Source organism: Aquibium pacificum (assembly GCF_040839445.1).
Taxonomy (GTDB): domain Bacteria; phylum Pseudomonadota; class Alphaproteobacteria; order Rhizobiales; family Rhizobiaceae; genus Aquibium; species Aquibium pacificus.
The window spans coordinates 836786-891211 of the sequence record NZ_JBDPGJ010000002.1; the positions used below are offsets into that span (position 1 = coordinate 836786).

The window sequence follows — 54426 nt, forward strand, 5'->3', positions numbered from 1 at the left end:
CGAACCGGTACCCTTCAACGACATACTCGAACTGCCGCTGATCCTGTTGAGGCAGGGCATCTCGGCCCGGGCGCTGATGGACGACACCAACCTGCTGAAGAAGATCGAAGGCCGGGCAAAGCTGCAGATGAATTCCGTCCACGCCATCGGTGCATCGCTGGCCGCCGGGCTGGGGTGCGCCATCGGCACCAAGCTCTTCATGTACGAACACATCGAAAGCGGACTGCTGCATTTCCGGCCGATCATCGAACCCGAACTGTCGCGGACTCTCTACATCTGCGAGATGGCCGATCGACCGGCGACCTACGCTTTGGAGACAGTTCGCAACCTGATGGTGGCTCTGGTCCACGCCGCGGTGATCGATGGCCGCTGGGAAGCAAGGATCGCCGCGTGAGCTTCGAACTCGCCCTATAGGCGGCCGTCATCCTGGAAGCACACATCCAGCGCATCTCGACGTCGTCATCGTGAGCTTGTCAGCCGACAGACATCGCAAACCGGGAACAAGGTGGGGAAGCCGTCGGTCGAAAACGGTGATTGCGCTTTGATTTCGGGCATCTGGATCCCGCCGCTGGTGGAGCTGAGGGGGATCGAACCCCTGACCTCGTCATTGCGAACGACGCGCTCTCCCAGCTGAGCTACAGCCCCGTCCAGCGGATTGCGGCTTTTACGGTTCGCCGCAGCTAGATGTCAAGCGGGCGAAGGGCCGTTGCAGAGGGGAAGTGCGAGCGATGGTGGGCCATTTGCGGCGCGTGCCGCCAGCGGCGCTCCGCCCCGTTCCAAACCTGTACGATCGGCGCTAGTCTGGTGTCCGCCAATCGGGAGATTTCGTGCTATGCCAGCATCACCAGTCGCGGCCGCCGGCGCCGGGAGCCGGATGAGGACGCTTCTCTTCCTGCTGATGATCGCGCCGTTCCTGTCGGCGTGCGGGTTCAACACCATCCCGACGGCCGAAGAGCAGGCGAAGGCCGCGTGGAGCGAGGTGCTCAACCAGTACCAGCGCAGGGCGGACCTGATCCCGAACCTCGTCGAGACGGTGAAGGGCTACGCCCAGCAGGAAAAGGACGTGCTGCAGGCCGTCGTCGAGGCGCGCGCGAAAGCCACGCAGGTGACGCTGCCCCCCGAGATGCTGGACGACCCGCAGGCTTTCCAGGCCTTTCAGGAGAGTCAGGCAGGGCTTACCGGCGCCCTCTCGCGCCTGCTGGCGGTGGTCGAGAACTATCCCGACCTGAAGTCGAACCAGAACTTCCTCGCCTTGCAGGCGCAGCTCGAAGGCACGGAAAACCGCATCGCGGTGGCGCGGCGCGACTACATCGAGGCGGTGCGGGTCTACAACACCACCTTGCGGACGTTCCCCTCCATGATCTGGACCTGGTTCTGGTTCACCGATGCCGAGCCGTTCCAGAACTTCACCGTGTCGGAGGACAAGATGGAGGTTCCGAAGGTGGAATTCGGCACGGGCAAGAGCGGCTAGATTCCCGCCGTCCGTGGCAGGGGACATGCGCATCGACGACCTATCCGGGCGGCGCCTGCGGTCGCTGCTCGTCGCGCTTCTGCTCCTGTTGCCCGTCCTTGCGCTCGCAGCACCCTTTCCCGCACTCACCGGCCGCGTCGTCGATCAGGCGGGCATCATCGATGCCGCTGCCGAAGCCGCGCTCGTCGCCAGGCTCCAGGCCTTCGAGGAGAAGTCGTCCGACCAGATCGTCGTCGCCACGATCGGCAGCCTGGACGGCGAGGCGATCGAACCCTTCGCGAACCGCCTGTTCCGCGCCTGGGGCCTCGGCCAAGCCGGAGAGGACAACGGCATCCTGCTCCTGGTCGCGCCGAACGACCGCAAGATGCGCATAGAGGTCGGCTACGGCCTCGAGGGGACGCTGACGGACCTCCATTCCAAGCTCATCATCGAAGACACGATGGTGCCGGCCTTTCGCGCCGGCGATTTTTCGGGCGGAATCAGCCGCGCGGTGGACGACATCATCCTGGTTCTGGAGGGCAACGCGGCGGAACTGGAGGCGCGCGCCGAGCGCAACCGGAAGGAAGAGGAGGGCATCCCGATCGAGGTCGTCATCTTCCTCGTCATCTGGGGCACGCTGTTCTTCGGGTCCTTCGCTTTCGCAATCGGGGCGCGCCTGTTCGGCCGCAGGATCGGACCAGGCCGCTACCGCTGGCTCGGCATGGACTTCACCTATGGCGGTTCGGGTTCCTCGGGTCGCCGCCGGTCGGGCGGCGGCTGGGTCGGGGGCTCATCCGGCTCGGGCTGGTCGTCGGGAAGCAGCAGCGGAGGCGGCTTTTCCGGCGGAGGCGGATCGTCGGGAGGCGGCGGCGCCTCGGGCAGCTGGTAGGAAGAGGCGATGACATCCGGTCTTTCACCCGAAGACAGAAAGCGCGTCTCCGCGGCCATCCGCGCCGCCGAGGCCACGACGTCGGGCGAGATCTACTGCGTCCTCGCGCGCCGGAGCGACGACTATTTCTTCGCCTCGTCCCTGATGCTCACCCTTGGGATGCTGGCGGCGAGCCTGGTCGCCGCACTCGTGGCGGATTGGTGGTGGGTGGATGTGAGCCCCGTGTCGATGGCGCTGGCCCAGGCGGTGGCGTTCGCGTCCGCGCTCCTGGTGCTGCGGGTCGTGCCCGGCCTGCGCGTGCATCTCGTGCCGCCGCGGCTGCGCTACCGGCGTGCGCACGACAACGCGGCGCGGCAATTCCTCGCCCACAACGTCCATGCCACGCAGGCGCGCACGGGGGTCCTGATCTTCGTGTCGCTGGCCGAACGCTACGCCGAAATCGTCGCCGACTCTGCGATCGACGAAAAAGTCGACCAGTCGACCTGGAACGACATCGTCGCCCGCCTCGTCGACAGCGCCCGCCACGACCGGCTGGGCGAGGGTTTCGCGAACGCCGTGGAAAGCGTCGGCGCGCTGCTCGCCGAACATTTCCCGCCAGGCGCGACCAACCCCAACGAACTCGACGACCATATCGTCGAGATCTAAAGCTCCAGATCCCAGTTCTGGCCGACCAGGTCCTTGCCGAAGCTGTGGTGCCGTTCCTCCGCGACGAGCCTGAAGCCCGCCTTCTCGTAGATACGTCGGGCCGAGACGAGAATGTCGTTGGTCCAGAGCGTCATGCGCTCGTAGCCCGTGTCCCGGGCGAAGCGGATGCATTCATTGACCAACCGTCCGCCGATGCCCAGTCCGCGCGTCGAGGGCTCGACCCAGAGCATGCGCAGCTTGGCCGTGCCGCCGCCGGCGTCGACCAGGAAGACCGAGCCGACGACCTCCGCGTGCCGCTCCGCCACCCAGCAATGCTCGCGCTTCGGATCGTATGATTTGAGGAACCCGCCGGCGATCTCGGCGACGAAGCCCTCGAATGTCCCGTCCCAGCCGTATTCCTGCGCGTAGAGCGCCCCTTGGCGGGAGATGATGATGCCGATGTCGCCGATGCGGTGCGGCCGGATCACATAGGGCGGGTTCTCCGTTGTCGATGGATCGAGGGCCGCGCGGATGCGCTGCATGGCGCCGACCAGCGTCGAGGCTCCGTCCGGGCCGAGCGGCATCAGGATGTTCGAGATTTCCTCGTGCGAGGCGCGATCGAGGTTCGCAAAAGCTTCGCGTCCGGGCTTCGACAGGGAGAGGACCGTGGCGCGACCATCCTCGGCGCTGGCGGAGGCGAGCACAAGATCTGCCTCCCGCAGTTTCTTGAGAAGACGGCTGAGATAGGCCGGATCCATGCCCAGTTCCGCCGAGAGCTGGCTGGCGGTGACGCTGTGTCGTGTCCCGAGTTCGTAGAGGATGCGGCTTTCCGACAGGCTGTAGGGCGATCTCAGCAGCCCCTCGTTCAATGCCCCGAGAAACCGGGTATAGAAGCGGTTGAAATCGCGCACTCCTGCGATCGCTTCCTCGTGGCGCTGACCGGTCTGTGTCATGGGAGTCCTTTCATTGACAGTGTCATATAGTTTGTTGACAAAGTCAATCAAATGACATGCGGAACCTTGTCATTCGAGCGGCGTTTGCCTCCGCCTCCACGCATTTTCGGATCGTTCTGATGAAACTCTTCGCCTGCCCGGCCTGCGCGAGCCGGCTTTATTTCGAGAACTCGCGCTGCCTTGCCTGCAGCAGCTCCGTCGCCTATGCGCCGGAACAGGAGGGCTTCGTCCTTGTCGGTGCGGAAAGCCCCAACTGCCTGAACGCGGACGAATGTGCCTGCAACTGGGTAGGCGACCAGCGTTTCGGCGGGTATTGCCGGGCCTGTGCCCTCAACAGGACGATCCCGGACCTTTCGGTACCGGAAAACCGCGACCGCTGGGCCCGCGTCGAGCGGGCGAAGCGTCGGGTGGTCTTCGCGCTTCTCGAGTTCGGATTGCCGGTGTGGCCCAAGCAGCGTCCAGAGGACGAGGAGGGGCTCGCCTTCGATTTCCTGGCCGACCCGAAGGGTGCCGGGCCGGGCGGCGAGCGCATCCTGACCGGCCACGACAATGGGCTGATCACGCTGAACGTGGCGGAGGCGGACTCGCCCGAACGGGAGCGGATGCGCATCGCGATGGGCGAGAACTACCGCACGCTCCTCGGCCACTTCCGCCACGAACTCGGTCACTACTATTGGGACCGGCTCGTGCGCGACCATCCGGAAAGGCTCGAGGCGTTCCGGGCGCTTTTCGGCGACGAGCGGGAGGACTACGCGCAGGCGCTGCAGCGGCACTACGAAAACGCGGCGCCGCCCGATTGGGAGCAGCGGCACATCTCGGCCTATGCGGCCAGCCATGCCTGGGAGGATTGGGCCGAGACCTGGGCACACTACCTCCACATCGCCGATACGCTGGAAATGGCCGAGGAATTCCGCATTCCGCTGCACACGCTGGACGTCGCCGCCGCGTCCGCCGTCCGGGAGACCGATCCCCATAGCGACATCGACGGTGTCGTTTCGCGCTGGCTGGCGCTGACGGAGATCGTCAACGGGATCAACCGCTGCATGGGGCTGAGGGACCTCTACCCCTTCGTCATCTCGCCCAAGGTGGCCGAGAAGCTGGATTACGTGCGCCGGCTTCTGAAGGGCGCGTGATCCCGTCGGACGCGACGAAGCGCTGCGGAACTTGACTCGCGTCGCCTTTTCCTGTCTAGAGCGGCCGGAATTCAGCGACGAGCTTTGACTCCGAGCAGCCAACCGGGACCCCTAGTGGTGTAAATTGATCCCGGAGGCCAACACCCGGCAGCGCGATGCGCCCCCGGGTGCTTTTTGGCTTTGTGCGCGCTCGGCGTTTGATGGCCGGCGCGGAACCACTACCTCTCTGGCATCACCGCGGTGCAAGAGACGAAGGAAAACGCATGTTCGAATCCCTCCAGGAGCGCCTTGGCTCCATCCTGAACGGCCTCACCGGCCGCGGCGCGCTCTCCGAAGCCGACGTCTCGGCGGCGCTGCGCGAGGTCCGCCGGGCGCTGCTCGAGGCGGACGTGGCGCTGGAAGTCGTGCGCTCCTTCATCGAAAAGGTGCGCGAGAAGGCCGTCGGCGCGGCGGTCGTGAAGTCGATCAAGCCCGGCCAGATGGTGGTCAAGATCGTCCATGACGAACTCGTTGCCATGCTCGGCGAGGAAGGCAAGGCGATCGACCTCAATGCGCCGGCGCCGGTCGTCATCATGATGGTGGGCCTGCAGGGGTCGGGCAAGACGACGACCACCGGCAAGATCGCGAAACGGCTGACCGATCGCCAGGGCAAGAAGGTCCTGATGGCCTCGCTGGACACGCGGCGCCCGGCCGCCCAGGAGCAGCTGCGCCAGATCGGCGAGCAGGTGAAGGTCGCCACGCTGCCCATCGTCGCCGGCCAGTCGCCGGTCGACATCGCGAAACGCGCCGTCCAGGCCGGACGGCTCGGCGGACACGACGTCGTCATCCTCGACACGGCGGGCCGCACGCATATCGACGAGCCGCTGATGGTCGAGATGGCCGACATCCGCAAGGTGTCGTCGCCGCACGAGATCCTGCTGGTGGCCGATGCGCTGACCGGCCAGGACGCCGTCAACCTCGCCCGCAGCTTCGACGAGCGCGTCGGCATCACGGGCCTGGTGCTCACCCGCATGGACGGCGACGGGCGCGGCGGCGCGGCGCTGTCGATGCGCGCCGTCACCGGCAAGCCGGTCAAGCTGATCGGCGTCGGCGAGAAGATGGACGCGCTGGAGGAATTCCATCCCAAGCGCATCGCCGACCGCATCCTCGGCATGGGCGACATCGTCTCACTGGTCGAGAAGGCGGCCGAGACCATCGACGCGGAAAAGGCCGCGGCGATGGCCAAGAAGATGCAGTCGGGCAAGTTCGACCTGAACGACCTCGCCGACCAGCTCCGTCAGATGCAGTCGATGGGCGGCATGGGCGGCATCATGGGAATGATGCCGGGCATGGGCAAGATGAAGGACCAGATGGCCTCCGCCGGCTTCGACGACAAGATGTTCAAGCAGCAGCTCGCTATCATCGGCTCGATGACCAAGGCCGAGCGCGGAAATCCCGACTTGCTCAAGCACAGCCGCAAGAAGCGCATCGCCGCCGGTTCCGGCACGGACGCGGCCGCGATCAACAAGCTCCTGAAGATGCACCGCCAGATGGCCGACATGATGAAGGCCATGGGCGGCAAGGGCAAAGGCGGCGGCATGATGCGAGGCCTGATGGGCGGCATGGCCCAGAAGATGGGCCTCGGCGGCATGATGCCCGGCATGGGCGGCATGCCGGACCTGTCGAAGATGGACCCCGGACAGCTCGAGCAATTGCGCAGGCAGGCCGAGGCCGCCGGCATGGGCGGCGGTCTCCCCAAGGGCCTCGGCGGTCTGCCGGGCGGCGGTCTTCCGGGACTGCCCGGCGGTCCGCGTCTGCCCGGCATGGGTGGCGGCCTGCCCGGCCTCCCGAAGAAGAAGTGAGCGGGAGGGTGGACTTGACCGATACTGCCGACACCCAGCACGCGAAGGAGATCCTGGCCGGCTACCGCGCCTCGATCGACAACATCGACGCGGCGCTGATCCACATGCTGGCCGAGCGCTTCCGCTGCACCAAGGCAGTAGGTGTGCTCAAGGCCGAACATGGCCTTCCGCCAGCCGATCCCGCGCGCGAGCAGCAGCAGATCGAGCGTCTGCGGCGGCTGGCGAAGGATGCGCATCTCGACCCGGATTTCGCGGAGAAATTCCTGAACTTCATCGTGAAGGAAGTGATCCGCCACCACGAAGCGATTGCTGCCGCCAACGGCAGCGAGAAGGAAAGCGCCCCGGCGGGCGCGTGAGAACCGGCCGGATCAGGCCACACCATCAGTGAGACATCAGGAGAAACGGAAATGGCACTGAAGATCAGACTGGCCCGCGCGGGCTCCAAGAAGCGTCCCTACTACCACATCGTCGTCGCCGACGTGCGCAGCCCGCGCGACGGCCGCTTCATCGAGGCGATCGGCGCGTGGAACCCGATGCTGCCGAAGGACGGCGACCGCGTGAAGATCGACGAGGAGCGCGTAAAGCACTGGCTTTCCCATGGCGCCCTGCCGACGGATCGCGTGCTGCGCTTCCTCGACCAGGCCGGCATCGCCAAGCGCCCGGCGCGCAGCAACCCCAACAAGGCCGAGCCGGGCAAGAAGGCGCAGGAGCGCGCCGCCTTCCTGAAGAAGGCCGAGGAAGAAGCCGCCGCGAAGCTCGCCGCCGAGCGTACCGAGAGCGAAGCCGCCGCGTCCTGACGCGGGCGTCCGGCGCGGAGATCGGGCGGCGGCCATCCGGTCCGCCGCCCTTTGCGTTGCCGAAGCCGCGGACGGTCCCGTGCCGTCCTCTTGCGGGCGACGAAGGGCACCGTGGCAGGCACCAAGGCCGCATCCCGGCTGCCGCCTCGAGGGCCTGCTACGAGGGCTTGAAGACCGGATCCAGCCCCACTCCCCGGAGCAATCCGACAAGATCCGACTGCCGGTGCAGCCCGGATTTCGCCAGCACGGCAGCGAGCTGGTTGCGAACGGTGTTGAGTGATGCGCCGTTGGAAGCGGCAATGCCCGCCGTGGTCTCCCCATTGCCGATGGCTTGCGCCACCTTCGCCTCGGCGGGAGTGAGATCGAAAAGCGCCTGCAGGACGTTCGCGCCGGGAACCTCCTTCGGCACCACGGGCGTCGCCAGCAGGACGGCGCTGGACGCAGCAAATACATCGTGAGCGGCGCCCCTCACCGGAACCAGATGGATCACGACCGGCGGGTGCTCATCGGTGGCCCGGATGGGGATGGATCGCACCGCGTATAGACCCGATGATCGGCCGACAGCTTCGATGGCTGTCCGGAGGAGCGCGTCCGCGCTCGGATCGGTCAGCGTCATGCGAGCGGACCGATCCTGGACGACATGCGGCATGAGGGCGACGAGCAAGTCGTTGGCGGCGAGCGTGCGGCCGCCGTGCCCGAGCACGGCTGCAGGCAGGCCGACCGCCGCGAGCGCTTCAGCCGCGGCGCGCGCCCGCTCTATCCCCAGTCGCGCCGAAAGGAGCGACGCCCGCGCCATATGCGGCCGAAGGGCGTCGAGCGCCTGGACCGTTCGGGAATCGAAAGGACCGTCGTGATAGTTTCCCTCGGCATGGAGGACGATCGTGTCTCCGTTGGGAACGCATATCGCCGTTGCTATTCCTCGTCCGTAACCGCTCGGTATCAGATAGTCGGCGAACATGGGTTCGTTCAGGATTTCCTCGTGCGTGAACACGTCGCGATCGGTGACGAAACCCGGATGACGCAGGGCCACGAGGCGACGGGTTCGTTCAATTCCCGCGGGATAGCTGAAGACCTTCGCTGCGATTTCGTCGACCGCCGGTGACGAACCGATCAGTTTCGAACCTTCGCTATCCGCCGCAAGGAGTGCCGCTTCCTGCGCGCCTGCCATTCGTGCGAAATCCCGAAGCACCTGCGGCCACTGCTCCGGAATGAGAGACGCCTCATAGATACGGTCTACCAAGACGTCATCGACGTGACTGAACGACATCCCTCTCTCTCCTCCCACCAAGAAGAACGATGGCTTGATCGTTCAATCTTGGGGTGGATCGTACGTGGGAATCAATCGGAAATACAATGAACCTTGGGGCCGCGCGACTGCCATGTCCGGCAGTCGCCCTGGCTGATGTTATGACAGCGCGGGTGGCCCGGCGTCAGGCGGCTTGCTTCTTCGGCTGGATCAGGCCGCGCGCGACCAGCAGTTCGGCGATCTGGATGGCGTTGAGCGCCGCGCCCTTGCGCAGGTTGTCGGAAACCACCCACATCGACAGCCCGTTCTCGACTGTGATGTCCTCGCGGATGCGCGAGATGTAGGTCGCGTCCTCGCCCGCCGATTCCAGCGGGGTGATGTAGCCGCCGTCCTCGCGCTTGTCGATCACGAGGCAGCCCGGGGCGTCGCGCAGGATGTCGCGTGCCTCCTCGGCGGAGATCGGCCTCTCGAACTCGACGTTGACTGCCTCGGAGTGGCCGATGAAGACCGGCACGCGCACGCAGGTCGCGGTGAGCTTGATCTTCGGGTCGAGGATCTTCTTCGTTTCCGCCATCATCTTCCACTCTTCCTTCGTGTAGCCGTCCTCCATGAAGACGTCGATGTGCGGGATGACGTTGAAGGCGATGCGCTTGGTGAACTTCTTCGATTCCACCGGATCGGCGACGTAGACGGCGCGGGTCTGCGTGAACAGTTCATCCATGCCGTCCTTGCCCGCGCCGGAGACGGACTGATACGTCGACACGACCACGCGCGTGATCTTCGCGGCTTCATGCAGCGGCTTCAGCGCCACCACCAACTGCGCGGTCGAGCAGTTCGGGTTGGCGATGATGTTCTTGCGGGTGAAGCCGTCGATGGCATCCGGATTGACCTCCGGAACGATCAGCGGGACGTCCTGGTCGTAGCGCCAAGCCGAGGAGTTGTCGATCACCACGCAGCCCTGCCTGCCGATGCGCGGCGAATGCTCCTTGGAGACGTTGCCGCCGGCCGACATCAGGCAGATGTCGGTGTCAGAGAAGTCGTAGGTGTCGAGCGTCTTCACCTTCAGCGTCCGGTCGCCGTAGGACACTTCGGTGCCGAACGAGCGGCGGGAGGCGAGCGCCACCACCTCGTCGGCGGGAAAGCCGCGCTCCTCGAGGATGTTGAGCATCTCGCGGCCTACATTGCCGGTCGCGCCGGCGACTGCGATCTTGAAACCCATGTCTTGAACTCCTGTCCCTCTCCGCTGCCTGGCTTGGATGGCGCCCGCTGGCCCCGCGGGCTTCTCCCCGGGCCGGACCCGGGAGAGGGCGAGCAGGCCGAGGGTGGTCAGACCGCGGTGGCGGTCGTTTTGGCCGGGGATTTTTTCGTGGTGGAAACGCTGCGCGTGCGATCGCCGCCGGAAAACCAGCCGGTCTCGCCGATCGAAAGAAGAGCCATGGTGAGGCCGCGCATTGTCTGCTCCGAAAACGCGCCGCTTCTAGCGCTGTTTGCCGGGAAAAGTCAATGCGAAGCGGTTTGCCGCAAGAAGTGGAGGATGGACTGCGGACTTGCCCGGACGCCGCGCAGTGTCTACATCACGGCAAATCACGGAGTTCGGCATGGTTGCGCTTATCCAGACCCTCGTCCTCGCGATCGACATCTACTGGTGGATGATCATCGCATCCGCGATCTTCTCCTGGCTTTTCGCATTCAACGTGATCAACGGCCGCAACCAGTTCGTGGCCACGATCGGAGATTTCCTGTTCCGCGTCACCGAACCGGCGCTGCGGCCCATCCGGCGCATCCTTCCCGATCTCGGCGGCATCGACATCTCGCCGATCATCCTGCTCCTCATTCTGTTCTTCGTCCGGCAGTTCATCCTGACGACCGTCGCTCCCGCCGTCATCTGAGGCGCCTTGCCTGATTTCTTCCGCTCCGCATCAGAAAGCGTCGACGTCTTCGTGCGCCTGACGCCGCGCGGTGGGGCCGATGCGATCGAAGGTGTCGAGGAGACGGCTGACGGGCGCGCGCATCTGAAGGCGCGGGTGCGCGCTGCACCCGAGAAGGGTGCCGCGAACAAGGCGCTCGAGAAGCTGCTGGCGCATGCGCTGGGAATCCCCAAGGGGCAGGTCACGGTCTCCAGCGGCGCCAGCGCGCGCCTGAAAACGCTGCGGGTCATCGGCGACGTCCACGAAATCGTCCGCAAGCTGGAAGCGTTGGCCGGCACGCCCTGAGGAGAGGGGCGGTCCCGCTTCTCAACATCTCCGTTCCCGAATAGTCTTCGGCAAACGCAGGAAGGGAGGAACGTCCAATGGTCGCACGAATGGCAGGATGTGCAGGTGCGCTCGCCGGCCTGTTTCTCGGCGCCATGCCGGCGGCGGCGGATGGCATCGTCAGCGCCTACACCAAGATCGACGCGGATACGACCTGCACCACCTTCGCGGCCGCCTCTGCGGACGACGGCGGCGACTGGGCGAACATGGTGTGCGACGGATACCGGGGCTATCCCGTTTTCCTCTACTACGGCGACGCGCGGGAATCCCTCTTCTACGGCTTCGCGCCGGGCGGCGACCTCGCCCCCGCCTGGGAAAGCTTCGACGCTTTCAATTCCACAGGGCCGACGGTGGAATGGCGCATCGAGACCGCGGGCGAGCACCAGATCCCGTTCGCCACCATCCATCGCTGGTTCGTCAGCGACCCGGAGGGTGGCGACGAGCAGATCGAAGTCCTGGTTGTCGCCAAAGTCGGTCAACCCGCAGAGCGGGAGGGCTGCGCCGTCGGCTACGTGGTCGCGACCGGAAACGACAACGCCAACGAGAAGGCACGCCATATCGCCGACAACGTGGTGCGCGATTTCGTCTGCGATGCCGACCAGCCGACGATCGAGCAGGGGACCGTGCCTGTCCCCTCCTTCAACCGGACTGCGAACTGAGCGCCGCGCCCCTCAGGCCGCGGTCTTCGCGCGCTCGATCGCCTCGACGATCATGTTCTTCGCCGTCTGCGCATCGTGCCAGCCGCCGATCTTCACCCACTTGCCGGGCTCCAGATCCTTGTAGTGCTCGAAGAAATGCTCGACCTGCTGCAGCGTGATCTCCGGCAGGTCGGTGTAGTTGAACACCTTCTCGTAGCGGCGCGTCAGGTGCGCGGAGGGGACCGCGATCACCTTTTCGTCCTGGCCCGCATTGTCTTCCATGATCAGCACGCCGATCGGCCGCACGTTGATGACGCAGCCGGGAATGAGCTCGCGCGTGTTGCAGACCAGCACGTCGATCGGATCGCCGTCGCCCGACAGCGTGTGGGGCACGAAGCCGTAGTTGCCCGGATAGGTCATCGGCGTGTAGAGGAAACGGTCGACGACCAGCGTGCCCGCCTTCTTGTCCATCTCATACTTGATCGGCTGTCCGCCGACCGGCACTTCGATGATGACGTTGACGTCTTCGGGCGGATTGTTGCCGATCGAGATGGCTTCTATGCGCATGGTGCGGACTCCAGGGGAATGCGCAGGCGCATAGCCTTTTGTGCAGTGCAGCGCAAGCTGGCGGACCGCAACGATTTCGATCGCCGGCCCGCGGCGGCCGGGCTCATTCCCAGACGAAGGCGACCTTCTTGAGAGCCTTCTGGTCGAAAACCTCGATGCCTTCGGCGACGTCGCGCCCGCCGGTGCCCTGGTAGAAGGAAAGCGCGCCGTCGTTTTCCTCCAGCGCCCATACCACGAGGCCCTTCAGCCCGTGACGGGCCAACTTCTCGCGCGCCGCGTCGAACAGGCGCGTCCCGAGACCGACGCCCTGATATTCCGGTCGCAGGTAAAGTTCGTAGATCTCGCCCTGCTGCGGTAGTTCGCGTGCCCGGTTGCGACCCATCGTGGCATAGCCGGCGACGACGTCGCCGATCTCGACGACCAGGATGGCCGAGGCGCGCCGGATCGCGTTGCGCCACCATGCGCTGCCGCGCCGGTTCACCATCTTGGTCAGGGCACGGTGCGGGATGATGCCCGAATAGGCGCCGAGCCAGGCTTCCATATGCACGTCCGCGATCGCCGAGGCGTCCTTTTCCTCGGCACGGCGGATGTCGATGGTCAGCTTGGTCTTCATAATTCGTTAACCATAGCGCCGGGTGCGGCGCCTGTGCAAGACGGACGTGGTCAAAACGGCCACCGAAGAGGTGATTTCCACTGCGCGCGGAACCCTCGGAATTCGTCAGGACGGTCTTGCCCGGCGGCGAAAGGAACTCAGCCCAGCGTTTTCAGGACCTCGCGCGCGACCGCCTCGCCCGACAGCCGCGCTCCGCCGCAGGTCTGGATCAGCGGTCCCGCAAGGTGTTCGCCTGCGAACCAGATGCGGTCTGCGACGGGCCGCGACAGCGTCTCGCGAGCCCTGGCTTTGCCGGGCCGCGCCGCCGCGTAGGCGCCGCGGACGTACTTCTCGGCGCCCCAATTTGTCATCATGGATCGTCCGACATGCTTCTTCACGTCGCTGCCGAAGATGCCGCAAAGCCGGTCGACAACGAAATCGACGCCCGCCGCCTGTCCCGCCACTGACATTTCCCAGGCGAAATCGCCGCCAACGAAACCCACCATCAGGTCGAGGTCGAAGGGAAAGCACAGGAAGAATATGTCGTGGCGCGCGTGTCGCTCGATCAGGAGATCGTCGAAGGCGGACAGGCCGAGCCTCGTGCCCTTGATCTCGATCGGGATCTTGGTGAGCATGCCCATCGGCAGGTCGAAGAACGCCTCCTCGTAGAGGTCGGGCAATATCGGGTCGAATTCGATCTCCTCGTAGGCCAGAACGGCGGGCGAGGCCGTCACGATAACCGCCTTCGCGCGGATGGTACCCTTGCCGGTTTCGACCGCCACTCCGGGCAGGTCCCAGCGGATCTTGTGGGCCGGCGCCGAAAGCGTCACCGGCACGTCCGCGCCGAAATGCGCCACCAGCGCGCCGAACCCCTCCCTGGTGAAGTAGTTCGGGTCGAGATCGGCCGCCGCGCGGAAGTCCGCGATCGATATCTCGTCGTCGTCCTTGCCGAAATCCATCGGCCCGGAGAAGGTGGCCGCCGCCCGCACCGCGTGCCCCTTCGCCAGGAGCGAGGACAGCCGGTCGTCGTCGGAGGAGTGGCTTTCCAGGAGGTCCGCGAGGATGCCATCCGCTTTCCGTACCTCGGCCTCTTCCTCTTCGCTCGCCTTGCGCTTGCCGTAGTAGAGGTGGTCGAGGTTCATGTCGTGATGATAGAGCGTCCAGTTCGCCGCCTGGGCATCGGCGTAGTAGGGGTTGCGGTCGGCTGCGTGAAGCCAGGCGCAGCCGATGTCGAACGGAACGCCGAAATCGTTGCTCGTCGTCCAGGCCCGGCCGCCGATCCTGTCCATGGCCTCGACGACGGTGAAACTCCTTCCCGCGGCCCTCAATACCTTCGCGGCCGAAAGGCCCGCCGAGCCCGCTCCCACGATAACCACGTCGACATCGCCCATCTCGCCATTCCCGTTTCGATATGACAAAGATTGGACGTGATTGTGTGCCAATGGCGCACGTGCGGGAATGGGCTAACGAGATTCCGCACCGATATTATCATCGGATGCACCGCGCTGGGCGCGACCTGGCTACGTGCATCTTGCGAGAGATGGAGATGGCATAGATGCCGAAAGGCGGAATTTTCGCGGCAGCGCTCCTGGCGCTGGGACTGGCGACGGGGGCTGCGAACGCAGCCACTTGCGGCAATACGTCTGCGGGCTTCGACAACTGGAAACAGCAGATGGCAGCGGAGGCCGCCAGGGCCGGGGTCGGGCAGCGCGGACTGGCGGCTTTACAGGGCGCCCGCTATTCGCAGGGCACGATCAATGCCGATCGCGGCCAGAAGAGCTTCAAGTACTCGCTCGAGAAGTTCATGCAGGTTCGCGGCGCCACGACCATCGTTGCCAAGGGCAAGAAGCTGAAGGCGCAGAACGCGAAGCTTTTCGCCAACCTCGAGGCGCGCCATGGCGTTCCGGCTGGCCCGCTGATCGCCATCTGGGGCATGGAGACGGCCTTTGGCGGCTTCATGGGCGATACCAACCTGATCTCGGCGACCGCCACGCTCGCCTATGATTGCCGACGGTCCGATTTCTTCACCGGCCATCTGCTCGCGGCCCTGGAACTCGTGGATCGCGGCGTGGTGTCGGCGAATTCGGTCGGCGCCAAGCACGGCGAACTCGGCCAGACGCAGTTCCTGCCGGGCAGCATCCTGCGCTACGGGGTCGACGGCGACGGCAACGGGCGCATCGACCTGGTCGGCTCGACCGCCGACGCACTGGCCTCGACCGCGAATTTCCTGCGTGCCCACGGCTGGCGGCCGGGCGCCGGCTACCAGCCGGGGCAGCCAAACTACCGCGCCATCCAGGGCTGGAACGCCGCGACCGTGTACCAACAGGCGATCGCCATCATGGCGAAGCAGATCGACGGCTGACCGGCCGTCGCTCGCGATCACCGAACAATCGGGTCCGCCTCGGGCGGCCCGATTCATTCGGCGTAGGCGACCAGCAGGTCCTTGGCGTCGATCTGGTCTCCGGCATGCACCAGAACTTCGGCGATCTTTCCGTCGCGTTCGGCGTGCAGCGCCGTCTCCATCTTCATCGCTTCGATCGACAAGAGCACGTCGCCGGCCTTAACCTCCTGGCCCGCCGCGACCGCGAGCGTCGACACCACCCCCGGCATCGGCGCCCCCACATGCAGGTCGTTGCCGGGCTCAGCCTTGCGCCGCGCCTTGCCGTTCGAGGCGCCATGGGCCCGGTCCGGCACCTTCACGCGGCGCGGCTGGCCGTTGAGTTCGAAGAAGACCGTGACCATCCCCTTCTCGTCCGGTTCGCCGACGGCAAGGCAGCGGATCACCAGCGTCTTGCCGCGCTCGATGTCGACGAAGATCTCCTCCTCGGGTGACATTCCGTAGAAGTAGGTCGGCGTGGGCAGTACGCTGACGGGGCCGTAGGCCTCCTGTGCGGCGGCGAAATCGGCGAACACCTTCGGATACATGAGCGATGAGGCGAATTCGAACTCGCTGATCTCGCGGCCGACCTTCTCTTCCACATCGGCGCGTACGGCGGGAAGGTCGGCCGGCTTCAGCAGCGATCCGGGACGCACCGTGATCGGCTTCTCGCCCTTCAGCGCCTTCCTCTGCAAAGCCTCCGGCCAACCGCCCGGCGACTGTCCCAGATCGCCGCGCAGCATGGAGACGACAGAATCCGGGAAGGCGATGTCTCTGCCCGGATTCTCCACGTCGGCCACCGTCAGGTCCTGGCTCACCATCATCAGCGCCATGTCGCCGACCACCTTGGATGACGGCGTCACCTTGACAATGTCGCCGAACATCAGGTTCACGTCGTGATAGGCCTGCGCCACCTCGTGCCACCGCGTCTCCAGGCCAAGCGAGCGGGCCTGCTCCTTCAGATTGGTGAACTGGCCGCCCGGCATCTCGTGCAAATAGACCTCCGAGGCCGGTCCCTTGAGATCGCTCTCGAAGGCGGCGTACTGGTTGCGCACCGCCTCCCAGTAGAAGGAAATCCTGCGGATCCAGGCCGGGTCGAGCCCCGGATCGCGGTCGCTTCCCTTGAGCGCCTCGACGATCGAGCCGAGACAGGGCTGCGAGGTATTGCCCGACAATGCGTCCATCGCGGTGTCAACGGCGTCCACACCGCTTTCGATCGCCGCGAGCACGGTGGCGGCGGAAATGCCGGACGTGTCGTGCGTATGGAAATGGATCGGCAGCGCGGTCTCCTCGCGCAACGCTTTGAAGAGCACGCGCGCGGCGCCGGGCTTCAGCAACCCGGCCATGTCCTTGACCGCAATGATGTGGGCGCCCGCCGCCTCCAGCTCCTTGGCCAGCGCGGCATAGTATTTGAGGTCGTACTTGGATCGGGCCGGGTCCAATATGTCGCCCGTATAGCAGATGGTCGCCTCGCAGAGCTTGCCTTCCCCGACCACCGCGTCCATGGCGACGCGCATGTTCTCGACCCAGTTCAGGCAGTCGAAGACGCGGAAGAGGTCGATGCCCCCCGCCGCCGCCTGCTTGACGAAATGCCGGACGACGTTGTCGGGATAGTTGGTGTAGCCGACGCCGTTGGCGCCGCGTAGCAGCATCTGGAGGAGCAGGTTCGGCGCGCCCTTGCGCACCTCGTCCAGCCGCTCCCAGGGATCCTCGGTGAGAAAGCGCATGGCGACGTCGAACGTGGCGCCGCCCCAGCATTCGAGCGACAGGAGCTGCGGCAGCGCGCGCGCATAGGCGCCGGCGATCCGGCCGATGTCGTATGTCCGCATGCGCGTGGCCAGCAGCGACTGGTGGCCGTCGCGCATTGTCGTATCGGTGATGAGCACGCGCTGTTGCTGGCGCATCCACGCCGCGAACTTCTGCGGGCCGAGGCGGTCGAGCAGCTGCTTGCTCCCGTCGGGAACCTCGCCGCCGACGAACGGCACGACGGGGGCCGCGGCATCCGGGTTGGGGCGCGGCCGTCCGCGTGCTTCGGGATGGCCATTGACGGTGACGTCTGCGAGGTAGTTGACGAGCTTGGTCGCGCGGTCGCGCCGCTTCACCTGCGTGAAGAGCTCCGGCGTGGTATCGATGAAGCGGGTCGTATACGCATTGTCGCGGAAATCCGGGTGGCTGATGATCGCTTCCAGGAAGGTGAGGTTGGTCGCCACGCCGCGGATGCGGAATTCGCGCAGGGCGCGGTCCATGCGTTTGCGTGCCTCGTCCGCGGTGGGCGCCCAGGCCGTGACCTTCTCAAGCAACGGATCGTAGAAGCGGGTGATGACGGCGCCGGAATAGGCCGTGCCGCCGTCGAGACGGATGCCGAAGCCGGTAGCGCCGCGGTAGGCGGTGATGCGGCCGTAGTCGGGGATGAAGTTCTGCTCGGGGTCTTCCGTGGTGATACGGCACTGGAGCGCGTGACCGTTGAGCTTGATGTCGGCTTGCGCGGGAACCCCAGATTCCGGCGTGCCGATGGCGAAGCCGTCGAGGATGTGGATCTGCGCCTTGACGATGTCGATGCCCGTCACTTCCTCTGTGACCGTGTGCTCGACCTGGATGCGCGGGTTGACCTCGATGAAGTAGAACTTGCCGGTATCGGCGTCCTGGAGGAACTCCACCGTACCGGCGCCGATGTAGGCGGTGTCCTTGGCAAGTTTCAGGGCATAGCCGCACAGTTCGTTGCGCAGTTCCTGCGAGAGGTAGGGGGCCGGCGCGCGCTCGACGACTTTCTGGTTGCGCCGCTGGATGGAGCAATCGCGCTCGAACAGATGCACGGCGTTTCCATGCGTGTCGCCCAGCACCTGCACCTCGACGTGGCGCGCGCGCTCGATGAGCTTTTCCAGGTAGACCTCGTCCTTCCCGAAGGCGGCCTTGGCTTCGCGCTTGCCCTCGGTCACCTCGCGCAGGAGGTCGGCCTCGGAGCGGATCGAGCGCATGCCGCGACCGCCGCCGCCCCAGGAAGCCTTGAGCATGACGGGATATCCGACGTCGGCGGCCAGCGCCTTGATCGCCTCGGGATCGTCCGGCAGCGGTCCGGTTGCCGGGACGACCGGCACGCCGATCTCGATGGCAAGGTTGCGCGCGGCGACCTTGTTGCCCAGGCGGCGCATCGTTTCCGGCTTCGGACCGATGAAGACGATGCCGTTCGCCGCGCAGGCGTCGGCGAATTCGGGGCTCTCCGAAAGAAGGCCGTATCCGGGATGGATGGCGTCCGCGCCCGACAGTTTCGCAACCCGGATCACCTCGTCGATCGACAGGTAGCTTTCGATCGGACCCATGTCCTTCGGAAGGTGCGGTCCGCGGCCGATCGGGTAGGATTCATCCGCCTTGAAGCGGTGCAGCGAGTACTTGTCCTCTTCCGCCCAGATGGCGACGGTGCGGATGTCGAGTTCATTGGCGGCTCGGAAGATGCGGATCGCGATTTCGGAACGGTTGGCGACGAGGATCTTCTTGATCACGAGGCGGTCTCCGGCGGCGCTGAAGAAGGAAGTCGCTTATCCTTAGCGAGAATTTGCTGCAGTGCAAACCGATCGCTCGAACCACTTCTTGCAACCAAATTGGTTACATGCTTAGATTGGCCTCATGCAGGTTCTGTCGCGCTCCACCTTGCGGGCCTTCTGGCAACGGCATCCGGCGGCAGAAAAGCCGTTGCGCGTGTGGCTCTCCGTCGTGGAAAGTGCCTCATGGATTGGACCGAAGGACGTCAAATCTCGATTTGGTGCCAATGTCGATTTCGTTGCGGACAACCGGGCAATCTTCGATGTCGGTGGCAACAAGTTCCGGCTCATCGTGCACGTGTCCTACCGATATCGCCGGGTTCTGGTGAAGTTCGTGGGAACACACGCGGAGTATGACAAAATCGACCCGGAGACAGTCAATGAACATTCGTCCCATTAGAAACGAAGCCGATCACGCCTGGGCTCTCTCCGAGATCGGGCGGTACTTCGATCACGAGCCGGAGGAAGGCACGCCCGAAGCGGACCGGTTCGATGTTCTGGCGACGCTGATCGAAGCCTACGAACGCCAGCACTGGCCGATGGAATCGGGCACGATGACGCCAGTCGAAGCGCTAAAGGAATTCATGGCGCTGACGGGAAAGTCACAATCGGATCTCGCGAACCTGCTGGGCTACCGGTCGCGCGCGTCCGAAATCCTGCTCGGAAAGAGGGAACTCACGGTCGACATGATGAACATGCTGGTGCGGGAGTGGAAGATGCCTGCCGATCTTCTCATCGGCACAGGCGCCTCTTCGGGCAAGGCAGCCTGAATGCGAAGGCCCGGCGCATCGCTGCGCCGGGCCCGATATCCAATGAAGGATCAGGTCTGAAGCCTACTGCACCAGATAGTCGTAGTTGCCGTCCTTCCACTCGTAGAACACATAGCCGGGCAGGGTCACGTCGCCCTTGTCGTCGAATTCGAGCGAGCCGAGCACGGTGTCGAAGGCGCCGTCGTTGAGAGCGGCCACCACCGGTTCGAAGTCGGTCGAGCCCGCCTTCGTAGCGGCCGAAACCCAGGCCTGGATGGCGGCGTAGGTATAAAGCACGTAGCCTTCCGGCTCGATGCCCTTGGCGCGGAACTTCTCGACCAGCGGAGCCGCGATCTCGTTCTTGCGCGGGTCGGGCGAGAAGGTCATGAGCGTGCCTTCGCCGGCATCGCCGGTGATCGCCCAGTACTCGTCGGTGACGAGCGCGTCGCCCGACACCAGCACGGTGTCCATGCCCTGCTCGCGCATCTGGCGGGCCATCAGGCCGGCTTCCGTGTGATAGCCGCCGACATAGAGAACGCCGACGCCTTCGGACTTCAGCTTCGACACGAGAGCGGTGTAGTCCTTCTCACCGGCCGTATAGGCTTCGTAGAGAGCCGGCTTGCCGCCCGCCGCCTCGTAGGCCGCCATGGTGGCGTCGGCAAGGCCCTTGCCGTAGGCGGTCTTGTCGTGGACGAAGGCAACCTTCTTGTCGGCGAAGTTGTCGACAAGGAACTGGCCGGCAACCGCGCCCTGCTGGTCGTCGCGGCCGCAGACACGGAAGATGCCTTCGCCCGGACGCTCGTCGGTGAACTTCGGATTGGTCGATGCCGGCGAGATCTGGACGATGCCTTCCTCGGCGTAGACGGCCGAAGCCGGGATCGACGAGCCCGAGCAGAAGTGGCCGGCCATGAAGACCACGCCTTCGCCGGCCGCCTGGTTGGCGACGGCCACGGCCTGCTTGGGATCGCAGGCATCGTCGCCGATGAACAGCTTGAGCATCTCGCCGTTGACGCCGCCGGCTGCGTTGATGTCCTCGACGGCCTGCTCGGCGCCCGCCTTCATCTGCGCGCCGAACGACGCATACTGTCCGGTCATCGGACCGGCGGTACCGATAAGGATGTCCGCATATGCGGCGGAAGACATTGCGAAGGTCAGCGCAACGCCTGCCAAGAGTGATTTCTTCATGATAACTCCCTTAAACACCTGAGGAATGCCTGAACCGGCCGTGAGGGTGTTTGGTCTCCCCGGACCGGATGTGTGCGGGTGTTCCCTTCCCGCTTGCCGACATAAAAGCCCACTTCTTCAGCGAAATAAAGGCTCCAGGTCGAACTTCGTAAACGGCCGTGCCGCCGCCGTGCTCAGCGCCGCTTCCACCCGAAGGGTCCTGCGCGGTCGAATGCAAAGCCGTATTGCGTGGCCATCTGCTTAGAACGCGTCATGCGCATGCCGGCGAACCCGATGACGAGCAGCACCGCGAGATCGATCACATAGTAGTAGATCGTCAGGAGGCTGCCGGAAAACAGCGCGAAATGGATGAACCGCGTCGCGGCGGCGAGCAGGACGAGATAGACGACCAACTGCCGCTTCTCCAACCAGACATTCGCCGCTGAACGTCCCGTCATGAAGGCCGCCGCGCCCGCCAGGATGATCGTCACGAAGACGAACTCCCACGCCGAGACTTCCCACAGAATACCGTTTGCCTTTTCCATGTTCCCGCTCAGTGCCTTCCGCCTTCAAGATAGGCCGCGCGCACCTCTTCGCGTTTCAGAAGCTCCGCGCCGGTTCCGCTCATCGTGATGGAGCCGTTCACCATGACGTAGCCCCTGTGGGCGAGCTTGAGCGCGTGGAATGCGTTCTGCTCGACGAGGAAAACGGTTAGTCCGTCGGTGCGGTTGAGTTCCTTGATGACCTCGAAGATCTGCTTGACGATTAGCGGAGCGAGGCCGAGGGACGGCTCGTCCAGAAGAAGCAGCTTGGGGCGGCCCATCAGCGCGCGGGCGATCGCCAGCATCTGCTGCTCGCCGCCCGAAAGCGTGCCGCCGCGCTGCCCGGCCCGTTCCTTGAGGCGCGGGAAGAGCTCGAAGATGCGCTTCAGGTCGCCGTCGAAATGCTCGTCCGCCACCAGCGAGGCGCCCATCTGGAGGTTCTCCATGACGGTCATTCGCGGAAAGATGCGGCGGCCTTCCGGTGACTGGGCGATTCCGAGGCGGATGATCTCGTGCGTCGGCATCGAGGTGATGTCCTGCCCGTCGTAGACGATCTGGCCCGACCGCGCCTGCGGGCTTCCGCAGATCGTCATCATCAGCGTCGACTTGCCAGCACCGTTGGCCCCGATCAGGGTAACGATCTCGCCCGGATAGACGTCGACGTCGACGCCGCGCAGCGCGACGATCTTGCCGTAGTAGGTCTCGACCTTGCGCACGCTCAGCATCGGTTCGCGCGGGCTCATGCCTTGTCTCCCTCGTCGTGGAGGGTGGTGCCCGAACGCGCCTCGGCGTCCTCTACGTCATGGAGCACTTCGGGAATGTCGATCTCCTCCTCGTCGTCGACGCCGAGATAGGCAGCGATCACCTTCGGGTCGTTCCTCACATGCGAGGCGTCGCCGTCGGAAATCTTCACGCCGTAGTCCAGCACCACGATGTGGTCCGATATCTCCATCACCACGCCCATGTCGTGCTCGATGAGGAGGACGGACGTGCCGTGCTTCTCTCGGATGAACTTCAGGAGTTCGTTGAGTTCGTGCGATTCGCGCGGATTGAGGCCGGCGGCGGGCTCGTCGAGGCACAGCAGCAGCGGTTCCGTGCACATGGCACGGGCGATCTCGAGACGCCGCTGCGCGCCGTAGGGCAGGTCGGCGGCGGGATCGTCGGCGCGGTCGACGAGATGGACCTGCTCCAGCCAGTAGACCGCCCGGTCGATCGCTTCCCGCTCCGCCCGCTTGTAGGCGGGAATGCCCACGATGCCGCCGAAGGTGAATGCGGAGGCCTTCATCAACGGGTTGTGCTGCGCCACCAGGAGGTTTTCCAACACCGTCATGCCGCCGAACAGCCGGATGTTCTGGAACGTGCGCGCGACCTTGGCGCGCTTTGAGATCTCGAAATCGGGCATGCGCTCGAGCAGGAACACGGCACCGTTGGCGTTCTGCTTCCAGCGCAGCCCGCTGTCGGTCACCTCGTCTATGACGTCCTGCTGCAAGCCCGCCCCGTGGCGCATCACCGTGCGCCCCTCGGTGGGCTTGTAGAAACCCGTGACGCAGTTGAAGACCGTCGTCTTGCCTGCCCCGTTGGGGCCGATCAGCGCGGTGATGTCGCCGCGCCCGACATTGAAGGAGAGGTCACTCACCGCCACGAGGCCGCCGAAACGCATCGTCAGGTGCTCGACGGTGAGGACGGGATCGATCTCCCATCTGCGGGCGGCGCCCGTAGCGGTCTTTTCCATCGTCGAAACCATCAGTGACCTTCGCCCTGTGCGACCATGTCGGCGCCGATCCGCTTCTTCTCCCTGAGCACGGCTGTTGGCTCGCGGGTCGAGACGAGGCCGCGCGGCTTCCACACCATGATGAGCACCATGGCCAGACCGAAGATCAGCATGCGGTACTGCGTCGGGTCGAAGCCGGGACCGAAGATGTTGCTCAGGAATCCGAGGTTTCGCAGCATTTCGATGCCGCCGATCATGACCACCGCCGAGATGACGACGCCGATCTGCGAGCCGAGGCCGCCCAGCACGACGATCGCCAGGATGATCGCCGATTCAAGGAAGGTGAAGCTTTCCGGCGAGATGAAGCCCTGCCTGGTGGCGAAGAACGAGCCGGCAATGCCGCCGAACATGGCGCCCAGCGCAAACGCGGTCAGCTTGGTGTTGGTCGTGTTGATGCCGAGCGACCGGCAGGCGATCTCGTCCTCGCGCAGCGCTTCCCATGCCCGGCCGACCGGCAGCTTGCGCAGCCGCAGGGTGACGAGGTTGGTGATGATCGCGAGGATGAAGATGATGTAATAGAGGAAGATAAACCGGTGGATGTTGTCGTATTCGAGACCGAAGAAATCGGCGAAGCCACCCTCGCCGCGCGAGAATTCGAGACCGAACAGCGTCGGCTTGGGTATTCCCGAAATCCCGTCGGGACCGCCGGTGAAGTCGTACCAGTTCAGGAGCACGACGCGGATGATCTCGCCGAAGGCGAGCGTCACGATCGCGAGATAGTCTCCGCGCAGCCTGAGCACGGGGAAGCCGAGGATGATGCCCCAGAATGCCGCGAGACAGCCGGCCAGCGGCAGCGCTGTCCAGAAGCCGATGAATTCGAAATAGGTCGACAACAGAGCGAAGGAATAGGCGCCCACGGCGTAAAAGGCGACATAGCCGAGATCGAGCAGGCCTGCGAGACCGACCACGATGTTCAGGCCCCACCCCAGCATGATGTAGGTCATGATGAGGATGGCGAGATCGATGTACTGGCGGTCCTGGCCGGGAAAGAAATAGGTGAAGAAGAAGGGCAGCACGATCGCGAAGGCGAAGAGGAACCGTCCGAGCCATGTTCCGACGCCGGCGAAGCCTCGCGCGCGGCTCGAGAAGCTCTGCGATAGCCGGGCGGTCAGCGGGTTGGCGGTGCGGAAGACGAAGACGTTGAGTAGCAATCGGGCGCCGAAGACGATTGCGACCGCGGTGAAGAGCAGCCCCCAGCGGAAACTCAGGGCCAACCCGCCCGCAGCGATGTCGGATCTGACGCCGAGGAAGAAGAAGCCGAGGACGAAGGTCAGCGCGGCCGCGACGAGGGCGTCGCGGAGTGAGTTCCCGGTCGAATTCCTGTCGGCTTCGGGAACGATCAGCGGCGCCTTTCCGCGCTCCTCCAGTGCTCTCTGGGCGCCTTCCGGACGCATGTCGGAGGTCGGCGCACCCGTGCTGTCGGCCGCCATCAGACCTTCTCCACTTCCGGTTTGCCGAGCAGGCCGGAGGGCAGGAAGATCAGCACGATCGCCAGGATCGAGAAGGCGGCCACGTCCTTGTATTCGATCGTGAAGTAGCCCGACCAGAAGACCTCGATGAGGCCGATCAGCAGACCGCCCAACATGGCGCCGGGCAGGGAACCGATGCCGCCGAGCACAGCCGCGGTGAATGCCTTCACGCCGGCGAGGAAGCCGATGTAGAAGTCGATCACGCCGTAGAGCAGCAGGAACATCAGGCCGGCGACGGAGGCGAGTGCTGCACCCATGACGAAGGTGAGCGAGATCGTGCGGTCGACGTTGACGCCGAGCAGCGCGGCCATCTTGCGGTCCTGCTCGCAGGCCCTTTGCGCGCGGCCCAGCGGCGTGCGCGAGATGAGCAGCGTGAAGCCGACCATCAGCACCAAGGTCGTCAGGATGATGATCATCTGGATATAGGAGAGCTGGACCACCATGCGGCCGTTTTCCGTCATGCCGTCCATGATGGTGATGCCGCCCTGGATCTGCGGCGGGATCGGCTTGTTGCGCGCGCCCTGCGTCACCTGGACGAAGTTCTGGAGCACGATCGACATGCCGATGGCGGTGATCAGCGGCGCCAGGCGGAAGGATCCGCGTAGCGGGCGGTAGGCTAGGCGCTCCACCGTCCAGCCCCAGGCGGAGGTGAACAGCATCGCCACGATCAGCACGATGAGCAGCACGACCGGCAGGAAGACGAACCCGAAGACCGTCGTCAGGATCAGGAATGTCGCCAGTGCGATGAACGACCCGACCATGAAGATGTCACCATGGGCGAAGTTGATCATGCCGATGATGCCGTAGACCATCGTGTAGCCGATCGCGATCAGTCCGTAGATCGATCCCAGCGTCAGCCCGTTGATAAGCTGCTGGACGAAATATTCCATCGTCGGTGGTTCCCCTGGAGCGTCGCCGGTGGCGCGCCCTTCTTTGTTCCCCTTTGTTCCTTATCCCTTCGAAGGTGGATTGCAACGGGAAAAATGGTTCCCTTGCGCCACCTACGGGGGACCCGCGACTGCCGCTCGTTGCGGCTTTCCCGCGGCTGGGCCAGCTTCGAGGCTAGCATTGGCACACCGCAAAGTCCTTGCCTATTTCCGCGCGAACACCGTCGCAAACAGGAAGGTTTTTGCGTGAGAAGTTTCTTCCCGGATTTTTCCTTGCGGGCGAGACACCCGTTCATCAGCGCCGACATCGGGCTCATCGGACCACGAATCCATGGGCGAACGGATCGCGGTCGTCGATGAAGATGGTGTTGTAGCCGGTCGTCCGCGCCCAGCCTCCGACCGAGGGGATGATCGCCGGCCGGCCCGCGACCTGCGTCTCCCGCTCGATGCGCCCCTTGAACAGCGACCCGATGATCGATTCATGCACGAAGCCGTCGCCGGCCTTCAGTTTCCCCTTGGCGTGAAGCTGCGCCATGCGGGCCGAGGTGCCGGTGCCGCATGGCGAACGGTCGATCGCCTTGTCGCCGTAGAAGACGGCATTGCGCGCGTCGGCGCCCTCGACCGTCGGCGCACCCGTCCACAGGATGTGCGACAGGCCGGATATCGCCGGGTTCTCCGGATGCTCGAAGCGGTAGGCATTATTGAGCCGTGCACGCAGCACCGGGCTCCAGCCGATCAGTTGCCCGGCGGAATGATCCGCCATGTCGCGGTAGTTTTCCTGCGGCTCGACGATCGCGTAGAAGTTCCCGCCATAGGCGACGTCCAACCGCAGCCGGCCGAGGTCGGGACAGTCGACCTCCAGGCCTTCCGAATGCAGGAAGGCCGGCACGTTGGTGATGCGCACTTCCTCGACATATTCGCCTTCCTGGCGGTATTCGGCGGTCACGAGACCTGCCGGCGTGTCGAGCCGCAGCACACCCGGCGTCTTCGGCCGGATCAGCCCGTGCTCGATCGCCATCGTCACCGTCCCGATCGTCCCGTGCCCGCACATCGGCAGACAGCCGGACGTCTCGATGAAGAGGATCGCGACGTCGCAGTCCTCGCGCGTCGGCGGATAGAGGATCGAGCCGGACATCATGTCGTGGCCGCGCGGCTCGAACATCAGACCGGTGCGGATCCAGTCGTATTCGGCCAGGAAATGCGCCCGCCGCTCCATCATCGTGGAGCCCTGGAGCAGCGGCCCACCGCCGGTCACCAACCGGACCGGATTGCCGCAGGTGTGCCCGTCGATGCAGTGGAAGGAATGGCGCGCCATGGCGGAAACTCAGAACCTCTGCGGGCTGAAGGGGGAAAGATCGATCGCCGCAGACTGCCCCGCCGCGAGGTCGCGGACAAGCCGCCCGGTGGCCGCGGCCTGGGTGAGGCCGAGATGACCGTGGCCGAAGGCATAGATGACACGATCGTCGCCCGCCGCGCGCCCGATCACCGGCAGCGTATCCGGCAGGGAAGGTCGGTAGCCCATCCATTCGCGCCCGCCCTCCGCCTTCAGGGACGGCATGAAGCGCTGCGCCTTGCGAAGCATCGCCTTCGATCGCGCATGGTTCGGCGGCGCCTTCAGGCCCGCCAGCTCCACCGCGCCGCCGACCCGTATGCCGGTCGACAGCGGCGTCACGACGAAACCGTGCGCGGAAAAGATCAGCTGGAGCTTCAGGTCGAAGGCATCCGCCGGAAGCGTGGTGTTGTAGCCGCGCTCGGTCTCCAGCGGGATGCGGTCGCCGAGCCCGCGCGCAAGAAGGTGCGACCAGGCTCCGCAGGCGACCACGATCCGCCCGGCCCGCAGCCGCTGGCCGTCGGCGAGACGGACCTCCGGCATCTCTCCGGACTGGCCGACATTCTCGACGGTGCCTTTCCGGAACCGCGCCCCGTTCCGCTCCGCATGCGCCCAGATCGCCTTGCCGAGTTCCTGCGGGTCGGAGACCGTCTTCCATCCCGGCACGAAGGTTCCCTTGACGAATTGCGGCGACAGGCCCGGCTGGATTTCCGCTATGCCGTCCCGCTCCAAATGGCGGTAGGCGATGCCGAAGCGGTCGCGCGCGGCCCAGCCGGGCAGCGACGCCGCGAACTCCGCCTCGCTCTCGTAAAGCTCCAGCGAGCCGTTCTCGCGCAGCATCGGCCGCGTACCGCTGCGCTCCATCAGCCCCATCCACTCGGCCTCGGCGAGCCGCATCAGCGAGGCCTGGGCGGCGAGCGCGCCCTCGTAGGCCGACCCGCGCCCCGCGCGCCAGAACCGGTAAAGCCAGGGCAGGAGGCTCGGCAGGTACGAAGGCGGGATCGAGAGCGGCCCGAGCGGATCGGAAAGCCAGCGCGGTAAATGGCGCATCATGCCTTTCTGCGCCAGCGGCAGCACGTCGGAAAAGGCGAGTGCCGCGGCATTGCCGGAACTCGTCTCCTCCACGATGCCGGTGCGGTCGATCACCAGGGGACGAAAGCCGCCTTCGGCCAGCGCCGCCGCGCAGCAAACGCCGACGATCCCGGCACCGACGACAATGACGTCGTGGTCTTCCTCAGGTGCGGCTGAAGCGCTCATCCACGGACCTTAGGCGCCTTTCTGATACCTTCAGAGCTTCGGCAGCTCCGGGCGTGTCGCCATCGCGTCCTTCACCACCTTTTCCACCGTCGCCCGGCGCTCGCCGGACAGCGGCTTGCGCGGCATGCGCACGCGGTCGTTGGTACCGATGGCGAAGACCTCGGCAAGCTTGATGTTCTGGACCAGATAGGTCGAGACGTCGAGGTCGAGCAGCGGCCGGAACCAGCGGTAGATGGCGAGTGCCTCGTCGCGGCGCCCCGACTTCATCAGCCGGTAGATCGCCACCGTCTCGGCCGGAAACGCCGTGACCAGCCCGGCCACCCAACCGATCGCGCCCACCGACAGCGCCTCGAAGGCGAGGTTGTCGACGCCGGTGAAGAGGTCGAACCGGTCGCCGAATGCGTTGACGATGTCGGTGGAGCGGCGGATGTCGTCCGAGGATTCCTTGACCGCGACGAAGCGCGCGTCGGCCGCCAGTTCCTCCATGATCGGGATGGTCACGTCCACCCGGTAGGCGAGCCGGTTGGAATAGATCATCACCGGCAGGTCGCCCGCGGCCGCGACCGCCGAAAGCGCGGCGACGGTCTCGTCCGGATTGGTGTGGTAGATCGGGCTCGGCACGACCATCAGCCCGTCGGCGCCGGCAGCCGCCGCCTTCTTCGCCATGGCGCAGGCCTCGCGCGTGCCGGGCTCGTTGACGGTCAGGAGCACCGGCTTTCCGCCGGCGACTCCGCGGGCGGTCTTCAGCACCTCCAGCTTCTCCTCATGCGACAGCATCGGCCCTTCGCCGAGCGATCCCGCCACGATGATGCCGTCGCAGCCCGCCTCCATCTGCAGGGCGAAGCAGCGCTCCATCTCCGCGTGATCGAGTTCGTCGCTCTCGGTGAACTTCGTCGTCACCGCGGGGAAAACACCTGCCCACATGGCCACTCTCCTTCTGATATATCTGTGATATATCTGGCGCGGTTGGGCCTGTCAATCGCAACCGAAGCCTGATATGCAAGTGATATATCAAATGGCAGACCGATGAACCCTCCCGAAACCCCGGCCGAGCCGGCCGCAGCCCGGGCCTACCGCGCGCTGGAGCGCATGATCGTGACGCTGGAACTTGCGCCAGGCTCCACGACCACGGAAGGCGCTCTGATCGAACGGCTAGGCCTCGGTCGCACGCCGGTGCGAGAGGCGGTGCAGCGGCTCGCCTGGCAAGGTCTTCTGGAGATCAGGCCACGCGCCGGCGTCGCCGTGGCGCCGCTTCATCCCGGCGACTGGCTGAAGGTGATCGACGCCCGCCGCGCCGTCGAGGTGCTGTTGGCTCGAGCGGCGACGCGCAACGCGACGCGCGAGGCGGCGGAGAAATTCAGTAATGCGGCGCTGTGGATGCAGAAGGCCGTTATCAAGGACAACGTGCTGTCTTTCCTCGAAGCAGACAAGAGCCTCGACGAAGCCTTGGCGCTTGGCGCAGACAATGCCTTCGCGTCGCGCCTCGCCGCGCCCTTGCAGACCCATAGCCGCCGCTTCTGGTTTCGGTATCAGGCCGAAACCGGCCTCGCCGAAGCAGCCGACCGCCATCTGTCGATGGTGCGGGCCATCATGGCCGGAGACGAGGAAAAAGCCGGCCAGGAGGCCGACCGACTGATGCTCACCCTGCGCCGACGGGCCGAGGAGGCTCTGCGGCGCTGACGCAGAGCGTCAGACGCCTAGCCCGGCGATCTGGGTATTGGCCTCGAAACCTTCGCCGACGGCCAGCACGCAGCTAACGCCGTCCGTGCCGGTGGCCAAAATCGTCCAGGTGCCGGATGGCGACACGAATATCTCCATCATGGCGTTCTCGTCCACGAGGCCCGTCGCCAGGGACTGTTCGCGGAACTGCTGGCCGAGATCGGCAACCATGGAGTCGCGCTTGCCGCAGAGTTCGAGGCTCGGCGCCTGCGACGCCTGCACCCGCGCCTCCGGGGAAGCCGCCAGCGGCGGCGGGCTAATGCCATCCATCGGGGAGCCGGAGCCGGCCATCGAAGCGATCGGAATTGCAGTGAGGGTGATGGCTGCGGCGATCGCGGCGACAGTGACGGGGAGCTTTGCCATGGGAATACTTCTCCTTCATCTCGCGAGCACGAGACGTTGTGCCTCCTTCCGGGGGCGCGATTGGCTTTTCCTTGAACCTTCGCCCGCAGGCGATTGGAGAATTAAGTCGCAGGGCCCAAACGGGTTCCACAACGGCCTTCACGAAATGATGACGACGGGAAACGCGTGGCGGCGACCGGGAACGATGTCGGAGATGAACGTGCTGGCGCGACGCTAACGCTCGCGCCACCGCTGACGCCGACGGTTGTCGTCGCTACCCCACCTTCGTCATCCCAGGGCGAAGCAGCCGCGAAGCGGCGTCGCGCAGACCCTGGGATCCAGGTCTGAGCGTACCGGCAGCGTGAGGTGGTTCAGGAAGCCGCTCTCGCCGCCCGGCGTGAGGCGTCGCAATCGCTCTCGCCCTCCTCCACCTCACCCGTAACCAGCTCTCAGGTCTGGATCCTCGGCACTCCCTCCGCTTCGCTCCGGTCGGCCGAGGATGACGAAGCAGAGGGAGGCGGTGCTCCGATCGGAGTTCTGTTCGAAGCGGAGAGAGGCAGCGCGCGGGATCGGCGTCTAGTCCGTCCCGCCGCTTGATCCTCGGTCGTCATGCGCTCCCTTGCAGCGAGCGGTTAGCGCCGTCACCCCCCCAGCTTCGTCATCCCAGGGCGGAGCAGCCGCGAAGCGGCGTCGCGCAGACCCTGGGATCCATGCCTGAGCCTATCGGCAGCGTGAGATGGCGCAGGAAGCGCCATCTTTGCCGGCCGCGTGAGGTGGTGCAGGAAACCACCCCTCCTTCTCCACCACCTCGCCCGTGACTGCCTCTCAGGCCTGGATCTCCGGCTCTCCCTCCGCTTCGCTCCGGTCGGCCGAGGACGACGAAGCGGAGGGGGAGCCGGCGTGGATCGGACGGGCACCCACCCCAGCCGGATCAACGGCTTCCTCGAATTCCATCCACGCGCCCACCACCCGCGCCACACCACCGCTTGGTCAGCGAAGGACACGACATGGACGTGCATGCGGCAATGGTGGACGAAAGGATCCTTCGGCGCGTCATTGCGCTGATCGTCTCTTTCGCCGCCATGGCCGAGCAGGCCGCCACGCGGTCCGCGCCGGTCCGCTGGTTCGTGCTCTGCATATTGCGCTATGCGGCGACTGTGTCGGAAGACTACGTCTTCGAGGCCGCGGGCATGCCGCACTCGGACCTCGACGTGATAGCGTCGGACGCCAACGAGCCCGACGACGCGCTGCGGCTCGCCGCGCGCTTCTACGCGCTGGCCGCTGCGCTCTGCACTCTCTTGCCACTCGGAGACCTGTTCGACCGCCAACGGGAGCGGCCCGGCCTCACGTCGCACGCCATTCCGGGCTCCGGCTGCCGCCCAGGCGGCACTAAACCGAAGCCCAACGACACCTCATAGGGGCAGATCGAGCGGGCGGTCGATCATGACCGCCGCCGGCATGAGCCGGCCCCGCTCTTCCGACCGCCGGATCAGTTCATCGTCGGGATGACGAACTCCGCGCCGTCCTTGATGCCGCTCGGCCAGCGGGCGGTGACCGACTTGGTCTTGGTGTAGAAACGGAAGGCGTCGGGGCCGTGCTGGTTCAGATCACCGAAGGCCGAGCCCTTCCAGCCGCCGAACGTGTAATACGCGATCGGCACCGGGATCGGCACGTTGACGCCGACCATCCCGACCTGAACCCGCGAAGCGAAATCGCGCGCGGCATCGCCGTCGCGCGTGAAGATCGCGACGCCGTTGCCGTATTCATGCTCGTTGGGCAGCTTCAGCGCGTCCTCGTAGGTCTTGGCGCGCACCACCGACAGCACGGGGCCGAAAATCTCTTCCTTGTAGATGCGCATGTCCGGCGTCACCTCGTCGAAGAGGCAGCCACCCATGTAGTAGCCGTTCTCGTAGCCCTGCATCTTGAAGCCGCGGCCGTCGACGACGAGCTTTGCGCCTTCCTTGACGCCGAGATCGACATAGCCCTTCACGCGCTCCAGCGCCTGCTGGGTCACCAGCGGCCCGAAATCGGCGGAACTGTCGGTCGACGGACCGACCTTCAGGCTCTCGACGCGCGGGATCAGCTTTTCCACCAGCCGGTCGGCGGTTTCCTGCCCGACCGGCACCGCGACCGAAACCGCCATGCAGCGCTCGCCGGCCGAGCCGTAGCCGGCGCCGATCAGCGCGTCGACCGTCTGGTCCATGTCGGCGTCGGGCATGATGATCATGTGGTTCTTGGCGCCGCCGAAGCACTGCGCCCGCTTGCCGGTCGCCGCGGCGCGCGAATAGATGTACTGCGCGATCGGGGTCGATCCGACGAAGCCGATCGCCTTGATGTCGGGATCGTCGAGGATGGCGTCGACCACTTCCTTGTCGCCGTTGACGACGTTTAGAATGCCGGCCGGCAGCCCAGCTTCGAGGAAGAGTTCGGCGATGCGCATCGGGACGCCCGGATCGCGCTCCGAAGGCTTCAGGATGAAGGCGTTGCCGCTGGCGATCGCCGGGCCGATCTTCCACAGGGGGATCATGGCGGGGAAGTTGAACGGCGTGATGCCTGCCACGACGCCGAGCGGCTGGCGCATGGAGTAGATGTCGATGCCGGGGCCGGCGCCGTCGGTGTATTCGCCCTTCAGCATGTGCGGCGCACCGATACAGACTTCCACGACTTCGAGGCCGCGCTGGATGTCGCCCTTGGCGTCGGCGATCGTCTTGCCGTGCTCGCGCGCCAGGAGTTCGGCGAGCGAATCGTACTCCTTGTGCACCAGTTCGAGGAACTTCATCAGCACGCGCACGCGCCGCTGCGGGTTGGTCGCCGCCCAGGCCGGCTGCGCCGCCTTGGCGTTCTCCACCGCGTCGCGGAGTTCCTTCTTCGAACCCAGCGCGACCGTGCCGCGGACGCTGCCGTCCATGGGCTGCATGATGTTCTGGTTGCGCCCGCTGGTGCTGGCGACGTGCTTGCCGCCGATGAAATGGCCGACTTCCTGCATGTTTCGCTCCCTTTGAATGATTTCGCGCAGTGTCCCGCTTTGCGCACGCGAATGCAATGCGAGCGCCGCCGTATCGGTTGTGCGCCAAATAGTGCGCGGCGCCGAGTGGACTTCAATTCCCGCAAATGGCAGGTTTCGACGATGGGAGGACGATGCGCATGAACTGGGACGACGTGAGGGTCTTCCTCGCCGTGGCGCGGGCCGGGCAGATTCTCGGCGCGGCCCGGCGGCTCGAACTCAACCATGCGACGGTGTCGCGCCGCGTCGCCGCGCTCGAGGAGAGCCTGAAGACCAAGCTGTTCCGGCGGCTGACGACGGGCAGCGAACTCACCGAGGCCGGCGAGCGCTTCTTCGTGATTGCCGAGCGCATGGAAGCCGACATGATCGCCGCGCGCGCCGAGATCGCGGGCGAGGGCGACGAGATCGCCGGAACGGTGCGCATCGGCGCGCCGGACGGTTTCGGCGTCGCCTTCCTCGCGCCGCGGCTCGGCGAACTCACGGCATTGCACCGGGATCTCTCGATCCAGCTCGTGCCGGTGCCGCGCTCCTTTTCCTTGTCTCGGCGAGAGGCCGACATCGCCATCACCGTGGAGCGCCCCACGGAGGGCCGACTCGTCGCGGCCAAGCTGGTCGACTATTCGCTTGGGCTCTTCGCCTCCCGGACATACGCGGAGGAGAACGGGCTCCCGTCTTCGCCCGGCGAACTGACCCGCCACCGCCTCGTCGGCTATGTCGGCGACCTGACCGTCAGCCCGAGCCTCGACTACGCCGCGGAGTTCGATCCCGCCTGGGACGCGCGGTTCCAGGTCTCTTCGGCCATCGGCCAGACCGAGGCGGTGCGGGCGGGCGCCGGCATCGGCATCCTGCACACCTTCATCGCGCGCATGCACGACGACCTCGTCCCGGTCGCCGGCGCGCCGCCGATCCGCCGCGCCTACTGGCTCGTCTATCACGAGACGGTGCGGCCCCTGCGCCGCATTCAGATCGTCTCGGCCTTCATCAGCGCGGAAGTGGAGAAGGCGAGGGCGCTGTTCGTGTGACACCGTCCCGATTGGTCCGGCGCCGCTACCCGCCCTCGATCTCCTCGCGCAGCATCTCCAGCTCCAGCCATTCCTCTTCCATGGCCGAGAGAGCTTCGCGCTCCTTGTCGAGTTCCCCGGCGATCCTGTTGAACCCCGCCGCGTCGCGGGCGAAGAACTGCGGGTCCGCGAGCTTCGCCTCCAGCTTCGCTATGGCGGCGGTGGCGGCCTCCATCTTCTTCGGCAGGCTCTCCAGCGCGAACTTCTGTTTGTACGAAAGCTTCTTCGACGCGGCTTTCGCCTGGGTCTCCGGCCGGGCGCCTGCAGAGGATTTCGGCTCCGGCGTCTTCGTCTGTCCGCCGCGGCGCTCGAAGCGGGCGCTTCCGCGCTGGGCGAGCAGGTCGGAATAGCCGCCGGCATATTCGACCCATCGCCCCTCGCCCTCCGGCGCGATGGTGCTGGTGACCGTCCGGTCGAGGAAGTCGCGGTCGTGGCTGACGAGGATCACCGTGCCGGGGAAACCCGAGACGAGTTCCTGCAACAGGTCGAGCGTCTCCATGTCGAGGTCGTTGGTAGGCTCATCGAGCACCAGGAGGTTTGCCGGGCGCGACAGGACGCGGGCCAGGAGCAGCCGCGCCTTCTCGCCGCCCGAGAGTTCGCGCACCGGCGTGCGCGCCTGCTCCGGCTTGAACAGGAAGTCCTTCATGTAGGAGACGACGTGGCGCTCCTCGCCGTTGACGACCACCGTCTCGCCGCGCCCGTCGGTCAGGAAATGCGCCAGCGTCTCGTCGGGATCGAGCGCTGCGCGGCGCTGGTCGAGCGTGGCGATCTCGAGGTTCACGCCGAGCCGCACGCTGCCGGTGTCCGGCGCGAGTTCGCCGGTCAGCATCCTGAGCAGCGTCGTCTTGCCGACGCCGTTCGGCCCGACGAGGCCGATGCGGTCGCCGCGCTGGATGCGGATGGAGAAGTCCGTCACGATGGCGAGGTCGCCGAAGCTCTTCGAGATGCCTTTCGTCTCGATGACGAGCTTGCCACTCTCGGCCGCCTCGCTCGCCGTCATCTTGGCCACGCCCTCCGCGCCGCGATGGGTGCGGAACTTCGCCCGCATGGACTGGAGGTCGCCGAGCCGGCGCATGTTGCGCTTGCGCCGCGCGGTCACGCCGTAGCGCAGCCAGTGCTCCTCGCGCACGATCTGGCGGCCGAGCTTGTGTTGCTCGCGCTCCTCCTCCTCCAGTACTTGATCGCGCCATTCCTCGAATTGGCCGAACCCCTTGTCGAGGCGTCGGGTCTGACCGCGGTCGAGCCAGACGGTGGCGCGGGTCACACGCTCCAGGAAACGCCGGTCGTGCGAGATGACGACGAAGGCTGAGGAGGTGCGCGCCAGTTCCTCCTCGAGCCATTCGATCACCGAAAGGTCGAGATGGTTGGTCGGTTCGTCGAGCAGGAGCACGTCCGGCTGGGGTGCCAGCACCCGCGCGAGTGCGGCCCTCCGCGCCTCGCCGCCGGAGAGCGTCTGCGGCGTCTCCTCGCCGGTCAGGTCGAGATTTTCGAGGATGTAGGTGGCGCGGTAGGGATCGTCCGCGGGGCCGAGACCCGCCTCGACATAGGCGCGCACGGTGGCGAAGCCTTCCATGTCCGCCGCCTGGCGCAGGTAGCGGATGGTGGCGCTCGGCTGGCGGAAGACCTCGCCGTCCTGCGGTTCGACCATGCCGGCGGCGATCTTGAGCAGCGTCGACTTGCCCGAGCCGTTTCGGCCGACCAGCGCGATGCGCTCGCCGGGCGACAGCGACAGCGAGGCGCCGTCCAGCAGCGGCGTGCCGCCGAAGGTGAGGCGGATGTTGTCGAGACGGAGAAGCGGTGGCGCCATGCGGCTCTAACCTGCGGACGGGAGGTGTGTTTCGGGGCGGGCGAGCAGCAGGGCGCGGCCCTCGCGCAAGGTAATGCGCAACTTCCCGCGGACCTCGTTCGACATGGTCAGCGACGAGCCGAAGGCGATCTCGACATTTTCGAGCGGCCACTTGGCGCCGGACACGCTGAGGCCCGACAGCGGCGAGAAGGCGAGGATGCTGAACAGCGTGCCGTCGGTATAGTCGAACTCCGAACGGCCGGGCATGACCGGCATGCCCTCTTCCAGACCGCTGGTGAGTACGACCGGCTTGCCGCCCTCTGCCAGCCTGATGGCGGCGGTCATGTGGAGGAAGGCGTGGTCGGCGCGCGGTCCGCCGAAGGCGCCGGCCAGCACCAGCGCGGTCGCTCCGCGCGCGAGCGCGGCCTCGGCCGCGAGTTCGCCGTCGGTGCTGTCCTTCTCTTCCGGATAGACCTCCCTGGGGACATCGGCATGGGGTTCGACGTCGATCTCGCCGATGGAATCGAAATCGCCGATCCACAGTTCCGGCGTCACGCCGAGCGCCGTCGCATGCCGGATGCCGGAATCGGCCGCGATCACCCGGGCGCCGGACAGCGCGGCGTCGAGGCGCGGCGTCCGGACGAGGTCGCCGCCGAGAAGGATGACGAAGGTGCACATGCGCGCCGCCTCTATCACGCCGCCGATGAAGAAAGGAAGGCCGGCACTCGGGACCGGCCCGCGGACTTCGTCCCTCGAAGGGTCTTGCCGTCTGTCCCTGCCGGCCTTAAGTTTCCGATCGCTCTAACGGGGTGCCGGCGGTCCTTGGACTGGCCGGCTGAGAGGCGAAGGGTTTTCCCTGCCAACCCGCTGAACCTGATCCGGCTCGTACCGGCGGAGGGATTAGACGCTCGCAAATGGCGCCTCAATTCCTTTCATTCGAAACCAGAGGAGGCGCTCGATGCGCACGACCATCCGATTTTTCGCCGCGGCCCTGGCCGCTTCGGTCTTCTCCCTTCCCGTGTTCGCGCAGGACGGCAGGGATACGCTCACCGTCTACACCTACGAGAGCTTCACCGCCGACTGGGGCCCGGGGCCGCAGGTCGAGAAGATCTTCGAGGCGGAATGCAACTGCGACCTCGAATTCGTCTCGGTCGCCGACGGCGTGGCGCTGCTCAACAGGCTGAAGCTGGAAGGTGACCGGACAGAGGCCGACGTTGTGCTTGGCCTCGACACCAACCTCACCGCCGATGCCAAGGCGACCGGGCTGTTCGCGCCGCACGGCGTCGAGGCGCCGGCAGTCGAGGTGCCCGGCGGCTGGTCGGACGACGTCTTCCTGCCATTCGACTACGGCTACTTTGCCGTGGTCTACGACACGCAGGCAATCGAGACGCCGCCCTCCAGCCTGAAGGAACTGGTCGAGGGCGATCCGGAACAGAAGATCGTCATCCAGGATCCGCGCACCTCGACGCCGGGATTGGGTCTGCTCTTGTGGATGAAGGCCGTCTACGGCGACGGATCCGCCGAGGCCTGGGCGAAGCTGAAGGACCGGGTGCTCACCGTGACGCCGGGCTGGAGCGAGGCCTACGGGCTCTTCACCAGCGGCGAGGCGCCGATGGTGCTGTCCTACACGACCTCGCCGGCCTACCACATGATCGCCGAAGACACGGACCGCTACCAGGCGGCGAAGTTCTCGGAAGGCCATTACCTCCAGGTCGAGGTGGCGGGGATCACGACCCATGGGGCGGACAATCCGCTGGCGAAGGCGCTCATGGAATTCATGACCGGACCGGGCTTCCAGGACGCGATCCCGGAAGCGAACTGGATGTATCCGGCTGGCGAGACGTCGAAGCCACTGAACCCGGCCTTCGACACACTGGTGAAGCCGGACGACACGCTGATCTTCAGCCCCGAGGAAGTCGCGGAAAACCGCAAGGCCTGGGTCGACGAGTGGCTCTCGGTGATGAGCGACTGAGGCGGAAGCGCGGGAAAGCGTCGTGGCACGCGTAGGTGCCGTCCCGCTCGGCACTGCAGCGCTTTCCTTCGTCGCGCTGCTTGCCGGCGGCGCCTTTCTTGGACTGCTGATCGAGGGCGCGCGCGACTGGCAGGGCGCGCTCGCCGCCTTCGACGCCTATCTGTTCCGGGTCGCCCGCTTCACGCTCCTGCAGGCGGTGCTGTCGACGATCGTCTCGGTGGTGCCGGCGATCGTCGTGGCGCGGGCCTTGTCTCGGCATCCGGCCTTCTTCGGCCGAAGTGCACTACTGCGCCTGTTCGCCGTGCCGCTGGCGCTGCCGGCGCTGGTCGCGGCACTCGGCGTGCTGGCGCTCCTTGGACGTGCGGGGTACTTCGCCGATCTGGTCGCCGCGCTCGGAGGCGACCGGTGGCCCGGCATCTACGGGTTGTCCGGCATTCTCGTCGCCCACGCCTTCTTCAACCTGCCGCTCGCGACGCGGCTCTTCCTGCAGTCGCTCGACTCTGTACCAGCGGACCAGTGGCGGCTGGCAAGCCAACTCGGTATGGGCGCCTGGCCGCGCTTCCGTTTCATCGAATGGCCGGCCATCCATGCGAGCCTGCCGGGCGTCGCCGGCCTCGTCTTCATGCTCTGCATCACCTCCTTCACGATCGTGCTGATACTCGGCGGCGGACCGGCTGCGACCACGCTGGAGGTGGCGATCTACCAGTCGCTGCGCGTCGACTTCGATCCGGCGCGGGCGCTTGCGCTGACGGTGCTCCAGCTGGCGCTCACCGCCGCGGTGCTGGCAATGCTGTTCCGCCTTGGCGCAGAGATGACGAGCGATGCCGCGCTGTCGGTGTCCGCCCGCCGCCATGCCAGACCGGGGAGCGTTGAGACCGTTCTCAACGGGCTGGTCGTCGTCCTGGCGCTGATGCTGGTCGCGGGACCGATCGCGGCGATCGTCACCGCCGGCCTGCAGGCGGATCTGTCGCGCCTGGCGGGCGAGGCGAGGGTTCATCAGGCGCTCGCGACAAGCCTTGTGCTCTCGGCGCTGGCGGCGCTGCTGTGCGTGGCGCTCACCACCATGATGGTCGCGGCACGGCAGAGCCTCGCGTCGCGGCGCCGGCTTCCCGGCCCATCCTTGCTCGAACGGGCGCTCGACGGCGGGGCGAGCCTGATCCTCGTCGTGCCGTCGATCGTCATCGGCGCCGGCTGGTTCATCCTCGTGCGCCGGTTCGCGGACGTGTTTGCCTTGGCGCCCGTCATGGTCGTGACGGTCAACGCCGCCATGGCCATCCCCTTCGCGGTGCGGGCGATCCGGCCGGCGCACGACGAGGCGGCGGCACGGCACGACCGGCTCTGTGCGCAGCTCGGCATCGCCGGCTTCGACCGGCTGCGGCTCGTCGACTGGCCCGTGCTCCGGCGGCCGCTCCTGACCGGCTTCGCCTTCGCCATGGCGCTGTCGCTCGGCGATCTCGGAGTCATTGCCCTATTCGGCAGCGACGCGGTGCAGACCTTGCCATACCTGCTCATGCAACGGATGGGCAGCTACCGCACGGCCGACGCCGCCGGTCTCGCCCTCATTCTTGCGATGCTGTGCTTTCTCTTGATGATGGTCGCCGAGGCGGCGGGCGGCAGGCGGCGATGACGGGGGGAGGAAACGAAGGGTCGGGTGCCGGCGTGGTGCTGGACAAGGTGGCGTTCAGCCACCCGGGTGGCGCGCCGATGCTGTTCGACCTTTCGGTCGGTGCCGGAGAGATCCTCGCGGTGATGGGGCCGAGCGGCTCGGGCAAGTCGACGCTGCTGTCGCTGATCGCCGGCTTCGAGACGCCGGCTGCGGGGCGCATCCTGATCGGCGGAGCGGACGTGACGAACCTGCCGCCGGCCCGCCGGCCCGTTTCCATGATCTTCCAGGAGAACAACCTCTTCGCGCATCTGGACGTCGCGGCGAATGTTGGCCTCGGCCGCTCCCCCTCGCTGCGCCTCACACGGGAAGACCGCGAGCACGTGTCGGAAGCATTGACGAGCGTTGGCCTTGCGGACAAGGCACGGCGGCTGCCGCGCGAACTGTCGGGCGGGGAACGCCAGCGCGTGGCTTTGGCGCGGGTGCTGGTGCGCAACCGGCCGGTGCTGCTGCTCGACGAGGCCTTCGCATCGCTCGGCCCGGCGCTGCGCGACCAGATGCTCGACCTCCTGAATGACCTCCAGGCGAAGACGCGCATGACCGTGGTCATGGTCACGCACGATCCGCAGGACGCGCTGCGCATTTCCGGCAGGACCGCCTTCGTCGAGGAGGGGCAGGTGCGCGAGGTCGGTGAAACCGCGGCGATTTTCTCGCAGGCGCGGTCCGGCGCGTTGCGGCGTTACCTCGGCGCCGGCTCGCGCGGCCGGTAACAAAGAATTGCCCGGATCAAGACATATTTCTTCCGTATGACCGTTCCACTGAAATAGAAGCTATTTGGTAACCGACGCGGCGGAGAATCAGGGCCGTCGGGCAGCTTTAATGCGATATCCAGGCATCACGGCTGCCGTCGCCGCGACCGGCGGGGTCGGAAAGGAAAAGTCCTGAACGAGGCAACAGTGCAGGTCCGGCGGGGTGCGGGCGGGGCGGTTCCATTGGGGAAACTGCCGCGGGCGTTGCTTGTTGCCCTGGCGGCGGTGTTCGTCTCGTCCTGCACCACGTTGGATCCGGGCATCAGCGAGCAGGCGTTCGTGCCCTCGTCGAACCCGGTCACCGTCGATTCGGTCACCCGCAACGACCGGATGGTGGAACTGGCGCGCGCCCAGCATCCGCGCATCCTCGCCACCTATGGCGGCGAATATTCGGATCCGAAGCTGGAGCGGATGGTCGCCAAGGTCGTCGGGAGCTTGACCGTCGCGGCAGGCAATCCCGACCAGACCTACCAGATCACCATCCTGAACTCGCCGAACGTGAACGCCTTCGCGCTGCCGGGCGGATTCCTCTATGTCACCCGCGGCCTCCTGGCGCTGGCCAACGATTCCGCCGAACTCGCCGCCGTCATCGCGCACGAGATGGGGCACGTCACCGCCAACCACGGCGTCCAGCGGCAGCAGAAGGAAGCCGAGGAGCAGCTCGCCTCGCGCGTGGTGAGCGACGTGCTCAGCGAAAGCCAGATAGCGCGGGCGGCGGTCGTTCGCGGCAAGCTGCGCCTGGCGCAGTTCTCGCGCAACCAGGAACTGGAAGCCGACGCCGTCGGCATCAAGACCATCGGCAACGCCGGTTACGATCCGTTCTCCGCGGCGCGTTTCCTCCAGTCGATGGCGTCCTACGCGGATTTCAGGAGCGTCAGCGGCGCCACGGATGCCAGCCTCGACTTCCTGGCGTCGCACCCCAACGCTCCGCAGCGCATCGAGCTCGCGCAGCGTCACGCCCGTCAGTTCGGGGCGCCGGGCGTGGGTACCCGCGACCGCGACTCCTTCCTGGAGGGCGTGGACGGCATGCTGTTCGGCGACACGCCGGAGGAGGGATACGTGCGCGGGCGCGCCTTCCTTCATCCGACGCTCGGCGTGACCTTCACCGTGCCGGAAGGCTTCGTGATCGACAATTCCGCGAGCGCGGTCACCGCGGCAGGTCCGGGCGACGTCGCCATCCGTTTCGACGGCGTGGCGCTCGACCGCGGCATCACCCTGGAAAACTACCTGCGCAGCGGCTGGGTGGCGGGGCTCGATCCCGCCTCGGTCAGGGCGACGTCGATAAACGGGCAGGATGCGGCAGTGGCTCTGGCGGGTGCAGACGGGTGGCAGTTCCATATCGCCGTCATCCGGGCTGGCGGCCAGGTCTACCGCCTGCTGACGGCCGCGCCCGCGAAGGACAATACCCTGCAGCCGGCGGCTCAATCGGTTCTTGCGAGCTTCAAGGTCCTGAGCGAGGCGGAGAAGCGCAGCCTGAAGCCGCTGCGGGTACGCGTCGTCACCGTCAAACCGGGAGAAACTCTGGGCATGCTGGCGGCGCGCATGAAGGGCGTCGGACGCGCCTTCGACCTGTTCCGGCTGTTGAACGCACTGCCGCCGGGCGGGACCGTGTCGACCGGCGACAAAGTGAAGATCATCACCGACGAATAGGCGCGGAATATCTCGATCGGTTCTCGGGAATCAGGCGGGGGAGGAGCCGAGTTCGGGATTGCTCTTCAGCAGCGCCGACCTGAGCTTCGCGAGCGCACGGTTCTCGATCTGACGCACGCGCTCCTTTGAGATGCCGAGTTTCGTACCCAGCGATTCCAGCGTGGCGCCTTCGTCGCGCAGGCGGCGTTCGCGGATGATCCGCAACTCGCGGTCGTTGAGAACCCCGAGCGCCCTGTTGAGCCACATCGTCCGCCGCTCGTCGTCGATTGAGGCGCTCACCACCTCGTCGGGCGTCGGATCCTCGGACACGAGGAAGTCCATGCGTTCGGACGTCGATTCTCCGCCGTCGGCCACTGGGGCGTTGAGCGATGAATCCGGAGCCGATAGCCGTGAATCCATCAATGCGACATCGGCGACGGAGACGCCGATCGCATCGGCGATCTCCTGGTAGACCGCCGCGCCTTTCAGCGGCTCGGAGCCCTGGGCCAGCCGGGCGCGCAACCGGCGGAGATTGAAGAAGAGGGCCTTCTGGGCAGAACTAGTACCGCCGCGCACGATCGACCAGTTGCGCAGGATGTGGTCCTGCATCGAAGCGCGGATCCACCACGTCGCATACGTGGAAAAGCGGACATCCCGTTCGGGCTCGAAGCGGGCAGCGGCTTCCAGGAGGCCGACATGGCCTTCCTGGACGAGATCGCTCATGGGAAGACCGAAGTAGCGGAATTTTCCCGCCATGGAGATGACAAGCCGCATGTGCGCCATAGTTATCCGGTGGAGCGCTTCCTGGTCGCGGTCGTCTCTCCAGCGCACTGCAAGGTCGTGCTCCTCGACGCGGTCGAGATACGGCGCCTTTCTAGCTGCGCTGATCATCGAGCTTCCGGCTGGTTCGGCGTTCATGGCCCGCTCCTGAACTTGCTACGGCTTGCACCACCCATTACGTTCCGACCGGCATCCCGGATCAACCACGCCGCCTTGCAGCTGCGCTCCAGATGCGGGCCGAAGCGCGAACACGGCTACGGTTTAGGCTCAAACTCCAGGAACCGGGGAACGTTCCAATGATTTCCATCGATCGCGCCGATCTGTCGTTCCAACTGCACGACGTGGTTGGAACCGAGCGGCTGCGATCCATGTCGCGCTACGGCGACTACGACCGCGAGACCATCGACGGCATCCTCGACACCGCCGAGCGGATCGCCATGGAGCACTTCCTGCCGCACGCCGCGCTGCTCGATCGCAACGAGCCGAAATTCGTCGATGGAAAGGTGGAGATGGACCCGGCCGTCGGCGCCGCGCTTGCCGTCTATCGCGAGGCGGGCTTCTTCGGCGCCGGGTTCGACCAGGAATGGGGCGGCGCGCAGATGCCGGAATCCGTCAGGGTGGCGACTTCCTTCATGTTTTCCGCTGCCAACGTCTCGACCGCCGGCTACCCGTTCCTCACCATAGGCGCCGCAAACCTCATAGCCACCTTCGGTTCGGCAGAGCAGAAGGAACGCTTTCTTCGGCCCATGATCGAAGGCCGATTCTTCGGCACCATGTGTCTGTCCGAGCCGCAAGCCGGTTCATCACTCTCCGACATAGCCACGCGCGCCGAACCGGCCGAGGACGGCACGTACCGCCTGTTCGGCAGGAAGATGTGGATATCGGGAGGCGATCAGGAGATATCGGAAAACATCGTCCACCTGATGCTGGCGAAGATCCCGGGCGGTCCGGCCGGCGTCAAGGGCATATCGCTGTTCATCGTTCCCAAGCACGAGGTGCTGGATGGGGGAGGAATCGGCGAGCGCAACGGCGTGACGCTCGCCGGCCTGAACCACAAGATGGGTTATCGCGGCACCACCAACACGCTTCTGCATCTGGGCGAGGACAGGCCCTGCGTGGGCCATCTCCTTGGCGAGCCGCACAAGGGCCTCGCCTACATGTTCCACATGATGAACGAGGCGCGCATCGGAGTCGGGCTCGGCGCGACGGCGCTCGGCGCCGCGGGCTATCAGGCATCGCTCGCCTATGCCCGGGAACGCCCGCAAGGGCGCCAGCCGGACGGCAAGGACCCGGCAAGCCCGCAGGTGCCGATCATCGAGCATGCGGACATCCGCCGCCTGCTCCTGGCGCAGAAGGCAGCCGTGGAAGGCGCGCTGGCGCTCGGGCTCTATTGTGCCGACCTCGTCGACACGCTGCGCGTCGAGACCGACGATGCCGCTCGCCGCGAAAACGAATTGCTCCTCGATCTCCTGACGCCGGTCGCCAAGTCGTGGCCTTCGGAGTTCTGCCTCGAAGCCAACAAGCACGCCATCCAGATCCTGGGCGGCTACGGCTATACGCGCGACTTCCCGCTGGAACGCATCTACCGCGACAACCGGCTGAACCCAATCCATGAAGGCACGCACGGCATTCAGGGGCTCGATCTGCTCGGCCGAAAGGTCGGGCAGGCCAACGGGGCCGGCGTCAAGGCGCTGGCGGGCCGCATCATGGCCGACGTCTCGCAGGCGCATGCGTTCGGAGCGCTCTCAGGCCATGCGGAGGCGCTGGCGAACCATCTCGCGGAGACGGTCGGGACGACGCGCAAGCTGGCGGTCGCAGCGTCCGAGAATCCCCGGCTGGGACTGGCCAACGCAACGATTTACCTCGACATGTTCGGACACGTCGTCATCGCGTGGATGTGGCTGCGGCAGGCACTGGTCGCCTCGCGCAAGCTGGAGGCGGGCGGTGTCGAAACCGCGTTCCTGAACGGCAAGCTCGCCGCCTGCCGCTACTTCTTCGTGCACGAACTTCCCAAAACGCGGGCGCAGCGCGAACTGCTCGACAGCCTCGACGACACGACGCTGTCGATGCAAACCGACTGGTTCTGAGGGACGGCCTTCCGAAAGCTGCGGGTGTCTTATGAGGCTTCCCGTCCTGTGCGATTTCCGGTCAGGCCGCCGATCGCGACCACGAGCCAGCCTGCGATCATGAGCGTGCCGCCCGAGGGCGCCGCCATGGGGAACAGCCGGGTGCCGGCGAAGTCGCGCATCAGGAGATCGCCGGCGAAGAGGACGAGGCCGGCAAGCACGATCAGGGCGCCGATGCGAAGGACGGCGTTCCAGCGCAGGAGCCCGACCGCGACGAGGAGCGGCGCATGCGCGAGGAGGAAGGACGCGGCCGTGCCGGTGTTGGCCCCACCTGCATGGGCGGCGGCGGCGGACAACCCTACACCCGCGGCACCGGCGAGGCCGCCCGAAAAGATCAGTATGCGTTGCAGGATCATCGAACCACCATGCGACATTTGCGAACTTTCGTTCCGGGTTTGCTGATGGACGCCGACCGAGCCCCCATGCCATAAGCGGACCATTGAGCTTCCGCCGTCCGACAAGGGCCTGCGATGAACGATGTCGACACCAAATCGCGAACCAAGGTCAAGCCGAAGATCGAGCGGCCGCGCCTGCACAAGGTGATCCTGTTCAACGACGACTTCACACCGCGCGACTTCGTCGTGATGGTGCTCAAGGCGGAATTCGGGATGAACGCCGACCAGGCCCAGCGCGTGATGATCACGGCGCACCGCCGCGGCGCCTGTGTGGTGGCCGTCTTCACAAAGGATGTCGCCGAGACCAAGGCGACCCGCGCGACCGACGCGGGGCGCAAGATGGGTTTCCCGCTGCTCTTCGGGACGGAACCCGAGGAGTAGCTTTCCGCCGCACCCGCCCCGTCGACTTCGTGCAGGCGGAAAGAAAAAGACCCGGCCTGTCTCCAGACCGGGTCCCCGTCGAGGCGAAAGCGCCCCGATCGATCCTTAAGCAGCCACTTCCTGCTCGGTCTCGGCCTCGGGCTCGCCCTCGTTGTCGGCCTTCACGCCGCGGCGCGGGCCCTTGTTGAGGTTGACCTCGATGAGGCGGACGGCTTCGGTCTCTGACATGCGGTTGACGGCCGCGATCTCGCGCGCCATCCGGTCGAGTGCGGCCTCGTAGAGCTGCCGCTCGGAGTAGGACTGTTCCGGCTGGTTGTCGGCGCGATAGAGATCGCGCACGACCTCAGAAATCGAAATCAGATCGCCCGAATTGATCTTGGCATCGTACTCCTGGGCGCGGCGCGACCACATGGTGCGCTTCACGCGGGCGCGGCCCTGCACGACCTTCAGCGCACGGTCGACGTAATCGGTCTCGGACAGTTTGCGCATGCCAATGGAGGCGGCCTTGGCGACCGGCACCTTCAGACGCATCTTGTCTTTCTGGAAATCAATCACGAACAGTTCCAGCTTGTGGCCCGCCACTTCCTGCTCCTCGATCGCGACGATCTGTCCGACACCATGCGCCGGATAGACGATGTACTCCGCGGTCTTGAAGCCGTTGCGAGCTGCTGTCTTCTTCTGCTGGGTTGCCATACGCCCTGAACTCCTTTTGTCGGCAGCGGCTCTTTGCGGCCGCAATCATGCTGCGGCGGAATGCCGCGCGGTCCCAAGCAAGCGCGAGAAAACAGTTTCCAGTGGGCATGGGAGAGGCCACGTCAGGCGCAAGTTCTCTCCGCCTGAGCCAAGTCGCCTTGGGCCGGAAACCGTTGACACCTTTCGAAGATTAGGGTGTTTGCGCCGCAAACAGACGTGTTATCACCTGCATGATAAGCGTATCTACCACAATTATGTGCAAGAATCAACAACTTGCTGCAAGCGCGAAGCCCCCGCGACCCGATTCGGTGGGTCGTCAGGGCACTTCATATCCTGGTGAACACAGCGTCAACCGGCGCCGTCAGTCGCCTTCGCCGGGCTCCGGCGAGAAGTATCTCTCGAACTTCCCCTCGACGCCATCGAACTCCTTGGCGTCGGCGGGCGGTTCCTTCTTGGCCGTGATGTTGGGCCACTTGTCGGCGTACTCCGTGTTGACCTGAAGCCATTTCTCCAGGCCCGGTTCGGTGTCCGGCTTGATCGCGTCGGCGGGACATTCCGGCTCGCATACGCCGCAGTCGATGCACTCGTCGGGATGGATGACGAGCATGTTCTCGCCTTCGTAGAAGCAATCCACCGGGCACACCTCGATGCAATCCATATACTTGCACTTGATGCAGTTGTCGGTGACGACATAGGTCATGCGCGGGTCCCGAGATTGGTTTTCGGCGGAATTTCCGGTGAGGTAACCCCTTTGCATAGGCCACGCAAGGGGCGGTTTGCCGCGCGACGGGCCGCAGAAGGAATGGTTTTCCAGCCGGCCGCCGGGGACCGCCCGATCGCCCGGGCGAGCGTACCTCAGTCCATCTCGCGCCAGCGGTCGGTCTGCCGCCGCTCCTTCTTGGTGGGCCGGCCGGCGCCGGCTTCGCGCGCGGCCGCGGGAGCCGGCTTGATTGTCGGCGTGTCGGACCGCGCGGGCGGCGGCGCGAGGTCCTCGTAGAGCGTGCGGGCCTCTTCCGCCGGTCCCCTGCGAACGCCGGTATCAAGCACGCGCCAGACGATAACGCGGCGATCGAGCGAGATGGTCAACCCGTCGCCCACCTTCACGGGGAAGGCGGCCTGCACGATCTTCTCGCGATTGACGCGAACCGCACCCGACTGCACCAGCCTGGCAGCCAGCGAGCGCGACTTCACGGCGCGTGCGAAGAACAGCCACTTGTCGATGCGCTGGCGCTCCGGCCCTGCCATCGGCGGCTATTTCTTCAGCTTGTCCCGCAAGGCGGCCAGTTTTGCGAATGGCGAGTCCGGGTCGACCCTGACCGGCCTTTCCTCGCGCGGCTTCTGCTGGAAAGCCGGACGGCGCTCGCCCTTGTCGCCGTTGCGTCCGTCAGGCTTGCCGCGGCCCTGCTTGTCCTTGAAGCGGCGCTCGAAGCGGCCCTTGCCGCCTTCACCCTCCGGCTTCTGCCGTTCCGGCTGGCCATCGCGCCTTTGCCTTTCCGGCTGACCCTCGCGCGTCTGCCGGTCCGGCTGGGCCTCCCGGTCATTGCGCCGGTTACGGCCGCGATTGTCGTGGCGGTTGCGCTGGCGGTCGCCGAAGCGGCCGGGGCGCCACAGCATGATGGGCTTTTCCTCTTCCGCCTGCTCCTTCACAGATCCGACGGCGGGAGCGGAGGCGGAGACTGGCTCGTCGGCGGTATCGGCCGCTTGGCTCGCGACGCTCGCGGCTTCCGCGCCGGGCACGGGGTTCGGCGCCCAGGTGGCGGCCTCGAGCGGGGCGTCTTCGGTTGTTGCCGGTTTTTCGGGCTCGGCGTCCTGCGCGGCGGCTGCTTCCGGCGGTTCGGTCGAAAGCGCCGGAGATGCCGGTGCGTCCGCCTCGTCGACGGGCGGGACACCGGCTTCCACCGCCACGGCGACTCCAGCCTGAACGTCGGCTGCGGCCTCTCCGAGTGACTGCGGTTCGCCCTCTTCATGCTCGCCGAGTGCCGCGGCCGCCGCTTCACGCAACGTGTCATCGCCTGCCGGCTGTTCTTCCGTGGTGTCCGTCCCGGCTTCCGAAAGAGCGGCGGCATCCCCTAGGTAATGCGGTTCGCCTTCGGACGGGATTCCGAGCGCTGCGGCGGCGGTCTCGGCCGCTGCTTCCATGCCTTCGCCCGTCGCGCCCCCGGCATCCGGGGTCTCGGACGACGCGGCCTGCGCCGCCCCGTCGAGGTTCTGCGGCTCACTCTCACCGCTCTCGCCGAGAGCCGCCGCGGCCGTCTCGGCAAGCGCGCGCGCGGCATCGGCTTCCTTTTTCGCCGCCTCGTCGGCGGCAGCCTTGCGTGCGGCCTCGTCGAGCGATTCCAGCCGCGACCTGACGTCCGCCGCCGGCCTGGGCTCGCCGCGGTAGCCGAGGCCTTTCAGGATCTCTTCCATGTCCTCGGCGGTGGCGCCGAGGATAGACATCATTGGCGGGATGACGATGAAGGCCGCCCCATCGAAGGCGCCTTCCGGACGCTTGCCCGTGCCCGGACGCCAGGAGAGTGCCGGACGGATGAGGTCAGCGAGGCGCTCCAGGATGTCCACCCGCACGGCGCGGCGGCCAAGCAGCCGATAGCCCGCCAGCCGGTAGAACTCCTTCTCGTATGTCGCGTCGACGACCAGCGAGGTACGGCCCGTGGCCAGTGCGTTGACCACGTCGCCGAAGCCGGGCTTGTCCTTGCCGTCGTTGGCCAGCGCCCAAAGCAGGGTGACGAGGCCGGCGGGGCCCGGCTTCAGGAGCATGGGGATGAAGACGTGATAGGCGCCGAAGCGGACGCCGAGCCGCCGCAATGCCGCGCGCGCTTCCTGGTCGAGCCCCTTGATCTCGTCGGCAATGTCGCGCCGGTTGATGATGCCCAGGTTTTCTACCAGTCGGAAGGCGACGCCGCGCGCCATGCCCGAGAGCTGCTCCGCATTCTTGAGATCCAGAAGCGGCTTCAGCAGGCTCTCGATCTGGAAGTTCGCGTAGCGTTCGATGCGGGCGAAAACCTTGTCCCGGGAAGGACCCGTCAGCTGCTCGTCGGCGAACAGCACGATCCGAGGCTTCAGCACGTCGTCGCCGGCGACCAGCGTCGCGACGGGCGCGCCGATCCAGCGCAGGATGCCGTCGGAGCCGAGCGCGAAGTCGCCGTTGCCGGCGGCCCCGAAGCGTTCGGCGCGGTTATCGAACTCGGTCGCCAGCGCCTTCTGCGCGGCCGCGCGAACCGCCTTGGCGTCTTCACCGCCCGCCGACTGATCGGCGGTGAAGCGGAACCCCTGCAGCTCCCCGACGTGGTGGCCTTCGACGAGGACCTCTCCGGCAGGATTGATTTCAGCCTCAAGCATCGTGTTTTCTCTCAGGCGCCTCATGAGAACGGATGTCCTGCGGTCAACGAACCGTTTCGTCAACCGTTCATGCAGGGCATCCGAAAGTCTGTCCTCGATCTCACGCGTTTTTTCCTGCCAGTGTGCCGGATCGGCAAGCCAGCCGGGTCGGTGGGACACGAAGGTCCAGGTGCGGATCTGGGCGATGCGCTGCGACAGCGTGTCGATGTCGCCATCGGTCGAGTCGGCGCGGCGCACCTGCTCGCCCATGTAGTTTTCGTCGACATGACCGTGCCGCGCGAGATCGGAAAAGATCGAGGCGATCAAATCGGCGTGCTGGGCTGGCGCGATCCGGCGGTAGTCCGGCAACGCGCAGGCTTCCCACAGCAGCGCCACCCGCTGGGGCCGGTCAGCCAGCGCGCGGATGTCCTCCTCGCGCGAGACGTGATCCAGCGCCTGGGCGTCGACTGCGGGCAGGGCCCTGGTGAGGCCATCGACCGGGGCGGGCGTCTCGACCGAACGCTTGAGCGCGTCGAGGCTGGCGAAATCGAACTGGGCGGTGCGCCATTGCAGGACCCGGACAGGCTCGAAATCGTGGCCCTCGATCTTCTCGACGAGGTCGTCCTCGAAGGGATCAACCTGGCCGGTGACCCCGAAAGTGCCGTCGCGCATGTGGCGCCCGGCGCGGCCGGCGATCTGGCCGAGTTCGGCGGCCGACAACTGCCTGTACTGGAATCCGTCGAACTTCCGGTTCTGGGCGAAACCGACATGATCGACATCGAGGTTCAGGCCCATGCCGATCGCGTCGGTGGCGACGAGGAAATCGACGTCGCCGGACTGGTAGATCTCGACCTGCGCGTTGCGGGTCCGCGGCGACAGAGCGCCCAGCACGACCGCCGCGCCGCCGCGCTGGCGGCGTATCAGTTCCGCGATGCCGTAGACCTCGTCGGCCGAGAAGGCGACGATGGCGGAACGGCGCGGCAGTCGCGTGATCTTCTTCGATCCGGCATAGGCGAGATGCGACATGCGCGGGCGGGTGACGACGGAGACGCCTTTCAGCAGCTTCTGCAATATGCCGGCCATGGTGGCGGCGCCGAGCAGAAGCGTCTCGTCCCTCCCGCGCAGATGCAGGATACGGTCGGTGAAGACGTGGCCGCGCTCGAGGTCGCCGGCCAGCTGCACCTCGTCGATGGCCACGAAGGAGGCGTTGGTCTCACGCGGCATGGCCTCGACGGTGCAGACGGAATACCGCGCGCCGGGAGGCTGGATCTTCTCCTCGCCGGTGATCAGCGCGACGTTCGCAGTGCCGACCTTCTCGGCGACGCGGCCATAGACCTCGCGGGCGAGCAGCCGCAGCGGAAGTCCGATGACGCCGGACGAATGCGCGACCATGCGCTCGATGGCGAGATGGGTCTTGCCGGTGTTGGTCGGTCCGAGCACGGCGGTGACGTCGCGCCCGGAAAGGATCAGCGGCGCACTGTTTGTCGTATGAACATTCATGGAACTGGAAACACGGCCCTTCGCGCCAAAGCCCCGAAACATCGCCCGTGGGTGGGTATCCGGCCTGCCAGGCCGGCGCGGCGTGGAACGGAAGACATAGGGTCTCCGCCCCGCGAACACAATCGCAAACTGTCTCGGGCGGAGCGGGACTCGGCTGGCGGGAACGAGTCCCGAACGAAACGGCTACGAATCGCTGACTCACTCCGATTCATGTTTTGTTCGATACCAGATGTGGTGTTGCGGCACTTGGTGCGGCCCCAAATGCTGAATCTTTTGAGTCACTTAGGAATCGATGCGATGGCCGGCCGGATTCAGCGCGCCTGGGCTGTCAAGATCTTTATCGCGAAGGCGGAAAAAACGCCCGCGAATAGCCAGTCGATCACACGTGTGACCCGCGGGCTCTTCTTCAAAAGTCCGGCAAAGCCATCGGCCGCCAGGACCATGGGGATCGTGACCGGAAGCGACAGCGGGATGAAGCTCAGACCGAGGAAAAACAGCTTCCCCGCAGCGTGCGGATCATCGACCGAGACGAACTGCGGCAGGAAGGTCATGAAGAACAGGATGATTTTCGGGTTGAGCAGATTGATCCCCACGCCGGTGGCCCAGTTCTGCCACACCGATCGCGCCTTCCTCGTCCGGGTGTCGGGCGAGAACGCCGAGCCCTTGGTGACCGCCTGCCATGCCAGCCAGACCAGATAGCCCGCCCCGACGATCTTCAAGACGAGGAATGCCTGCGGCGAGGCGACGATCAGCGCCGACAGTCCCAGCGCCACCATGGTCGTATGGATAACGCAGCCGGTCATGGCGCCGAACATGCAGGCGAGGCCCGCGCCGCGGCCTTCCGAGAGCGCGCGTCCGACGAAAAGCGTCATGTCGGGACCCGGCGTGATTGCAATGATGAAGGTGGCGATCGCGAACTGGAGGATCACCGCGGTTTCGGGAACGAAGGTCATGGGAACTCCGGAAGACGAGCATTCGCCGATCCGCTCTGTGTCTTGTTGCAGTGCAAGAGAAACGGCGAGGAAATACTGCAGGTGCGAAGAGGTCGGTAAATGCTGCGAAAGTCGAACCGCAGCGGCTGCTTGCATCCCGGCTCATATCGCATATTCTGGCCTCGCTGGAATATCACAATACGAGATTCAGGGAGGAACCAATGACCAGCACACCGATATCACGCCGCAGATTCTTGAAGAACACGTCGCTGGCGGGCGCAGGCGCCGCCGCGGCGACGACTCTTGCCGCGCCGGCGGTGCTCGCGCAAGCGCCGATCGTCCTGAAGATGCAGTCTTCGTGGCCGTCCTCCGACATCTTTCAGGAGATGGCGCAGCAGTATGTGGACCGGGTGCAGGAGATGTCGGGCGGACGCCTGAAGATCGACCTGCTGCCGGCCGGCGCGGTCGTGGGTGCGTTCCAGGTGCAGGATGCGGCCCATGACGGCATCATCGACGCGGCGCACACCGTTCCGGTCTACTGGTACGGCAAGAACAAGGCCGCCTCGCTCTTCGGCACGGGTCCGGTGTTCGGCGGCGACGCCAACCAGATGATCGCCTGGCTCTACCATGGCGGCGGCTACGATTTCTACCGCGAGCTGACGCAGGACGTGCTGGGGCTGAACATCGTCGGTTTCCTGAGCTTCGGCATGCCGGCCCAGCCGCTCGGCTGGTTCAAGAACGAGATCACCGACGCCAGCCAGGTCAGCGGGCTCAAGTATCGCACGGTCGGCCTCGCCGCCGATCTCTTCCAGGCGATGGGCGCCTCGGTCGCACAGCTTCCGGGCGGCGAGATCGTGCCCGCCATGGAACGCGGCGTCATCGACGCGTTCGAGTTCAACAACCCGACCTCGGACATGCGTTTCGGTGCGCAGGACGTGGCCAAGAACTACATGCTCGCGTCCTACCACCAGGCGAGCGAGTCTTTCGAGTACATCTTCAACAAGGACAAGTTCGAGAGCCTCGATCCGGACCTGCAGGCTATTTTGCGCTACGGCGTCGAAGCCGCTCACCTGGCGAACTTCGCATACGCGATGGACCAGTACTCGTCCGACCTGCAGAAGCTCCAGACCGAAAACGGCGTCAACGTCAAGCGCACGCCGGACTCCGTGCTTCAGGCGCAGCTCGAGGCCTGGGACAAGATCATGCCGCCGCTCATGGAGGACGAGTTCTTCGCCAAGGTGGTGGACAGCCAGAAGAAGTGGGTCGAGCGCGTGGTCTTCTACAGCTTGCAGAACTCGCCCGACTACCGCATGGCCTACAACCACTACTTCCCCGGAAAGCTCTGATCCGGACAACGGCCGCCTCCGCGGCGGCCGGTCGACAGCGGGCGGGGCCATTGAGGGCCCTGCCACCTGCCGCGCGGACGCGGCGCAATCGGGGCGGACATGGAAAGCTACATACGTTTCGCCGACACGCTGTCGGCCTGGTTCGGCAAGGTCTTCGGCTGGTGCGTCATGGTGATGACGTTCGGCGTAGGATACGAGGTTTTCGTGCGCTATGCGTTGAACGCGCCGACTCCCTGGGCCTTCGATCTCTCCTACATGATGTACGGCACCATGTTCATGATGGCCGGCGCCTACACTCTTTCCCGCGACGGACACGTGCGCGGCGACTTCGTCTACCGGCTCTGGTCGCCGCGGACGCAGGCCAAGGTCGAACTGGTGCTCTATTTCATTTTCTTTTTTCCCGGCGTGCTGGCGCTCGTCTTCGCCGGATGGCGCTACATCGGCCGCTCGTGGCGCTATCTCGAGGTGAGCGTCATGAGCCCGGCCAACATCCCGATCTACCAGTTCAAGACGGTGATCGTCGCCGCCGGCATCCTGCTCGTCATTCAGGGCGTCGCCCAGGTCTTCCGCTGCATCATCACGATCCGCACCGGCATGTGGCCGAAGCCGGCGGAGGACGTGGAGGAACTGGAGGCCATTCTCCAGAAAGAAGGGGCCGCGGCGCTGCGGCACGGCTCAGAGGCCGTCGATGTCGTAACGCCGAAGGGGCAATCCCGATGACCGATCCGCAAATCGCCATACTGATGCTCGGCCTGTTCATCGTCGTGATCATGCTGGGATTTCCGATCGCCTTCACGCTGATGGCGATGGGCATAGGCTTCGGTTACTACGCCTACTTCGATGCCGAGCGCATGCGGCATATCCTCGACAACCGCATCTTCGATCTCTTCGTGAACCAGACCTATTCGGTCATGGCCAACGACGTGCTGACCGCGATCCCGCTCTTCCTCTTCATGGGCTACATCG

At 65.8% G+C, this 54426-nt stretch carries 54 protein-coding genes, 1 tRNA gene and 1 riboswitch (2 of these 56 only partly in view); of the genes, 26 read left to right on the top strand and 29 right to left on the bottom strand.

Going from position 1 to position 54426, the window contains the following annotated elements:
• A protein-coding gene (locus tag ABGN05_RS10445) for a LysR family transcriptional regulator (RefSeq protein ID WP_367953946.1) crosses the window boundary here: on the top strand, positions 1–394 show its 3' portion. 518 nt of this gene lie to the left of the window's left edge; the window shows 394 of its 912 coding nt (coding positions 519–912); its start codon lies off the left edge, out of view; the stop codon is at positions 392–394.
• Positions 395–569: 175 nt separating this feature from the next.
• Here the strand turns inward: ABGN05_RS10445 and ABGN05_RS10450 are convergent.
• A tRNA-Ala gene (locus tag ABGN05_RS10450) sits at positions 570–645 on the bottom strand.
• Between the two features lie 229 nt (positions 646–874).
• Between ABGN05_RS10450 and ABGN05_RS10455 the strand changes: the two genes are divergently transcribed.
• Genes ABGN05_RS10455 through ABGN05_RS10465 form a run of 3 tightly spaced genes read left to right on the top strand, consistent with a single transcriptional unit; the run spans position 875 to position 2984 of the window.
• The gene (locus tag ABGN05_RS10455; protein WP_367953947.1) at positions 875–1471 is read left to right on the top strand and encodes a LemA family protein; all 597 of its coding nucleotides are present in this window, start codon (positions 875–877) and stop codon (positions 1469–1471) included.
• Positions 1472–1496: 25 nt separating this feature from the next.
• Positions 1497–2339 (top strand): TPM domain-containing protein, encoded by an 843-nt coding sequence (locus ABGN05_RS10460; protein ID WP_367953948.1) that lies wholly within the window; start codon positions 1497–1499, stop codon positions 2337–2339.
• Between the two features lie 9 nt (positions 2340–2348).
• Positions 2349–2984: a TPM domain-containing protein gene (locus tag ABGN05_RS10465; RefSeq protein WP_367953949.1), complete on the top strand. Its 636-nt coding sequence runs from the start codon at positions 2349–2351 to the stop codon at positions 2982–2984.
• Here the strand turns inward: ABGN05_RS10465 and ABGN05_RS10470 are convergent.
• Positions 2981–3916 carry a bifunctional helix-turn-helix transcriptional regulator/GNAT family N-acetyltransferase gene (locus ABGN05_RS10470; RefSeq protein ID WP_367953950.1) on the bottom strand — a complete coding sequence of 312 codons (936 nt, stop codon included), beginning with the start codon at positions 3914–3916 and terminating at the stop codon, positions 2981–2983. The genes ABGN05_RS10465 and ABGN05_RS10470 overlap by 4 nt on opposite strands.
• Before the next feature lie 119 nt (positions 3917–4035).
• Here ABGN05_RS10470 and ABGN05_RS10475 point away from each other — a divergent pair, with 119 nt between their 5' ends.
• From ABGN05_RS10475 to rpsP, 4 genes are all read left to right on the top strand, one after another.
• Positions 4036–5049 (top strand): zinc-binding metallopeptidase family protein, encoded by a 1014-nt coding sequence (locus ABGN05_RS10475; protein ID WP_367953951.1) that lies wholly within the window; start codon positions 4036–4038, stop codon positions 5047–5049.
• A gap of 263 nt (positions 5050–5312) precedes the next feature.
• Positions 5313–6890 carry a signal recognition particle protein gene (gene ffh / locus ABGN05_RS10480; RefSeq protein ID WP_367953952.1) on the top strand — a complete coding sequence of 526 codons (1578 nt, stop codon included), beginning with the start codon at positions 5313–5315 and terminating at the stop codon, positions 6888–6890.
• A 14-nt stretch (positions 6891–6904) separates the two neighbouring features.
• Complete coding sequence (locus tag ABGN05_RS10485; RefSeq protein ID WP_367953953.1) at positions 6905–7246, top strand: chorismate mutase; 342 nt, start codon at positions 6905–6907, stop codon at positions 7244–7246.
• Between the two features lie 51 nt (positions 7247–7297).
• A complete protein-coding gene (gene rpsP, locus ABGN05_RS10490; RefSeq protein ID WP_367953954.1) occupies positions 7298–7687 on the top strand; it encodes a 30S ribosomal protein S16 in 390 nt (129 codons plus the stop codon).
• Positions 7688–7844: 157 nt separating this feature from the next.
• Here the strand turns inward: rpsP and ABGN05_RS10495 are convergent, their stop codons facing one another.
• The 3 genes from ABGN05_RS10495 to ABGN05_RS10505 form a co-directional block, all read right to left on the bottom strand.
• Entirely contained in the window at positions 7845–8954 is a 1110-nt protein-coding gene (locus ABGN05_RS10495; protein ID WP_367953955.1) for a helix-turn-helix transcriptional regulator, read from the bottom strand.
• Positions 8955–9117: 163 nt separating this feature from the next.
• Positions 9118–10152 (bottom strand): aspartate-semialdehyde dehydrogenase, encoded by a 1035-nt coding sequence (locus tag ABGN05_RS10500; RefSeq protein ID WP_367953956.1) that lies wholly within the window; start codon positions 10150–10152, stop codon positions 9118–9120.
• Positions 10153–10259: 107 nt separating this feature from the next.
• Positions 10260–10385, bottom strand: a complete 126-nt coding sequence (locus ABGN05_RS10505; RefSeq protein WP_367953957.1) for a hypothetical protein — start codon at positions 10383–10385, stop codon at positions 10260–10262.
• Between the two features lie 146 nt (positions 10386–10531).
• Between ABGN05_RS10505 and ABGN05_RS10510 the strand changes: the two genes are divergently transcribed.
• From ABGN05_RS10510 to ABGN05_RS10520, 3 genes are all read left to right on the top strand, one after another.
• Complete coding sequence (locus ABGN05_RS10510) at positions 10532–10822, top strand: YggT family protein (RefSeq protein WP_367953958.1); 291 nt, start codon at positions 10532–10534, stop codon at positions 10820–10822.
• 6 nt (positions 10823–10828) lie between these two features.
• The gene (locus ABGN05_RS10515) at positions 10829–11146 is read left to right on the top strand and encodes a DUF167 family protein (protein WP_367953959.1); all 318 of its coding nucleotides are present in this window, start codon (positions 10829–10831) and stop codon (positions 11144–11146) included.
• Between the two features lie 89 nt (positions 11147–11235).
• A complete protein-coding gene (locus tag ABGN05_RS10520) occupies positions 11236–11844 on the top strand; it encodes a hypothetical protein (RefSeq protein WP_373695927.1) in 609 nt (202 codons plus the stop codon).
• 12 nt (positions 11845–11856) lie between these two features.
• On the opposite strand, the gene ppa is transcribed toward ABGN05_RS10520, so the two are convergent.
• The 3 genes from ppa to ABGN05_RS10535 all read right to left on the bottom strand — a co-directional run bounded on the left by ppa (position 11857) and on the right by ABGN05_RS10535 (position 14373).
• Positions 11857–12390 carry an inorganic diphosphatase gene (gene ppa, locus ABGN05_RS10525; RefSeq protein WP_367953961.1) on the bottom strand — a complete coding sequence of 178 codons (534 nt, stop codon included), beginning with the start codon at positions 12388–12390 and terminating at the stop codon, positions 11857–11859.
• Between the two features lie 103 nt (positions 12391–12493).
• Positions 12494–13003 carry a GNAT family N-acetyltransferase gene (locus ABGN05_RS10530; RefSeq protein WP_367953962.1) on the bottom strand — a complete coding sequence of 170 codons (510 nt, stop codon included), beginning with the start codon at positions 13001–13003 and terminating at the stop codon, positions 12494–12496.
• A 137-nt stretch (positions 13004–13140) separates the two neighbouring features.
• Positions 13141–14373 carry a flavin monoamine oxidase family protein gene (locus ABGN05_RS10535; protein WP_367953963.1) on the bottom strand — a complete coding sequence of 411 codons (1233 nt, stop codon included), beginning with the start codon at positions 14371–14373 and terminating at the stop codon, positions 13141–13143.
• 164 nt (positions 14374–14537) lie between these two features.
• On the opposite strand from ABGN05_RS10535, the gene ABGN05_RS10540 reads away from it, so the two are divergent.
• Entirely contained in the window at positions 14538–15344 is an 807-nt protein-coding gene (locus ABGN05_RS10540; protein ID WP_367953964.1) for a lytic murein transglycosylase, read from the top strand.
• Positions 15345–15397: 53 nt separating this feature from the next.
• On the opposite strand, the gene pyc is transcribed toward ABGN05_RS10540, so the two are convergent.
• Positions 15398–18856, bottom strand: coding sequence for a pyruvate carboxylase (pyc, locus tag ABGN05_RS10545; RefSeq protein WP_367953965.1), 3459 nt, complete (start codon positions 18854–18856; stop codon positions 15398–15400).
• A 124-nt stretch (positions 18857–18980) separates the two neighbouring features.
• Here pyc and ABGN05_RS10550 point away from each other — a divergent pair, with 124 nt between their 5' ends.
• Positions 18981–19295 carry a type II toxin-antitoxin system HigB family toxin gene (locus ABGN05_RS10550; protein WP_367953966.1) on the top strand — a complete coding sequence of 105 codons (315 nt, stop codon included), beginning with the start codon at positions 18981–18983 and terminating at the stop codon, positions 19293–19295.
• Positions 19276–19665: a helix-turn-helix domain-containing protein gene (locus tag ABGN05_RS10555; protein ID WP_367953967.1), complete on the top strand. Its 390-nt coding sequence runs from the start codon at positions 19276–19278 to the stop codon at positions 19663–19665. Before ABGN05_RS10550 ends, ABGN05_RS10555 begins: the two co-directional genes overlap by 20 nt.
• Positions 19666–19728: 63 nt before the next feature.
• Here ABGN05_RS10555 and ABGN05_RS10560 read toward each other — a convergent pair whose 3' ends face one another.
• From ABGN05_RS10560 to ABGN05_RS10600, 9 genes are all read right to left on the bottom strand, one after another.
• Entirely contained in the window at positions 19729–20829 is a 1101-nt protein-coding gene (locus tag ABGN05_RS10560; RefSeq protein WP_367953968.1) for a branched-chain amino acid ABC transporter substrate-binding protein, read from the bottom strand.
• A gap of 173 nt (positions 20830–21002) precedes the next feature.
• On the bottom strand, positions 21003–21353 hold the full coding sequence (locus ABGN05_RS10565) for a DUF6867 family protein (protein WP_367953969.1): 351 nt from the start codon (positions 21351–21353) through the stop codon (positions 21003–21005).
• Between the two features lie 8 nt (positions 21354–21361).
• Positions 21362–22093 (bottom strand): ABC transporter ATP-binding protein, encoded by a 732-nt coding sequence (locus ABGN05_RS10570; protein WP_367953970.1) that lies wholly within the window; start codon positions 22091–22093, stop codon positions 21362–21364.
• Positions 22090–23094 carry an ABC transporter ATP-binding protein gene (locus ABGN05_RS10575; protein ID WP_367953971.1) on the bottom strand — a complete coding sequence of 335 codons (1005 nt, stop codon included), beginning with the start codon at positions 23092–23094 and terminating at the stop codon, positions 22090–22092. Before ABGN05_RS10575 ends, ABGN05_RS10570 begins: the two co-directional genes overlap by 4 nt.
• Entirely contained in the window at positions 23094–24551 is a 1458-nt protein-coding gene (gene livM / locus ABGN05_RS10580) for a high-affinity branched-chain amino acid ABC transporter permease LivM (protein WP_367953972.1), read from the bottom strand. The genes ABGN05_RS10575 and livM overlap by 1 nt, the downstream gene beginning before the upstream one ends.
• Complete coding sequence (locus ABGN05_RS10585; protein ID WP_072601421.1) at positions 24551–25480, bottom strand: ABC transporter permease subunit; 930 nt, start codon at positions 25478–25480, stop codon at positions 24551–24553. The genes livM and ABGN05_RS10585 overlap by 1 nt, the downstream gene beginning before the upstream one ends.
• A 310-nt stretch (positions 25481–25790) precedes the next feature.
• On the bottom strand, positions 25791–26792 hold the full coding sequence (locus ABGN05_RS10590; protein WP_367953973.1) for a 4-hydroxyproline epimerase: 1002 nt from the start codon (positions 26790–26792) through the stop codon (positions 25791–25793).
• 9 nt (positions 26793–26801) lie between these two features.
• Positions 26802–28064, bottom strand: coding sequence for an NAD(P)/FAD-dependent oxidoreductase (locus tag ABGN05_RS10595; RefSeq protein ID WP_367953974.1), 1263 nt, complete (start codon positions 28062–28064; stop codon positions 26802–26804).
• 30 nt (positions 28065–28094) lie between these two features.
• Entirely contained in the window at positions 28095–28988 is an 894-nt protein-coding gene (locus ABGN05_RS10600) for a dihydrodipicolinate synthase family protein (protein WP_367953975.1), read from the bottom strand.
• Positions 28989–29090: 102 nt separating this feature from the next.
• Between ABGN05_RS10600 and ABGN05_RS10605 the strand changes: the two genes are divergently transcribed.
• Positions 29091–29744, top strand: a complete 654-nt coding sequence (locus tag ABGN05_RS10605) for a GntR family transcriptional regulator (RefSeq protein WP_367953976.1) — start codon at positions 29091–29093, stop codon at positions 29742–29744.
• A 9-nt stretch (positions 29745–29753) separates the two neighbouring features.
• Here ABGN05_RS10605 and ABGN05_RS10610 read toward each other — a convergent pair whose 3' ends face one another.
• Positions 29754–30146: a hypothetical protein gene (locus ABGN05_RS10610; RefSeq protein WP_367953977.1), complete on the bottom strand. Its 393-nt coding sequence runs from the start codon at positions 30144–30146 to the stop codon at positions 29754–29756.
• A gap of 986 nt (positions 30147–31132) precedes the next feature.
• Between ABGN05_RS10610 and ABGN05_RS10615 the strand changes: the two genes are divergently transcribed.
• The gene (locus ABGN05_RS10615; protein WP_367953978.1) at positions 31133–31543 is read left to right on the top strand and encodes a hypothetical protein; all 411 of its coding nucleotides are present in this window, start codon (positions 31133–31135) and stop codon (positions 31541–31543) included.
• Between the two features lie 71 nt (positions 31544–31614).
• Here the strand turns inward: ABGN05_RS10615 and ABGN05_RS10620 are convergent, their stop codons facing one another.
• Entirely contained in the window at positions 31615–33111 is a 1497-nt protein-coding gene (locus ABGN05_RS10620) for a CoA-acylating methylmalonate-semialdehyde dehydrogenase (RefSeq protein WP_367953979.1), read from the bottom strand.
• Between the two features lie 158 nt (positions 33112–33269).
• Here ABGN05_RS10620 and ABGN05_RS10625 point away from each other — a divergent pair, with 158 nt between their 5' ends.
• Positions 33270–34151, top strand: coding sequence for a LysR family transcriptional regulator (locus ABGN05_RS10625; RefSeq protein WP_367953980.1), 882 nt, complete (start codon positions 33270–33272; stop codon positions 34149–34151).
• A gap of 25 nt (positions 34152–34176) precedes the next feature.
• On the opposite strand, the gene ABGN05_RS10630 is transcribed toward ABGN05_RS10625, so the two are convergent.
• Both ABGN05_RS10630 and ABGN05_RS10635 read right to left on the bottom strand, forming a co-directional pair.
• On the bottom strand, positions 34177–35997 hold the full coding sequence (locus ABGN05_RS10630) for an ABC-F family ATP-binding cassette domain-containing protein (RefSeq protein WP_367953981.1): 1821 nt from the start codon (positions 35995–35997) through the stop codon (positions 34177–34179).
• A gap of 6 nt (positions 35998–36003) precedes the next feature.
• The gene (locus ABGN05_RS10635) at positions 36004–36654 is read right to left on the bottom strand and encodes a thiamine diphosphokinase (protein WP_367953982.1); all 651 of its coding nucleotides are present in this window, start codon (positions 36652–36654) and stop codon (positions 36004–36006) included.
• 117 nt (positions 36655–36771) lie between these two features.
• A riboswitch (TPP riboswitch) is annotated at positions 36772–36893 on the top strand.
• Positions 36894–36934: 41 nt separating this feature from the next.
• On the opposite strand from ABGN05_RS10635, the gene thiB reads away from it, so the two are divergent.
• From thiB to ABGN05_RS10655, 4 genes are all read left to right on the top strand, one after another.
• On the top strand, positions 36935–37948 hold the full coding sequence (gene thiB / locus ABGN05_RS10640; protein ID WP_367953983.1) for a thiamine ABC transporter substrate binding subunit: 1014 nt from the start codon (positions 36935–36937) through the stop codon (positions 37946–37948).
• Positions 37949–37970: 22 nt separating this feature from the next.
• Positions 37971–39575: a thiamine/thiamine pyrophosphate ABC transporter permease gene (thiP, locus tag ABGN05_RS10645; protein WP_367953984.1), complete on the top strand. Its 1605-nt coding sequence runs from the start codon at positions 37971–37973 to the stop codon at positions 39573–39575.
• The gene (gene thiQ, locus ABGN05_RS10650; protein WP_367953985.1) at positions 39572–40321 is read left to right on the top strand and encodes a thiamine ABC transporter ATP-binding protein; all 750 of its coding nucleotides are present in this window, start codon (positions 39572–39574) and stop codon (positions 40319–40321) included. The genes thiP and thiQ overlap by 4 nt, the downstream gene beginning before the upstream one ends.
• A gap of 222 nt (positions 40322–40543) precedes the next feature.
• A complete protein-coding gene (locus ABGN05_RS10655; RefSeq protein WP_367953986.1) occupies positions 40544–42010 on the top strand; it encodes a M48 family metalloprotease in 1467 nt (488 codons plus the stop codon).
• Positions 42011–42040: 30 nt separating this feature from the next.
• Here ABGN05_RS10655 and ABGN05_RS10660 read toward each other — a convergent pair whose 3' ends face one another.
• Positions 42041–42907, bottom strand: coding sequence for an RNA polymerase factor sigma-32 (locus ABGN05_RS10660; protein WP_367953987.1), 867 nt, complete (start codon positions 42905–42907; stop codon positions 42041–42043).
• Positions 42908–43065: 158 nt separating this feature from the next.
• Here ABGN05_RS10660 and ABGN05_RS10665 point away from each other — a divergent pair, with 158 nt between their 5' ends.
• Positions 43066–44856, top strand: coding sequence for an acyl-CoA dehydrogenase family protein (locus ABGN05_RS10665; RefSeq protein WP_367953988.1), 1791 nt, complete (start codon positions 43066–43068; stop codon positions 44854–44856).
• A 29-nt stretch (positions 44857–44885) separates the two neighbouring features.
• Here ABGN05_RS10665 and ABGN05_RS10670 read toward each other — a convergent pair whose 3' ends face one another.
• Positions 44886–45251: a DUF423 domain-containing protein gene (locus ABGN05_RS10670; RefSeq protein WP_367953989.1), complete on the bottom strand. Its 366-nt coding sequence runs from the start codon at positions 45249–45251 to the stop codon at positions 44886–44888.
• Between the two features lie 114 nt (positions 45252–45365).
• Here ABGN05_RS10670 and clpS point away from each other — a divergent pair, with 114 nt between their 5' ends.
• Entirely contained in the window at positions 45366–45671 is a 306-nt protein-coding gene (gene clpS, locus ABGN05_RS10675; RefSeq protein WP_367953990.1) for an ATP-dependent Clp protease adapter ClpS, read from the top strand.
• 105 nt (positions 45672–45776) lie between these two features.
• Here the strand turns inward: clpS and ABGN05_RS10680 are convergent, their stop codons facing one another.
• The 5 genes from ABGN05_RS10680 to ABGN05_RS10700 form a co-directional block, all read right to left on the bottom strand.
• Positions 45777–46364 (bottom strand): CarD family transcriptional regulator, encoded by a 588-nt coding sequence (locus tag ABGN05_RS10680; RefSeq protein ID WP_367953991.1) that lies wholly within the window; start codon positions 46362–46364, stop codon positions 45777–45779.
• Between the two features lie 361 nt (positions 46365–46725).
• A complete protein-coding gene (gene fdxA, locus ABGN05_RS10685; RefSeq protein WP_367953992.1) occupies positions 46726–47064 on the bottom strand; it encodes a ferredoxin FdxA in 339 nt (112 codons plus the stop codon).
• Positions 47065–47219: 155 nt separating this feature from the next.
• The gene (locus tag ABGN05_RS10690; RefSeq protein WP_367953993.1) at positions 47220–47609 is read right to left on the bottom strand and encodes an RNA-binding S4 domain-containing protein; all 390 of its coding nucleotides are present in this window, start codon (positions 47607–47609) and stop codon (positions 47220–47222) included.
• 6 nt (positions 47610–47615) lie between these two features.
• Positions 47616–51182 carry a helicase-related protein gene (locus ABGN05_RS10695; RefSeq protein WP_367953994.1) on the bottom strand — a complete coding sequence of 1189 codons (3567 nt, stop codon included), beginning with the start codon at positions 51180–51182 and terminating at the stop codon, positions 47616–47618.
• A gap of 311 nt (positions 51183–51493) precedes the next feature.
• Positions 51494–52135 carry a LysE family translocator gene (locus ABGN05_RS10700; protein ID WP_367953995.1) on the bottom strand — a complete coding sequence of 214 codons (642 nt, stop codon included), beginning with the start codon at positions 52133–52135 and terminating at the stop codon, positions 51494–51496.
• A 200-nt stretch (positions 52136–52335) separates the two neighbouring features.
• On the opposite strand from ABGN05_RS10700, the gene ABGN05_RS10705 reads away from it, so the two are divergent.
• The 3 genes from ABGN05_RS10705 to ABGN05_RS10715 all read left to right on the top strand — a co-directional run.
• The gene (locus tag ABGN05_RS10705) at positions 52336–53460 is read left to right on the top strand and encodes a TRAP transporter substrate-binding protein (protein WP_367953996.1); all 1125 of its coding nucleotides are present in this window, start codon (positions 52336–52338) and stop codon (positions 53458–53460) included.
• Positions 53461–53559: 99 nt separating this feature from the next.
• Positions 53560–54180 carry a TRAP transporter small permease subunit gene (locus ABGN05_RS10710; protein ID WP_367953997.1) on the top strand — a complete coding sequence of 207 codons (621 nt, stop codon included), beginning with the start codon at positions 53560–53562 and terminating at the stop codon, positions 54178–54180.
• A protein-coding gene (locus tag ABGN05_RS10715) for a TRAP transporter large permease (RefSeq protein ID WP_367953998.1) crosses the window boundary here: on the top strand, positions 54177–54426 show its 5' end (the start). The gene runs 1103 nt beyond the window's last position; 250 of the gene's 1353 nt are visible here — the first part of the coding sequence; the start codon lies at positions 54177–54179; its stop codon lies off the right edge, out of view. The genes ABGN05_RS10710 and ABGN05_RS10715 overlap by 4 nt, the downstream gene beginning before the upstream one ends.

What these genes read in the sequence shown, in the direction of transcription:
- ABGN05_RS10590 (WP_367953973.1), bottom strand. Translation starts at nt 26,792, where the DNA reads ATGGCGCGCCATTCCTTCCACTGCATCGACGGGCACACCTGCGGCAAT.
- ABGN05_RS10470 (WP_367953950.1), bottom strand. Translation starts at nt 3,916, where the DNA reads ATGACACAGACCGGTCAGCGCCACGAGGAAGCGATCGCAGGAGTGCGC.
- ABGN05_RS10535 (WP_367953963.1), bottom strand. Translation starts at nt 14,373, where the DNA reads ATGGGCGATGTCGACGTGGTTATCGTGGGAGCGGGCTCGGCGGGCCTT.
- ABGN05_RS10560 (WP_367953968.1), bottom strand. Translation starts at nt 20,829, where the DNA reads ATGAAGAAATCACTCTTGGCAGGCGTTGCGCTGACCTTCGCAATGTCT.
- ABGN05_RS10555 (WP_367953967.1), top strand. Translation starts at nt 19,276, where the DNA reads ATGAACATTCGTCCCATTAGAAACGAAGCCGATCACGCCTGGGCTCTC.
- ABGN05_RS10570 (WP_367953970.1), bottom strand. Translation starts at nt 22,093, where the DNA reads ATGAGCCCGCGCGAACCGATGCTGAGCGTGCGCAAGGTCGAGACCTAC.
- ABGN05_RS10455 (WP_367953947.1), top strand. Translation starts at nt 875, where the DNA reads ATGAGGACGCTTCTCTTCCTGCTGATGATCGCGCCGTTCCTGTCGGCG.
- ABGN05_RS10475 (WP_367953951.1), top strand. Translation starts at nt 4,036, where the DNA reads ATGAAACTCTTCGCCTGCCCGGCCTGCGCGAGCCGGCTTTATTTCGAG.
- ABGN05_RS10465 (WP_367953949.1), top strand. Translation starts at nt 2,349, where the DNA reads ATGACATCCGGTCTTTCACCCGAAGACAGAAAGCGCGTCTCCGCGGCC.
- thiQ (WP_367953985.1), top strand. Translation starts at nt 39,572, where the DNA reads ATGACGGGGGGAGGAAACGAAGGGTCGGGTGCCGGCGTGGTGCTGGAC.
- ABGN05_RS10710 (WP_367953997.1), top strand. Translation starts at nt 53,560, where the DNA reads ATGGAAAGCTACATACGTTTCGCCGACACGCTGTCGGCCTGGTTCGGC.
- ABGN05_RS10695 (WP_367953994.1), bottom strand. Translation starts at nt 51,182, where the DNA reads ATGAATGTTCATACGACAAACAGTGCGCCGCTGATCCTTTCCGGGCGC.
- ABGN05_RS10690 (WP_367953993.1), bottom strand. Translation starts at nt 47,609, where the DNA reads ATGGCAGGGCCGGAGCGCCAGCGCATCGACAAGTGGCTGTTCTTCGCA.
- ABGN05_RS10520 (WP_373695927.1), top strand. Translation starts at nt 11,236, where the DNA reads ATGGCAGGATGTGCAGGTGCGCTCGCCGGCCTGTTTCTCGGCGCCATG.
- ABGN05_RS10700 (WP_367953995.1), bottom strand. Translation starts at nt 52,135, where the DNA reads ATGACCTTCGTTCCCGAAACCGCGGTGATCCTCCAGTTCGCGATCGCC.
- ABGN05_RS10630 (WP_367953981.1), bottom strand. Translation starts at nt 35,997, where the DNA reads ATGGCGCCACCGCTTCTCCGTCTCGACAACATCCGCCTCACCTTCGGC.
- ABGN05_RS10705 (WP_367953996.1), top strand. Translation starts at nt 52,336, where the DNA reads ATGACCAGCACACCGATATCACGCCGCAGATTCTTGAAGAACACGTCG.
- ABGN05_RS10680 (WP_367953991.1), bottom strand. Translation starts at nt 46,364, where the DNA reads ATGGCAACCCAGCAGAAGAAGACAGCAGCTCGCAACGGCTTCAAGACC.
- ABGN05_RS10530 (WP_367953962.1), bottom strand. Translation starts at nt 13,003, where the DNA reads ATGAAGACCAAGCTGACCATCGACATCCGCCGTGCCGAGGAAAAGGAC.
- ppa (WP_367953961.1), bottom strand. Translation starts at nt 12,390, where the DNA reads ATGCGCATAGAAGCCATCTCGATCGGCAACAATCCGCCCGAAGACGTC.
- ABGN05_RS10670 (WP_367953989.1), bottom strand. Translation starts at nt 45,251, where the DNA reads ATGATCCTGCAACGCATACTGATCTTTTCGGGCGGCCTCGCCGGTGCC.
- ABGN05_RS10575 (WP_367953971.1), bottom strand. Translation starts at nt 23,094, where the DNA reads ATGGTTTCGACGATGGAAAAGACCGCTACGGGCGCCGCCCGCAGATGG.
- ABGN05_RS10585 (WP_072601421.1), bottom strand. Translation starts at nt 25,480, where the DNA reads ATGGAATATTTCGTCCAGCAGCTTATCAACGGGCTGACGCTGGGATCG.
- ABGN05_RS10505 (WP_367953957.1), bottom strand. Translation starts at nt 10,385, where the DNA reads ATGCGCGGCCTCACCATGGCTCTTCTTTCGATCGGCGAGACCGGCTGG.
- ABGN05_RS10635 (WP_367953982.1), bottom strand. Translation starts at nt 36,654, where the DNA reads ATGTGCACCTTCGTCATCCTTCTCGGCGGCGACCTCGTCCGGACGCCG.
- clpS (WP_367953990.1), top strand. Translation starts at nt 45,366, where the DNA reads ATGAACGATGTCGACACCAAATCGCGAACCAAGGTCAAGCCGAAGATC.
- thiB (WP_367953983.1), top strand. Translation starts at nt 36,935, where the DNA reads ATGCGCACGACCATCCGATTTTTCGCCGCGGCCCTGGCCGCTTCGGTC.
- fdxA (WP_367953992.1), bottom strand. Translation starts at nt 47,064, where the DNA reads ATGACCTATGTCGTCACCGACAACTGCATCAAGTGCAAGTATATGGAT.
- ffh (WP_367953952.1), top strand. Translation starts at nt 5,313, where the DNA reads ATGTTCGAATCCCTCCAGGAGCGCCTTGGCTCCATCCTGAACGGCCTC.
- ABGN05_RS10660 (WP_367953987.1), bottom strand. Translation starts at nt 42,907, where the DNA reads ATGAACGCCGAACCAGCCGGAAGCTCGATGATCAGCGCAGCTAGAAAG.
- ABGN05_RS10460 (WP_367953948.1), top strand. Translation starts at nt 1,497, where the DNA reads ATGCGCATCGACGACCTATCCGGGCGGCGCCTGCGGTCGCTGCTCGTC.
- ABGN05_RS10550 (WP_367953966.1), top strand. Translation starts at nt 18,981, where the DNA reads ATGCAGGTTCTGTCGCGCTCCACCTTGCGGGCCTTCTGGCAACGGCAT.
- ABGN05_RS10540 (WP_367953964.1), top strand. Translation starts at nt 14,538, where the DNA reads ATGCCGAAAGGCGGAATTTTCGCGGCAGCGCTCCTGGCGCTGGGACTG.
- livM (WP_367953972.1), bottom strand. Translation starts at nt 24,551, where the DNA reads ATGGCGGCCGACAGCACGGGTGCGCCGACCTCCGACATGCGTCCGGAA.
- ABGN05_RS10495 (WP_367953955.1), bottom strand. Translation starts at nt 8,954, where the DNA reads ATGTCGTTCAGTCACGTCGATGACGTCTTGGTAGACCGTATCTATGAG.
- ABGN05_RS10600 (WP_367953975.1), bottom strand. Translation starts at nt 28,988, where the DNA reads ATGTGGGCAGGTGTTTTCCCCGCGGTGACGACGAAGTTCACCGAGAGC.
- ABGN05_RS10510 (WP_367953958.1), top strand. Translation starts at nt 10,532, where the DNA reads ATGGTTGCGCTTATCCAGACCCTCGTCCTCGCGATCGACATCTACTGG.
- rpsP (WP_367953954.1), top strand. Translation starts at nt 7,298, where the DNA reads ATGGCACTGAAGATCAGACTGGCCCGCGCGGGCTCCAAGAAGCGTCCC.
- ABGN05_RS10595 (WP_367953974.1), bottom strand. Translation starts at nt 28,064, where the DNA reads ATGAGCGCTTCAGCCGCACCTGAGGAAGACCACGACGTCATTGTCGTC.
- ABGN05_RS10605 (WP_367953976.1), top strand. Translation starts at nt 29,091, where the DNA reads ATGAACCCTCCCGAAACCCCGGCCGAGCCGGCCGCAGCCCGGGCCTAC.
- ABGN05_RS10665 (WP_367953988.1), top strand. Translation starts at nt 43,066, where the DNA reads ATGATTTCCATCGATCGCGCCGATCTGTCGTTCCAACTGCACGACGTG.
- ABGN05_RS10615 (WP_367953978.1), top strand. Translation starts at nt 31,133, where the DNA reads ATGGACGTGCATGCGGCAATGGTGGACGAAAGGATCCTTCGGCGCGTC.
- ABGN05_RS10500 (WP_367953956.1), bottom strand. Translation starts at nt 10,152, where the DNA reads ATGGGTTTCAAGATCGCAGTCGCCGGCGCGACCGGCAATGTAGGCCGC.
- ABGN05_RS10620 (WP_367953979.1), bottom strand. Translation starts at nt 33,111, where the DNA reads ATGCAGGAAGTCGGCCATTTCATCGGCGGCAAGCACGTCGCCAGCACC.
- ABGN05_RS10610 (WP_367953977.1), bottom strand. Translation starts at nt 30,146, where the DNA reads ATGGCAAAGCTCCCCGTCACTGTCGCCGCGATCGCCGCAGCCATCACC.
- ABGN05_RS10625 (WP_367953980.1), top strand. Translation starts at nt 33,270, where the DNA reads ATGAACTGGGACGACGTGAGGGTCTTCCTCGCCGTGGCGCGGGCCGGG.
- ABGN05_RS10565 (WP_367953969.1), bottom strand. Translation starts at nt 21,353, where the DNA reads ATGGAAAAGGCAAACGGTATTCTGTGGGAAGTCTCGGCGTGGGAGTTC.